54 protein-coding genes and 2 pseudogenes (2 of these 56 running past the window's edge) are annotated in these 55,993 nt (G+C 64.8%); 23 read left to right on the top strand and 33 right to left on the bottom strand.

Features of this window, described 5'->3' with window-relative positions; all coding sequences use genetic code 11:
- The 5 genes from FOM02_RS24175 to FOM02_RS24155 form a co-directional block, all read right to left on the bottom strand.
- Positions 1-68 carry the 5' end (the start) of an ABC transporter ATP-binding protein gene (locus FOM02_RS24175; RefSeq protein WP_027558618.1) on the bottom strand. Its footprint begins 664 nt before the window's first position, so 68 of the gene's 732 nt are visible here — the first part of the coding sequence; the start codon lies at positions 66-68; the stop codon falls past the left edge of the window.
- Positions 65-1,048: a branched-chain amino acid ABC transporter permease gene (locus FOM02_RS24170; RefSeq protein WP_027558617.1), complete on the bottom strand. Its 984-nt coding sequence runs from the start codon at positions 1,046-1,048 to the stop codon at positions 65-67. Before FOM02_RS24170 ends, FOM02_RS24175 begins: the two co-directional genes overlap by 4 nt.
- Positions 1,048-1,881: a branched-chain amino acid ABC transporter permease gene (locus tag FOM02_RS24165; protein WP_231164374.1), complete on the bottom strand. Its 834-nt coding sequence runs from the start codon at positions 1,879-1,881 to the stop codon at positions 1,048-1,050. The genes FOM02_RS24170 and FOM02_RS24165 overlap by 1 nt, the downstream gene beginning before the upstream one ends.
- 199 nt (positions 1,882-2,080) lie before the next feature.
- Entirely contained in the window at positions 2,081-3,325 is a 1,245-nt protein-coding gene (locus FOM02_RS24160; RefSeq protein ID WP_027558615.1) for an ABC transporter substrate-binding protein, read from the bottom strand.
- An 88-nt stretch (positions 3,326-3,413) separates the two neighbouring features.
- Positions 3,414-4,229, bottom strand: a complete 816-nt coding sequence (locus FOM02_RS24155; protein WP_027558614.1) for a putative hydro-lyase — start codon at positions 4,227-4,229, stop codon at positions 3,414-3,416.
- A 119-nt stretch (positions 4,230-4,348) separates the two neighbouring features.
- Here FOM02_RS24155 and FOM02_RS24150 point away from each other — a divergent pair, with 119 nt between their 5' ends.
- The 5 genes from FOM02_RS24150 (at position 4,349) to FOM02_RS24130 (ending at position 9,366) form a co-directional block, all read left to right on the top strand.
- Positions 4,349-5,266: a LysR family transcriptional regulator gene (locus FOM02_RS24150; RefSeq protein ID WP_027558613.1), complete on the top strand. Its 918-nt coding sequence runs from the start codon at positions 4,349-4,351 to the stop codon at positions 5,264-5,266.
- 32 nt (positions 5,267-5,298) lie between these two features.
- The gene (locus tag FOM02_RS24145; protein WP_027558612.1) at positions 5,299-6,549 is read left to right on the top strand and encodes a Zn-dependent hydrolase; all 1,251 of its coding nucleotides are present in this window, start codon (positions 5,299-5,301) and stop codon (positions 6,547-6,549) included.
- A gap of 12 nt (positions 6,550-6,561) precedes the next feature.
- Positions 6,562-7,473, top strand: coding sequence for an NAD(P)-dependent oxidoreductase (locus tag FOM02_RS24140; RefSeq protein ID WP_027558611.1), 912 nt, complete (start codon positions 6,562-6,564; stop codon positions 7,471-7,473).
- Positions 7,474-7,485: 12 nt separating this feature from the next.
- Entirely contained in the window at positions 7,486-8,559 is a 1,074-nt protein-coding gene (locus tag FOM02_RS24135) for a malate/lactate/ureidoglycolate dehydrogenase (RefSeq protein ID WP_027558610.1), read from the top strand.
- A 165-nt stretch (positions 8,560-8,724) separates the two neighbouring features.
- The gene (locus FOM02_RS24130; RefSeq protein ID WP_027558609.1) at positions 8,725-9,366 is read left to right on the top strand and encodes a suppressor of fused domain protein; all 642 of its coding nucleotides are present in this window, start codon (positions 8,725-8,727) and stop codon (positions 9,364-9,366) included.
- A gap of 228 nt (positions 9,367-9,594) precedes the next feature.
- Here the strand turns inward: FOM02_RS24130 and FOM02_RS24125 are convergent, their stop codons facing one another.
- A complete protein-coding gene (locus tag FOM02_RS24125; RefSeq protein WP_027558608.1) occupies positions 9,595-10,668 on the bottom strand; it encodes a tartrate dehydrogenase in 1,074 nt (357 codons plus the stop codon).
- 155 nt (positions 10,669-10,823) lie between these two features.
- On the opposite strand from FOM02_RS24125, the gene FOM02_RS24120 reads away from it, so the two are divergent.
- Both FOM02_RS24120 and FOM02_RS24115 read left to right on the top strand, forming a co-directional pair.
- Complete coding sequence (locus FOM02_RS24120; RefSeq protein WP_027558607.1) at positions 10,824-11,600, top strand: SDR family oxidoreductase; 777 nt, start codon at positions 10,824-10,826, stop codon at positions 11,598-11,600.
- 146 nt (positions 11,601-11,746) lie between these two features.
- The gene (locus FOM02_RS24115) at positions 11,747-13,165 is read left to right on the top strand and encodes an amidase (protein ID WP_027558606.1); all 1,419 of its coding nucleotides are present in this window, start codon (positions 11,747-11,749) and stop codon (positions 13,163-13,165) included.
- Positions 13,166-13,219: 54 nt separating this feature from the next.
- Here the strand turns inward: FOM02_RS24115 and FOM02_RS24110 are convergent, their stop codons facing one another.
- From FOM02_RS24110 to FOM02_RS24100, 3 genes are all read right to left on the bottom strand, one after another.
- Positions 13,220-13,432, bottom strand: a complete 213-nt coding sequence (locus FOM02_RS24110; protein ID WP_027558605.1) for a hypothetical protein — start codon at positions 13,430-13,432, stop codon at positions 13,220-13,222.
- A 123-nt stretch (positions 13,433-13,555) separates the two neighbouring features.
- Positions 13,556-14,665, bottom strand: coding sequence for an amino acid ABC transporter permease (locus tag FOM02_RS24105; protein WP_027558604.1), 1,110 nt, complete (start codon positions 14,663-14,665; stop codon positions 13,556-13,558).
- Positions 14,666-14,667: 2 nt separating this feature from the next.
- Positions 14,668-15,804 carry an amino acid ABC transporter permease gene (locus tag FOM02_RS24100; RefSeq protein ID WP_265440056.1) on the bottom strand — a complete coding sequence of 379 codons (1,137 nt, stop codon included), beginning with the start codon at positions 15,802-15,804 and terminating at the stop codon, positions 14,668-14,670.
- A 137-nt stretch (positions 15,805-15,941) separates the two neighbouring features.
- Here FOM02_RS24100 and FOM02_RS24095 point away from each other — a divergent pair, with 137 nt between their 5' ends.
- The 4 genes and pseudogenes from FOM02_RS24095 to FOM02_RS24080 all read left to right on the top strand — a co-directional run bounded on the left by FOM02_RS24095 (position 15,942) and on the right by FOM02_RS24080 (position 19,884).
- Positions 15,942-16,814 carry a MurR/RpiR family transcriptional regulator gene (locus FOM02_RS24095; protein ID WP_027558602.1) on the top strand — a complete coding sequence of 291 codons (873 nt, stop codon included), beginning with the start codon at positions 15,942-15,944 and terminating at the stop codon, positions 16,812-16,814.
- Between the two features lie 3 nt (positions 16,815-16,817).
- Positions 16,818-18,166, top strand: a pseudogene (locus FOM02_RS24090) (aspartate aminotransferase family protein).
- A gap of 12 nt (positions 18,167-18,178) precedes the next feature.
- Positions 18,179-19,189 (top strand): amino acid ABC transporter substrate-binding protein, encoded by a 1,011-nt coding sequence (locus tag FOM02_RS24085; RefSeq protein ID WP_027558600.1) that lies wholly within the window; start codon positions 18,179-18,181, stop codon positions 19,187-19,189.
- Positions 19,190-19,245: 56 nt separating this feature from the next.
- The gene (locus tag FOM02_RS24080) at positions 19,246-19,884 is read left to right on the top strand and encodes an aspartate/glutamate racemase family protein (protein ID WP_027558599.1); all 639 of its coding nucleotides are present in this window, start codon (positions 19,246-19,248) and stop codon (positions 19,882-19,884) included.
- Here the strand turns inward: FOM02_RS24080 and FOM02_RS24075 are convergent.
- A complete protein-coding gene (locus tag FOM02_RS24075; RefSeq protein WP_027558598.1) occupies positions 19,881-20,528 on the bottom strand; it encodes a TetR/AcrR family transcriptional regulator in 648 nt (215 codons plus the stop codon). The two genes, FOM02_RS24080 and FOM02_RS24075, sit on opposite strands and share 4 nt — an antisense overlap.
- A 155-nt stretch (positions 20,529-20,683) precedes the next feature.
- On the opposite strand from FOM02_RS24075, the gene FOM02_RS24070 reads away from it, so the two are divergent.
- The 5 genes from FOM02_RS24070 to FOM02_RS24050 all read left to right on the top strand — a co-directional run bounded on the left by FOM02_RS24070 (position 20,684) and on the right by FOM02_RS24050 (position 25,461).
- Entirely contained in the window at positions 20,684-20,893 is a 210-nt protein-coding gene (locus tag FOM02_RS24070) for a ferredoxin (protein ID WP_027558597.1), read from the top strand.
- A 62-nt stretch (positions 20,894-20,955) separates the two neighbouring features.
- Positions 20,956-22,179 (top strand): cytochrome P450, encoded by a 1,224-nt coding sequence (locus FOM02_RS24065; protein WP_027558596.1) that lies wholly within the window; start codon positions 20,956-20,958, stop codon positions 22,177-22,179.
- Between the two features lie 31 nt (positions 22,180-22,210).
- Positions 22,211-23,533, top strand: coding sequence for an MFS transporter (locus tag FOM02_RS24060; RefSeq protein WP_027558595.1), 1,323 nt, complete (start codon positions 22,211-22,213; stop codon positions 23,531-23,533).
- Positions 23,534-23,551: 18 nt separating this feature from the next.
- Positions 23,552-24,211, top strand: coding sequence for a sulfite oxidase-like oxidoreductase (locus FOM02_RS24055; protein WP_027558594.1), 660 nt, complete (start codon positions 23,552-23,554; stop codon positions 24,209-24,211).
- A 26-nt stretch (positions 24,212-24,237) separates the two neighbouring features.
- On the top strand, positions 24,238-25,461 hold the full coding sequence (locus FOM02_RS24050; protein WP_027558593.1) for a bifunctional alpha/beta hydrolase/OsmC family protein: 1,224 nt from the start codon (positions 24,238-24,240) through the stop codon (positions 25,459-25,461).
- Between the two features lie 9 nt (positions 25,462-25,470).
- Here FOM02_RS24050 and FOM02_RS24045 read toward each other — a convergent pair whose 3' ends face one another.
- Positions 25,471-26,883: a PLP-dependent aminotransferase family protein gene (locus tag FOM02_RS24045; protein WP_181411691.1), complete on the bottom strand. Its 1,413-nt coding sequence runs from the start codon at positions 26,881-26,883 to the stop codon at positions 25,471-25,473.
- Between the two features lie 113 nt (positions 26,884-26,996).
- On the opposite strand from FOM02_RS24045, the gene FOM02_RS24040 reads away from it, so the two are divergent.
- Complete coding sequence (locus FOM02_RS24040) at positions 26,997-27,911, top strand: DMT family transporter (protein WP_027558591.1); 915 nt, start codon at positions 26,997-26,999, stop codon at positions 27,909-27,911.
- On the opposite strand, the gene FOM02_RS24035 is transcribed toward FOM02_RS24040, so the two are convergent.
- From FOM02_RS24035 to FOM02_RS23960, 16 genes are all read right to left on the bottom strand, one after another.
- Positions 27,890-28,945: a YeeE/YedE family protein gene (locus tag FOM02_RS24035; protein WP_027558590.1), complete on the bottom strand. Its 1,056-nt coding sequence runs from the start codon at positions 28,943-28,945 to the stop codon at positions 27,890-27,892. The two genes, FOM02_RS24040 and FOM02_RS24035, sit on opposite strands and share 22 nt — an antisense overlap.
- 2 nt (positions 28,946-28,947) lie before the next feature.
- On the bottom strand, positions 28,948-29,952 hold the full coding sequence (locus FOM02_RS24030; protein ID WP_027558589.1) for a quinone oxidoreductase family protein: 1,005 nt from the start codon (positions 29,950-29,952) through the stop codon (positions 28,948-28,950).
- A gap of 64 nt (positions 29,953-30,016) precedes the next feature.
- Entirely contained in the window at positions 30,017-31,348 is a 1,332-nt protein-coding gene (gene paaK / locus FOM02_RS24025; protein ID WP_027558588.1) for a phenylacetate--CoA ligase PaaK, read from the bottom strand.
- Between the two features lie 41 nt (positions 31,349-31,389).
- Positions 31,390-31,839: a hydroxyphenylacetyl-CoA thioesterase PaaI gene (gene paaI / locus FOM02_RS24020; RefSeq protein ID WP_027558587.1), complete on the bottom strand. Its 450-nt coding sequence runs from the start codon at positions 31,837-31,839 to the stop codon at positions 31,390-31,392.
- Between the two features lie 55 nt (positions 31,840-31,894).
- Positions 31,895-32,977: a 1,2-phenylacetyl-CoA epoxidase subunit PaaE gene (gene paaE / locus FOM02_RS24015; protein ID WP_027558586.1), complete on the bottom strand. Its 1,083-nt coding sequence runs from the start codon at positions 32,975-32,977 to the stop codon at positions 31,895-31,897.
- 2 nt (positions 32,978-32,979) lie between these two features.
- Positions 32,980-33,483 (bottom strand): 1,2-phenylacetyl-CoA epoxidase subunit PaaD, encoded by a 504-nt coding sequence (gene paaD, locus FOM02_RS24010; RefSeq protein WP_027558585.1) that lies wholly within the window; start codon positions 33,481-33,483, stop codon positions 32,980-32,982.
- Positions 33,477-34,253, bottom strand: a complete 777-nt coding sequence (gene paaC, locus FOM02_RS24005; protein WP_027558584.1) for a 1,2-phenylacetyl-CoA epoxidase subunit PaaC — start codon at positions 34,251-34,253, stop codon at positions 33,477-33,479. Before paaC ends, paaD begins: the two co-directional genes overlap by 7 nt.
- On the bottom strand, positions 34,253-34,540 hold the full coding sequence (paaB, locus tag FOM02_RS24000) for a 1,2-phenylacetyl-CoA epoxidase subunit PaaB (protein WP_008136594.1): 288 nt from the start codon (positions 34,538-34,540) through the stop codon (positions 34,253-34,255). Before paaB ends, paaC begins: the two co-directional genes overlap by 1 nt.
- Positions 34,541-34,550: 10 nt before the next feature.
- Positions 34,551-35,543 (bottom strand): 1,2-phenylacetyl-CoA epoxidase subunit PaaA, encoded by a 993-nt coding sequence (gene paaA / locus FOM02_RS23995; protein WP_027558583.1) that lies wholly within the window; start codon positions 35,541-35,543, stop codon positions 34,551-34,553.
- 76 nt (positions 35,544-35,619) lie between these two features.
- Positions 35,620-36,486: a phenylacetic acid degradation operon negative regulatory protein PaaX gene (paaX, locus tag FOM02_RS23990; protein WP_027558582.1), complete on the bottom strand. Its 867-nt coding sequence runs from the start codon at positions 36,484-36,486 to the stop codon at positions 35,620-35,622.
- A gap of 203 nt (positions 36,487-36,689) precedes the next feature.
- On the bottom strand, positions 36,690-37,460 hold the full coding sequence (locus FOM02_RS23985) for an esterase/lipase family protein (RefSeq protein WP_027558581.1): 771 nt from the start codon (positions 37,458-37,460) through the stop codon (positions 36,690-36,692).
- A gap of 188 nt (positions 37,461-37,648) precedes the next feature.
- A complete protein-coding gene (locus FOM02_RS23980) occupies positions 37,649-38,935 on the bottom strand; it encodes a DUF445 domain-containing protein (RefSeq protein ID WP_027558580.1) in 1,287 nt (428 codons plus the stop codon).
- A gap of 213 nt (positions 38,936-39,148) precedes the next feature.
- Positions 39,149-39,604 carry a phasin gene (locus tag FOM02_RS23975; protein ID WP_027558579.1) on the bottom strand — a complete coding sequence of 152 codons (456 nt, stop codon included), beginning with the start codon at positions 39,602-39,604 and terminating at the stop codon, positions 39,149-39,151.
- 224 nt (positions 39,605-39,828) lie between these two features.
- Positions 39,829-40,422 (bottom strand): GNAT family N-acetyltransferase, encoded by a 594-nt coding sequence (locus tag FOM02_RS23970; RefSeq protein ID WP_027558578.1) that lies wholly within the window; start codon positions 40,420-40,422, stop codon positions 39,829-39,831.
- Positions 40,419-41,501 (bottom strand): PHA/PHB synthase family protein, encoded by a 1,083-nt coding sequence (locus tag FOM02_RS23965; protein ID WP_265440055.1) that lies wholly within the window; start codon positions 41,499-41,501, stop codon positions 40,419-40,421. Before FOM02_RS23965 ends, FOM02_RS23970 begins: the two co-directional genes overlap by 4 nt.
- On the bottom strand, positions 41,498-41,878 hold the full coding sequence (locus FOM02_RS23960; RefSeq protein WP_027558576.1) for a hypothetical protein: 381 nt from the start codon (positions 41,876-41,878) through the stop codon (positions 41,498-41,500). The genes FOM02_RS23965 and FOM02_RS23960 overlap by 4 nt, the downstream gene beginning before the upstream one ends.
- Before the next feature lie 167 nt (positions 41,879-42,045).
- Here FOM02_RS23960 and FOM02_RS23955 point away from each other — a divergent pair, with 167 nt between their 5' ends.
- Positions 42,046-42,960, top strand: coding sequence for an alpha/beta fold hydrolase (locus tag FOM02_RS23955; protein WP_265440054.1), 915 nt, complete (start codon positions 42,046-42,048; stop codon positions 42,958-42,960).
- A 125-nt stretch (positions 42,961-43,085) separates the two neighbouring features.
- A complete protein-coding gene (locus FOM02_RS23950; RefSeq protein WP_027558574.1) occupies positions 43,086-43,550 on the top strand; it encodes a nuclear transport factor 2 family protein in 465 nt (154 codons plus the stop codon).
- Positions 43,551-43,576: 26 nt separating this feature from the next.
- Here FOM02_RS23950 and FOM02_RS23945 read toward each other — a convergent pair whose 3' ends face one another.
- From FOM02_RS23945 to FOM02_RS23920, 6 genes and pseudogenes are all read right to left on the bottom strand, one after another.
- Positions 43,577-44,251 (bottom strand): spermidine synthase, encoded by a 675-nt coding sequence (locus FOM02_RS23945; RefSeq protein WP_027558573.1) that lies wholly within the window; start codon positions 44,249-44,251, stop codon positions 43,577-43,579.
- Positions 44,252-44,281: 30 nt separating this feature from the next.
- Positions 44,282-47,518: a bifunctional cytochrome P450/NADPH--P450 reductase gene (locus FOM02_RS23940; protein ID WP_027558572.1), complete on the bottom strand. Its 3,237-nt coding sequence runs from the start codon at positions 47,516-47,518 to the stop codon at positions 44,282-44,284.
- Positions 47,519-47,648: 130 nt separating this feature from the next.
- Positions 47,649-48,644 carry an alpha/beta fold hydrolase gene (locus FOM02_RS23935; protein WP_027558571.1) on the bottom strand — a complete coding sequence of 332 codons (996 nt, stop codon included), beginning with the start codon at positions 48,642-48,644 and terminating at the stop codon, positions 47,649-47,651.
- Between the two features lie 22 nt (positions 48,645-48,666).
- On the bottom strand, positions 48,667-50,217 hold the full coding sequence (locus FOM02_RS23930) for a WS/DGAT/MGAT family O-acyltransferase (protein ID WP_027558570.1): 1,551 nt from the start codon (positions 50,215-50,217) through the stop codon (positions 48,667-48,669).
- A 47-nt stretch (positions 50,218-50,264) separates the two neighbouring features.
- A pseudogene (locus FOM02_RS23925) lies at positions 50,265-51,066 on the bottom strand (esterase/lipase family protein).
- Positions 51,066-51,323 carry a DUF6489 family protein gene (locus FOM02_RS23920; RefSeq protein WP_027558568.1) on the bottom strand — a complete coding sequence of 86 codons (258 nt, stop codon included), beginning with the start codon at positions 51,321-51,323 and terminating at the stop codon, positions 51,066-51,068. The pseudogene FOM02_RS23925 and the gene FOM02_RS23920 overlap by 1 nt, the downstream one beginning before the upstream one ends.
- Positions 51,324-51,712: 389 nt before the next feature.
- On the opposite strand from FOM02_RS23920, the gene FOM02_RS23915 reads away from it, so the two are divergent.
- The 4 genes from FOM02_RS23915 to FOM02_RS23900 all read left to right on the top strand — a co-directional run.
- On the top strand, positions 51,713-53,314 hold the full coding sequence (locus FOM02_RS23915; protein ID WP_027558567.1) for an ABC transporter substrate-binding protein: 1,602 nt from the start codon (positions 51,713-51,715) through the stop codon (positions 53,312-53,314).
- 102 nt (positions 53,315-53,416) lie between these two features.
- Complete coding sequence (locus tag FOM02_RS23910; RefSeq protein ID WP_027558566.1) at positions 53,417-54,397, top strand: ABC transporter permease; 981 nt, start codon at positions 53,417-53,419, stop codon at positions 54,395-54,397.
- A 2-nt stretch (positions 54,398-54,399) separates the two neighbouring features.
- The gene (locus FOM02_RS23905) at positions 54,400-55,365 is read left to right on the top strand and encodes an ABC transporter permease (RefSeq protein WP_027558565.1); all 966 of its coding nucleotides are present in this window, start codon (positions 54,400-54,402) and stop codon (positions 55,363-55,365) included.
- A gap of 13 nt (positions 55,366-55,378) precedes the next feature.
- A protein-coding gene (locus FOM02_RS23900; RefSeq protein ID WP_027558564.1) for an ABC transporter ATP-binding protein crosses the window boundary here: on the top strand, positions 55,379-55,993 show its 5' portion. It continues 372 nt past the right edge of the window; only the first 615 of its 987 coding nucleotides appear in the window; the start codon lies at positions 55,379-55,381; its stop codon lies off the right edge, out of view.

Genomic DNA, 55,993 nt, shown 5'->3' with positions numbered 1-55,993 from the left:
ACATCGCTGTTGGCGACGAGGCCGCCGAACCGCTGCCAGACGCCGCGGGTTTCAAGGAGCGCGGTCATCGCGTGGCTCCCTTCGCTTTTGCGCGGGAGAACAGGCTGACGAGTCCCTGCGGCAAGGCCAGCGAGATCGCCACAATCAACGCACCATAGACGATGAGGTCAACACCGCGGCCGGAACCGCCGATATAGGACCGCGTCAGCTCCGTCATCGGGATCAGGATGGCGGCGCCAAGCACCGGACCCCAGAGGGTCCCGATGCCGCCGAGCACGGCCGGCAGCGCCATCAGCAGCGAGAACTGGAAGCCCATGACGCTTTCAGGATCGATATAGGCCAGGAACTGCGCGTAGAAGGCGCCGCCGATGGCGACGAGGAAAGCCGAGACCGCAGCCGCCCCCATCTTGGAGTTGAACACGACGACGCCGAGGCTTTCGGCAGCTTCCGGATTGTCCTTCACCGCGCGCCACCAAAAGCCCCATTTGGAGTCTTCCAGCCACCAGGTGACGAACCAGGCGAGGCTGCACAGCGCCAGCGCGAAATAGAAGTACGGCAGCTTGCTGCGCAGGAACTGGAATTTCAGCCAGCTGTCGCCGCGCACCGGAATGGTGATGCCCATCGCGGCGCCCGCCCACTCCCAGTTCTGGAACAGCAGCAGGCCGATCTCGGCGATGACGATGGTCGCAATCACAAAGTAATGGCCGCGCAGGCGGAAGAAGGGATAGCCGAGCCCCATCGCGATAACAGCCGCGATCACGCCGCCCGCGAGCATGCCGAACCAGGGCAGCACGCCGAACTTGGTGAACAAGAGCTCCGTGGTGTAGGCGCCGATGCCGAAATAGAGCGCGTGGCCCAGCGAGATCTGACCGCAATAGCCGGACAGGATGTTCCAGCTCTGCGACAGCGCCGCATACATCAGGGTCAGGATCAGGATGTTCTGGACGTAGACGTCCTTGATGAACAGCGGCGCGAGCGCGGCGAGGGCTGCCAGCACCGCGGCGATGATGAGGTCGCGGCGGCGCCGCGCGGCAAAATTCTTGTCCATCACATCGACCCGAACAGGCCGCGCGGCCGGATGAAGACGACGAGCAGATAGACCGCATAGATGCCGACCGATTTCAGCGAGGGCGGCAGCACCAGCGCGGTCGTGGCCTCGACCAGGCCGACGATGATGCCGCCGGCAAAGGCGCCGAACACGCTGCCGAAGCCGCCGAGCGCCACCGTGACATAGGCGATCAGCGCGAAGGATGCACCGACGTCGGGATAGATGTAGAAGAACACCGCCATGATCGCGCCGGCGAGGCCGACCAGCGCGGCGCCGAGGCCCCAGCCGAGCGCAAACACCCGGTTCTTGTCGATGCCGACCAGCGCGACCGCGCCGGGATCTTCACGCGTCGCTTCCAGTGCGCGGCCGAAATCGGTGCGGTGGATGAAGAAGTAGAGGCCGGCGAAGGCCGCGATCGACACCAGCGCGCCGATCAGCTGCGGTTCCGGCAGGAAGATGCCGGCGATCGACACCGTCTTGCCGCCGAGCCAGGACTGCGGAATGCTGCGATAGTCCGGCGTGAAGAAGAACTGCGCGAGGCCGCGCATGACGATGGCAAGGCCGAAGGTCGAGAAGATCTGCACCATGCCGGCATTGGCCTTGGCCCGCATGGCGAAGCGTACAATCAGGAGGTAGACCACCGCCCCGAACACGAACAGCGCCGCGGCGACCAACGGCGCCGACAGCAAGGGGTCGATGGCGAAGAACGCGAACAGGAAGAAGCTCGCATACATCGCGATCATCAGGAACTCGCCATGGGCGAAGTTCACGACGTCCATCAGGCCGAAGATCAGCGCGAGGCCGACCGCGATCAGTCCATAGAGCAGGCCCATGAGAAGGCCGCTCGCGAGACTCTGGATAATGGCTTGGGCTGTCACTGCATCGTCCCCCACACTCAGACCTCATCCTGAGGAGCGCGCCCCCGGCGCGCGTCTCGAAGGATGGCCCACCCTCGTCCTTCGAGACGCGGGCTGCGCCCGCTCCTCAGGATGAGGGTGGGAGCTAGCGTCGTTGCTCCCGTTCTCCGAAGTCTTACTTCATCGGCCAGGTCGCTTCGGCGATCGCGGCCTGCGGCGGGAAGATGGTGACGAACTTGCCGCCGATATATTGCAGCAGCACCGGGTCGGCGTCGTTGTTCTGGCCCATCTCGTCGAACTTGACGCGCTTCCAGGGCATGATGGTCTGCTCGCCCGGGATATCGGTTGCCGCCAGCGCATCGCGGACCTTCTCGCCGTCGGTCGACTTGGCGCGGTTGATCGCATCCGCCAGGATGATCAGGCCCATGAACTGGCGCGAGGTGAGGTCGTTGAAGTCCTTGCCCGAGCGCGCCTTGAACATCTCGTTGATCTTGCCGACCATCGGGCGCTTCTGCGCGAGGTCGAGCGAGAAGGTGCCGCGCGAGATCACGCCTTCGAGCTTGTCACCGACGGCGTCGTACAGCGCCTTCTCGGAGAAGCCGGCGTCCTGCGCCACGATCGCATTCGGCTTGTAGCCGAGCTCGGCCATGGTCTTGACCAGCAAGATGCCGTCGGTGGTGTAGCTCGACGGCATCAGCACGTCGGCGTTGGCGGTCTTGAGTTGCTGCACCTCGGCCGAGAGCGAGGGCGAGTTGGCGCGGTACTTGATGTCGGAGACGATCTTGTAGCCGCGCTCGCCGGCGATCTTGGCCTGGGCGTTGCCGGAGTCGGTGCCGAAGATGGTGTCCTCGTGGAACAGCGCCAGCGTCTCGATCTTGGTGCCCTTCTTCTTCATGGCATCGAAGAAGTCGAACATCGCGGCCGAGTACATCTCGTCATGCGGCGCGGCGCGGAAATAGTACTTGAGGCCGCGGCGATGCAGGCTCGGCGAGGAATTGTCGGCGGAGACGAACGGTATCTGGTAGCGTTCGCAGATCTGGCTGACGGTGACGGCGACCGCGCTCTGATAGGTGCCGATGATGGCGCAGACCTTCTCCTGCGTGATCAGGCGCTCGGCCTCGGCGCGGCCCTTCTGCGGATCGGCCTGGTGGTCGGCGAACACGAGGCGCACCTTGGCGCCGCCGAGGCCGGACAGGCCCTCGCCCTTGGCCAGCGGCAGATCGAAATCGGTGTCCTTGTTGATGACCTCGAGCGCGGTCTCATAGGCCTTCTGCGCGTCGACGCCCTGCTGCGCGCTGCCGCCGGAGAACGGATAGATGACGCCGATCACGACTTCCGAGGTCTGGGCGCGTGCGGCGAGCGGCACCAGCGCAGCAGTGGCGGTGGCACCTAACAGCACGTCGCGGCGAGTGATCGTCATGGCAAAGTCCCCTGTTACGAATTTCGACTGTTCGAATGAAGCGATTGGCGGTTAGCGTAAAGCCCGAAGAAGCAGCAAACGCTGCCTCCTAAATCACGGCCATGGTCCTGTTCTTCAGATCCGTCACCAGCATCAGGCCAGGCGAATGCGTGATCGCAAACGGAAGCTTCGCGGCATTGATCACCGATTGCGGCGTCACGCCGCAGGCCCAGAACACCGGGATCTCGTCGTCGGCGACGGGCACGGGATCACCATAGTCGGGCTTGGCGATGTCCTTGATACCGATCAGGTGCGGATGGCCGAGATGCACGGGCGCACCGTGCACGGCGGGATAGCGCGAGGTGATCTGCACCGCGCGGATCGCGTCCGCCGGCTTGAACGGACGCATCGACACCACCATGGGACCGGCGAACGGACCGGCTTCGCCGCAGGCGATGTTGGTGCGGTACATCGGGACGCGCACATTGTGCTCGATGTGGCGGATCGGCATGCCTTCATCGAGCAAAGCCTCTTCGAACGAGAAGGAGCAGCCGAGCACGAAGGTCACGAGGTCGTCGCGCCAATAGCTAGTCACGTCGGTCGGCTCGTCCACCACCTCGCCGTCGCGCCAGACGCGGTAGCGGGGAACGTCGGTGCGGATGTCGAGATCGGCGCCGAGCGCCGGAATGTGCGGACTGCCGACATCGGACATGCCGATGATCGGGCACGGTTTCGGATTGAGCTGGCAGAAGCGGTGAAACGCGCTGGCATATTCGGCCGGCAGGATCGCCAGATTGCCCTGGACGAAGCCGGGGGCGATTCCGGCGGTGGAAGCGACCAGCCCCTCGCGGTAGGCGAGCCGGGCCTTGCGGCTCGGGAGCGTGTCGGGCGTTTCAGTTTGCTGCGCTGCCACTAAAACAGTCATTTGATCGACCTGCCTATGAACTCGACAAGCACAGCCAACATCAAGCATACTATAAAGTCTAATCGTCCTTTCTAATCGATATCGATAAAACTGTTTTATCGATCGGGAAAATCCTTCCAATGCTCGACTTCAGGTCGATCGAAACCTTCCTCTGGGTCGTGAAGCTCGGCAGCTTCCGGGGCGCTGCTGCGCGGCTGAATACGACCCAGCCGGCGATCTCCCAGCGCATCGCCCAGCTCGAGCGCGAGATGGGCGTGAAGCTTCTGAACCGGGATCACCGCGTCGCCTCGCCAACCCCGAGCGGGCGGCAGATGATGGTCTATGCCGAGAAGCTGATCGGCCTGCGCGCCCAGATGATGGCGGAGATCGGCGACCGCTCTGCGATGCGCGGCGTGATGCGTCTCGGTGTCGCCGAGACCATCGTGCACACCTGGCTGCCGCGCCTCGTGAAGAGCGTGAACGAGATCTATCCGAACCTGTCGCTGGAGATCGAGGTCGACATCACGCCGAACCTCACCGCCCGGCTGCTTGCGCAGGAGATCGAGCTGGCGTTTGTGGTGGGACCGCTGTCGGCCTCGGGCGTGCATAATCGCGTGCTTGCCGATTATCCGATCGGCTTTCTCGCAAGTCCCTCCCTCGGCCTCGGCAAAGGTCCGGTGACGCCGGCGGAGCTCGCGCGGTTTCCGATCATCACCTTCCCGCGCAAGACCAAGCCGTACGAGGTCGTGCGCGAAGTGTTCGACCGGCCGGAGCTGCCGCCGATCCGGCTGCATGCGTCCGCCTCGCTCGCGACCGTCATCCACATGGCGGTCGAGGGACTCGGCATCGCCGTGATCCCCGACGCTATCGTCGAGAACGAACTCGCCGACGGACGGCTGCAACTGCTCGACACCGATCTCGCCATCGCGCCGCTGACCTTTACCGCGAGCTGGCTCGCCTCGCCCGACGTCGTCGCGGTGGAACGCGTCGCCGAGCTTGCACGGCAGATTGCGCAGAGGAGCCTTGCGGTTGACGCGCCCGCGCTGGCGGGTCATTGAAAAAGGCGCCGGACAAAAGAGAGAACGACCGCATGAGCCGAGCCGCCACCAATCTGCAAATCGATTCCGCCCGTCTCTGGGGCTCCATCCACGAGACCGCGCAATTCGGCGCGACGGCCAAAGGCGGTGTGAAGCGGCTGACGCTGAGCAGCGAAGACAAGCAGGTGCGCGACTGGTTCCGCAAGGCCTGCGAAGAGGCCGGCCTCGAAGTGCACACCGATGCGCTCGGATCACAGTTCGGTCTGCGCAAGGGCCGCGACATGTCGAAGCTGCCCGTCGGCATCGGCTCGCATCTCGACACCCAGCCGACCGGCGGCAAGTATGACGGCATTCTGGGGACGCTCGGCGCGCTGGAAGTGATCCGCACGCTCAACGACGCCGGGATCGAAACCGAGGCGCCGATCTGCGTGGTCAACTGGACCAACGAGGAAGGCTCGCGCTTTGCGCCGGCGATGATGGCCTCCGCTGCTTACGTCGGCGATTTCACCACCGACGACATTTTGTCGCGCAAGGATATCGAGGGCACGACCGTCGGCCAGGCGCTCGACAGCATCGGCTATCGCGGCGACAAGCCGGTCGGCTTCCAGAAGCTCGGCTGCTTCGTCGAGCTGCACATCGAGCAGGGTCCGATCCTGGAGGCCGAAGGCAAGACCATCGGCGTGGTCGATTCCGGGCAGGGCGTGCTCTGGTACGACGGCAAGATTTCCGGCTTCGAGAGCCATGCAGGCTCGACCCCGATGCCGCTGCGGCGCGATGCGTTGGCGACGCTCTCCGAGATCGTGCTGGTGATGGAGGCCATCGCCAGGAAGCACGGGCCGAACGCCGTCGGCACCATTGGCGAGGCCGTCATCGCAAATCCCTCGCGCAACGTCATCCCCGGCGAGATCGCCTTCACCATGGATTGCCGCAGCGCCGATGGCGCCATCATGGACGCGCTCGATCGCGATCTGCGTGCCGCGATTGCCGAGATCGCCGCGCGCCGCAAGGTCGACGTGAAGATTGATCTCGTCTGGCGCAAGCCGCCGACGCATTTCGATCCCAAGCTGATCGCGGCGGTCGAGAACGCGGCCAAGACGCTCGGTTATTCCTCCCGCCGCATCACCTCCGGCGCCGGCCATGACGCCTGCAACCTCAACACCGTGATGCCGGCGGCGATGGTGTTCGTGCCCTGCAAGGACGGCATCAGCCACAACGAGCTGGAGGACGCCACGCAGCCCGACTGCGCCGCGGGCACCAACGTCCTCATGCATACCGTGCTGGCGATCGCCGGCGTCGCGTCCTGATCGGAGAGAGCCATGCGCGGAGTTTTCGTCGACGCCAACGAAGCCCTCGCCGTGATCATGGAGCGGCTGGAAAGGCCCGGTGATCCCCAGGTGCGGATCCACCGGGATCCCGATATCAAGCCCGAGCAATACCCCGAAATCCTCGACGGCGCCGAGATCGCGATCGTCGACCACACGGCGCTGCCGACCGAGGTCGCGAAGAAATGCGCCGGCCTCAAGCACGTCGTGTTCCTCGGCACTGGCGCGCGCAGCTACATGAACCCGGAGGAGCTCGCCGAGCTCGGCATCTCCGTGCACCTGATCAAGGGCTACGGCGACACCGCCGTCGCGGAATCGGCGATCGCGCTGATGTGGTCCTCCGCCCGCGTCATCGCGATGATGGACCGCGAGATGCGCGCCGGCAATTGGCTGCGCGAGGACGGCATGCAGCTCACCGGCAAGACGCTCGGCCTGATCGGCTTCGGCGGCATCGCCGCGGAAGTTGCGCGCATCGCGTCCGGCTCGGGCATGAAGGTGATCGCCTGGAACCGCTCGCCGAAGACCTATCCCGGCATCGAGTTCACCGATCTCGATATTGTGCTGGCCAGGAGCGACGTCGTGTCGCTGCACCTGTTGCTCAACGACGAGACGCGCGGCATGATCACCCGCGAGAAGATCGCGAAAATGAAGCCGGGCGTCATCCTCATCAACACCGCCCGCGGCGCGATCGTGGACGAAGCCGCGATGATCGACGCGCTGAAGTCGGGCCATATCCGCCATGCCGGCCTCGACGTCTTCAACATCGAGCCCCTGCCCGCGGACCACCCGCTGACCAAGATTTCGAACGTGACGCTGTCGGCGCATTCGGCTTTCCGCACGCCGGAGGCGAGCGAGAACCTGATTGAGGCGGCCTGGGTCCACTGCCGCCGGATCGTGAAAGGATAAGAGCAAACAACAATGGCCGACTACCGCACCATCAAGGCAGAGCCGCTCACCAACGCCATCCATGCCATCGTCAAGGCCGGCGGCTCCTCGGACCGCGAGGCCGAACTCGTCTCCACCAACCTCGTCGAGGCCAATCTCAAGGGACATGACTCGCACGGCGTCGGCATGATCCCGCGCTATGTCCAGAGCGTCACCAACGGCGGCCTCGCCGTGAACTCGCACGTCAAGATCGTGCTCGACACCGGCCCGCTTCTCACCCTCGACGGCGTCACCGGCTACGGCCAGGTGATCGGCCACGAGGCGATGGAGCTGGCGGCCGAGCGCGCCAAGCGCAACGGCGTGTGTCTCGTCGGCCTCTCCAACTCGCACCACATCGGCCGCATCGGCCACTGGGCCGAGCAGTGCATCGACCACGGGCTGGTGTCGATCCACTTCGTCAACGTGATCTCGCGCCCGATCGTGGCGCCCTGGGGCGGCAGCGACGCCCGCCACGGCACTAACCCGTTCTGCGTCGGCATCCCGCGCAGGGGCAAGGACCCGATCGTGCTCGACTTCGCCACCAGCAGGATCGCGCAAGGCAAGACCCGCGTCGCGCACAACAAGGGCGTCGAGCTCGAGCCCGGCACCATCATCGACAATGAAGGCAAGCCGACCACCAATCCGCGCTACACCGTGATCCCGCCGCACGGCGCCATCCTGCCGTTCGGGGAGCACAAGGGTTCGGGGCTCGCGCTGGTGTGCGAAATCCTCGGCGGCGCGCTCTCCGGCGGGCAGGTGGTCAAGGGCCCGTCCGACGGCAAGTACAACGTCCTCAACGGCATGCTCTCGATCGTCATCGATCCGAGCAAGCTCGGCACCGGCGAAAACCTCGCACGCGAAGTCGAGAGTTTTGTTGCCTGGCACACCGGCTCGCCTCCCGGCCCCGGCGTCGACAAGGTCAAGATCGCCGGAGAACCCGAGCGCGAGACCAAGACGAAGCGCCTCGCCGAAGGCATCCCGGTCGATCCGACCACCTGGCAGGAGATTCTGGAGGCCGGGAAGAAGTTCGGGCTGGATCAGGCGGCGATCGAGAAGATCGCGGGCTGACCGAACGAAGCGCATCGCTGAGAACAGCCCGGCCGAATGCACTATCGCGCAAGAAGGTCTGGACTAAAGCGCATCACCGCCGCCCTCGTGGAGCGGATTTGAACCGGCCCGCGTCGTCTCGCGACAACGCGGATATCCCGGTCCACATCCGCCCCCGAGGTTCACATGTTCTCCCGTCTTGCAAAGCTCATGTCCGGCCCGAGCGAGCCGTCACCCGTAGCCGACCTCTATCGGCATCGGCTCGCGATCTACGAAAGCAAGCTTGGCGAGCCCGAGCACAGCTTCACCGACAGCGCGGAGCGCCGCATCGACATCCACGCCTTTGGCCGCGATTTCGTGCCGGTCTGCCAAGAGGGATCCGACGAAGGTTATGTCCTTCTCACCAACGGCATGAGCGAGCAACGGATGTCGGGCGTGCATGGGGACGCAAAGCCGCGCGCCGAGCTGATGTGGTACGTCCGCGAGCCGACAGAGGAGATCTGCGCCAATCTGCGCTGGCTGGCCAATCTGCCGTTCATCGACACGACCTGGTTCGGCTTCGGCCATCGCGTCGCGCTGCCGTGGCCGCCGGTTGCAGGAACGGACTTTCAGACGTTCTTGTTTCTCACGCCGATCATCGGCCCGGACAAGAGCATCGCTCAGGCACTGGAAATCGCAGGCGATCCGGTGGAGATCCTCACCGTGAACCTGATCTCGCATCGGGAGCTCGGGCTGATCAAGTCCAGGGGGCTCGATCCGTTTCTCGACCTGCTCGACGAGAACGACTATCCGCCGATCTTCGATCCGGCCCGGAAGTCGTATGTGTAGGGTGCGCCCTTCCTTCTCCCCTTGAGGGAGAAGGAAGGCATAGGCGGCTTCGGCCGCCGTTCTTAAGAACGCCGATGCTTCGCATCGGCTACGGCGCCGGATGAGGGGTTCTCTCTCCGCGAGCAATTCTACGACTGATAGGTCTGCATCTGCGGAGACAGACCCCTCACCCGTCTCGCCGCTGCGCGGCGAGCCACCCTCTCCCGCAAGGGGAGAGGGTGAGGAGCCTCAATCCACCATGTCCGCGACCGCCTTGCCGCAGGCCGTAGTGTCGGCGTTGCCGCCGAGATCCTTGGTCCGCAACGTGCGTTCGGCCAGCGTGCGCTCGATCGCCTCGACGATCGACTTGCCGGCAACCTTCTCGCCGAGATGCTCGAGCATCATCGCGCCCGACCAGATCATGCCGATCGGGTTGGCGACGCCCTGCCCTGCGATATCAGGCGCCGAGCCGTGCACCGGCTCGAACACCGAGGGGAAATCGCCCTCGGGATTGATGTTGCCCGACGGCGCGATGCCGATGGTGCCGGTGCAGGCCGGGCCGAGATCGGACAGGATGTCGCCGAACAGGTTCGAGCCGACCACGACGTCGAACCAGTCCGGATGCAGCACGAAGTTCGCGGTGAGAATGTCGATGTGGTACTTGTCCCACTTCACGCCCGGAAACTTCTTGGCCATCGCCTCCACGCGCTCGTCCCAATAGGGCATGGTGATGGAGATGCCGTTGGACTTGGTCGCCGAGGTCAGGTGCTTCTTCGGCCGCGACTGCGCGAGCTCGAAAGCGAATTTCAGGATGCGGTCGACGCCGGTGCGGGTCATCACCGTCTGCTGCGTCACGAATTCGCGGTCGGTGTCCGGGAACATGCGGCCGCCGACCGAGGAATACTCGCCTTCAGTGTTCTCGCGCACCACCCAGAAATCGATGTCGCCGGGCTTGCGGTTCGCCAGCGGCGACGGCACGCCGGGCATCAGCCGCACCGGGCGCAAATTCACGTACTGGTCGAACTCGCGGCGGAACTTGATCAGCGAGCCCCACAGGGAGACGTGATCCGGAATCTTGGCCGGCCAGCCGACCGCGCCGAAATAGATCGCATCGTGCTTGCCGATCTTCTCCTTCCAGTCGTCGGGCATCATCTGGCCGTGCTTCTCGTAATAGTCCCAGGACGAGAAGTCGAAATGATCGAATTGCAGCGAGACGCCGTGCTTCTTCGCCGCTGCCTCCAGAACGCGCAGGCCTTCGGGCATCACTTCCTTGCCGATGCCGTCGCCGGGAATGACTGCGATCCGGTATTGTTTCTTGCTCATCGAGAAAGTCCTTGGTTGGTCCGGCGGCCGCCGCGTTTTGACCGCACTGCAATGGACCAAAGTCGCGGGCAGCGCAACGCTGCACTGCAATGTTGACCATGGCGCGGCCGAGCGCCTACTGATTTCATCTTGTTCCCATCCTTGCGAGTACTCCCATGGATCTGCATCTGCGTGGCAAACGCGTCCTGATCACAGGCGCGTCCAAGGGCATTGGCGCAGCCGCCGCCGAGGCTTTCGCTGAAGAAGGCGCGCACCTCCTGCTCGCCGCCCGCAGCGGCGACCAGCTCAAGGCGCTGGCGGAGCGCCTGCGTTCTGCGCACCAGATCGACGCCGCGACCAGTGTCGTGGACCTGCGCAAGGCCGAGGACGTTGGGCGGCTCGCCAGCGAAGCCGCCGACATCGATATCCTTGTCAACAATGCCGGCGACATTCCAGGCGGCTCGATCGACAAGATCGACGAGGCGACCTGGCGCCACGCCTGGGAATTGAAAGTATTCGGCTACATCAACCTGACGCGGCAGATCTACGCGCAGATGAAGGCCAGGGGTGGCGGCGTCATCGTCAATGACATTGGTGCCGCCGGCGAGAAGTTCGACGCCAACTATATCTGCGGCAGCGCCGGCAATGCCGCGCTGATGGCCTTCACCCGTGCGCTCGGGGGAAAAAGCCTCGCCGACAACATTCGCGTGGTCGGCATCAATCCCGGCCCGGTCGGCACCGACCGCCACGTCACCCTGCTCAAGACCCGCGCAAAGCACCAGTTCGGCGACGAGAGCCGCTACAAGGAATTCCAGAAGAGCCTCCCGCTCGGCCGGCCTGCGCATGCGCGCGAGATCGGCGATCTCATGGCGTTCCTGGCGTCGGATCGCGCGGGCTATACGTCCGGCGTGATCTACACGGTGGACGGCGGCATCAGCGCCGGTTGGGGTTAAACTAACATAGAGCATCGAGCGTCGTCGTTCCGGGGCGATGCGAAGCATCGAACTATGGTGCGCAATTGCGCACCTGAGAATCTCGAGATTCCGGGTTCGCCCTCCGGGCGCCCCGGAACGACAATCAATTGATAGGAGTAAAACACTTGTCTCAAGACCTGATCCGCGACACCGCCTGCACCGTCGTCGACAAGCTGCGTTCGGGCGATGTCTCGCCGCTCGAGCTGCTGGATGTGGTGGAGAAGCGCGTCAGGGAGGTCGACGGCAAGGTCAACGCGCTGCCGACGCTGTGCTTCGATCGCGCGCGCGACAATGCCAAGGCGTTGATGCAGAAGCCGGCCGGCGCGCGGGGGCTGCTCGCCGGCCTGCCGGTTCCGATCAAGGACCTGACCGACGTCGCGGGCGTCCTGAACACCCAGGGCTCGCCGATCTTCAAGGATAACATCCCCGCAACGTCCGACCTCATGGTCGAGAACCTCGAGGCCAACGGCGCGGTGGTCTACGCCAAATCCAACACGCCGGAATTCGGTGCCGGCGCCAACACCTTCAACGAGGTGTTCGGCGCGACGCTCAATCCCTGGGATACGTCAAGGTCGGCGGCCGGCTCGTCCGGCGGCGCCGCCGTGGCGCTCGCCACCGGCATGGCCTGGCTCGCGCAGGGCTCCGACATGGGCGGCAGCTTGCGCAGCCCGGCGGCATTCTGCGGCGTCGTCGGCATGCGGCCGAGCATCGGCCGCGTCGCGCATACCCCGAAATCGGCGATCGACCGCAATCTCGGGGTGGTCGGCCCGATGGCGCGCAACGTCGAGGATCTCGCGCTGCTGCTCGACGCCATGAGCGGTGATTATGCCGCCGACCCGCTGTCGCTGCCGGCGCCCCTGACCTCGTTCCTGTCCGCCGCGCAGTCGGGCAAGAAACCGAAGCGCATCGCCTATTCGCCCGATCTCGGCATCACGCCGGTTGATCCCGAGGTGAAGGCGATCACGCGCAAGGCAGCGGAGCGTTTTGCCGAAGCCGGCGCCATCGTCGAGGAGGCGCATCCGGATTGGCGCGAGGCCCATGAATGCTTCCACGTGTTGCGCGCTTTCGATTTTGCGATCACCAAGGCCAACCTGCTGCGCACCAAGCGCGACCTGCTCAAGCCGGAGGTGATCTGGAACATCGAGGAAGGCCTCAAGCTCACGGTCGAGCAGCTCGCGCGCGCCGAAGCGCAGCGCGTCGGCATGACCGCACGCGCCATCGAGTTCTTCAAGACCTATGACCTGTTGCTGACGCCCACGACCATCGTGCCGCCCTTCCCGATCGAGCACCGCTATGTCGCCGAATGCGCCGGCAAGAAGTTCGAGAACTACGTCGAATGGCTCGGCATCGTCTACGCGATCACGCTTGCCTGCTGCCCGTCGCTATCGCTGCCCTGCGGCTTCACCGCCTCGGGCCTGCCGGTCGGCGTGCAGGTCGTCGGCGCCCCGCGCGCGGATGCGCAGGTGCTCGCCGGCGCAAAGGTGCTGGAGGACATTCTGGGCCTTCGCGGCACCACGCCGATTGACCCGAAGGTCAAGGCATGATGCGGGCCGCACCGGGGGACCTTAGCCGTCCCCCGATGCCGGCATCCGCGTGCCCTAGTCGTTTGCTTTCGGGCCGCCGTGATATTGATGCGCATCGTAGCCCGCATCCTCCGACATAGCCGTGTAAGCCATGGAGCCCGGATGGACCTGCGACATCCGGACAGCCGCTTCCGAAGCCATGGATGGATGGTGCACCACGTCGCGGGCGTCGGCAGCGGAGCAAAGCGCGACCAGAACGGCCGACGCGGCGAGAACGGATTTCATCATGATTTGACGTGCCTCGTGTTGAAGCCCAGCAGCAAACCAGACGTGGGTTTCGCAACGTAGGATTCCCAGTCTGAATCGGTGCTCCTGCTATAGGCGCGGCATAAACATTTCGTGCTCCCGGATTTACCTCGAAGCGGTGTGAGCCTCGAGGCTCCGGCTGTAGCGCGACATCGCGAAGCAAAATACGAAATAGATCGCGGCAACGAAGATGTAGACTTCCACGGAAAACTGCTGCCAGGCCGGATCGATGATCGCGGTTTTCGCCGTGGTCAGCAGGTCGAAGATGCCGATGATCAGGACGAGACTGGTGTCCTTGAAGAAGGCGATGAAGGTGTTGACCAACGGCGGGATGACGTGGCGGATCGCCTGCGGCAGGATGATCAGCCGGTGCTTGCGCCAATAGGACAACCCCAGCGCATCCGCCGCTTCATACTGCCCGCGCGGCACGGCCTGGAGGCCGCCGCGAATGACTTCGGCGAGGTACGCGCCCGCGAACAGGATGATCGCGATCTGCGCTCGCAAGAGCTTGTCGATGTTGAAGCCGGCAGGCATGAACAGCGGAAACATCACGCTCGCCATGAACAAGAGGCTCACCAGCGGCACGCCGCGGATCAGCTCGACATAGAGCACGCTGAGCGAGCGGATCGCCGGCAGTTTCGAACGCCGGCCGAGCGCGACCAGGATGCCGAGCGGAAAGCCGAACGCCAACCCGAACGTCGCCAGGATCAACGTCACCGGCAGGCCGCCCCAGCGGTCCTGCGAGACGAAGGAGAGCCCGAACACCCCGCCCCACATCAGCACGCTGATCAGGGCCAGTGCCCCGATCCAGAGATAGACCAGCTCGCGCCGCCAGAGGACGCGACGGGTCGAGAGATAATACAGCGCGATGAACAGCAGCACCGACAGCGCCGGCCGCCACTGCTCGTCGAACGGATAGGTGCCGAACAGGATGAAGCGGTATTTTTCGGGGATGATCGCCCAGCAGGCGCCGATGCCGCGCGCGGCACGACAGGCGCTGGAGTCATTGGCCGGCGTCAGCCAGACCGCATTCGCGATGCCCCATTGCACGAAGCTGAAGATGCCCTTGGCGAGCAGCGCCAGCAGCACGACCGTGAGAATGCCGTTCGGGATCGACGAGAACAGGTTGGTGCGCAGCCAGCGCAGCACGGGGTTACCGGCTTGCGGACGCCGGGCTGCACGTGGTGCATCGGGGATGTCGGTGATCGCGGTCATGCTCAGCGCTCCACCAGCGCGATGCGCGCATTGTACCAGTTCATGAAGAAGCTGATGGACAGGCTGATGGTCAAAAACACCGCCATGATCAGCGCGATCGCCTCGATTGCCTGCCCGGTCTGGTTCAACGTGGTGTTGGCGACCGAGACCACGTCCTGGTACCCGATCGCGACCGCGAGCGAGGAGTTCTTGGTGAGATTGAGATACTGGCTCGTCATCGGCGGCACGATGACGCGCAGCGCCTGCGGCAGGATGATCTGCCGCAGCATGAAGCTGCGGCGCAGGCCCAGCGCATTGGCGGCATCCCACTGCCCGCGCGGCACCGACTGGATGCCGCTGCGCACGATCTCGGCGATGAACGCCGAGGTGTAGGTGACGAGCGCGATCAGCAGCGCGAAATATTCAGGCGCGAGCGTGAGCCCGCCGACGAAATTGAAGCCGCGCAGCTGCGGCCATTCGATGGTCCAGGATACGCCGAGCACCAGCGAGACGGCCACAGGCAGCGCGACGATGAGGCCAATCGCAAACGGCCAGGCCGGCCGCGGCTTGCCGTCGCGCATCTGCTCCGCGATCAACCGTCGCCGGATCAGATAGAATAGGGCTAGCCCAAGCACGGCCGTGCCGAGCACCCAGAGCTGCGGCAAACCAACCGGGATGGCCGGCAGGATCAGGCCGCGATTGGACAGGAACACACCCTCGACCGGCCGCCACGCTGCGCGCGCGGCCGGCAGCGCCTGCATCAGCACGTACCAGAACAGGAGCTGGAGCAGCAGCGGAATGTCGCGCAGCGTTTCGACATAGACGGCGGCAAGCCGCGACAGCAGCCAATTCGCCGATAGCCTGGAGATGCCGATCAGCGTGCCCACGATGGTGGCGAGCACGATGCCGATCACGGCGACGCGCAGGGTGTTGGCAACGCCGACGACGAACGCCCAGAGATAGGTATCCCTAGGACTATAGGGGAGCAGGCTGTCGGCGATGGGCATGCCGGCCTCGCGGCCGAGGAAGGCAAAGCCTGTGGTGATGCGGCGCGCCGACAGATTGGTGACGGTGTTGGACCAGAGGAAGGCGATGACCGCGACCGCGATCCCGACCACCAGCACCTGCCAGAACAGGCCCTTCAGCTCGCGGGGCCCCACGCACCGAACAGGCGGCGGCGCGGCGGCGGTCTTGGCGTGTCTGATGTCACAGCACAAAAATCCTTCTCAAAAGCAACGATTTCCGGCGGCGCACGTCAACTGTTGCACCAATCCAAGATTCATGCAACAAATGTTTCATGGCCGAGCCCGCGAAATCCTCGCCGCTGAGCGAACTGCGTATCGCATTGCCATCGCTTCCCCTGCGCCTGCAGGAGGTCGGCCGCTTCGTCGCCGCCAATGATTACGACGCCACCACCCGTTCGATGCGCGATCTGGCCGCCGAAGCCGGCGCCGATCCCGCCGCGTTCACGCGGCTTGCCAAGGCGATCGGCTATTCCGGCTGGGACGAGCTCCGCGCGGCGCTGACCGAAGCGCGGCGGCCGTCACAGACCTCGCCGTTCTCCGCCAGGGCGAAGGGCCGGCGTCATGGCCCCAACGCCGATGTCGCGCTCGTCATCGACAAGCTCGCGGCCGAAGGCGCCGGCCTGCCACGCATTCCGGCGCAGCCGATTGTGGCCGCAGCCCGCGCGCTGCACGACGCCAAGCGGATCTGGATCGCCGGCTACCGCAGCTGCCGCAGCGTCGCTGAGCTCTTGAACTACGAGCTGCGGCTATTCCGCCCGGAGCAGGTACAGCTCGTCGGCGCGTCCGGACCCGACGATCTCGATCTCGGCGCCTTCCGTCCCGGCGAAGCCGTGATCGTCGTCGGCTTCCTGCCCTACACGAACGCGAGTGTGCGCGTCGCGCAAGCCGCCCATCGCGGCGGCGCAACGCTGATCGCGATCGCGGACAGCCTCTCGGCACCGATGGCCGAGGGCGCCGACCAGGTGTTGCTGTTCGAAGCGGCTTCGTCCCCCGGCTTCTTCCCGAGCCTCACCGGCGCCATCGCCATCGCGCAATCGCTCGCCGCAGTGACGTTCTCGCTCGGCGGCACCGCCGCAAAGAAGCGCCTGGAACATACCGAGGCGCGCCTCGCCGCGGCCTCCACCTACGTCTCAGAGAAAGGTTGACCCATGAGCACCCGCACCAGCCGCGTGCTGCACCGTTCGCTCCGCGAAACGCCACCCAAGGCGATCGGCGGTGAAGGCGTCTATCTCTTCGCCGAGGACGGGCGCCGCGTGATCGATGCCTCCGGCGGTGCGGCGGTCTCCTGCCTCGGCCACCAGCATCCGCGCGTGATCGCGGCGATTGCGAAGCAGGCCTCCACGCTGGCCTATGCCCACACCGCGTTCTTCTCATCCGAGCCGGCCGAGCGCTCGCGGAGACGCTGGTCGGGCACGAGCCCGGCGGTCTCGCCTACGCCTATTTCGTCAGCGGCGGATCGGAGGCGATCGAAGCCAGCATCAAGCTGGCGCGGCAATATTTCATCGAGCGCGGTGAGCCGCAGCGGCAGCATTTCATCGCGCGGCGGCAGAGCTATCACGGCAACACGCTCGGCGCGCTCGCCGCCGGCGGCAATGCCTGGCGCCGCGCACCCTATGCGCCGCTGCTCTCGGCCGCGTTCAGCCATGTGACGCCGGCCTTCGCCTATCACGAGAAGAACGACGGCGAGTCGGATGCGCAGTTCGTCGCGCGCCTTGCCGCGGAGCTGGAGGCCGAGTTCCAGCGCCTCGGCCCGAACAGTGTCGCGGCGTTCCTCGCCGAGCCCGTTGTCGGCGCCACCGCCGGCGCGGTGACGGCGCCGGACGGCTACTTCAAGGCGGTGCGCGAGATCTGTAACCGGCATGGCGCGCTGCTCATTCTCGACGAGGTCATGAGCGGCATGGGCCGCACCGGCACGACGCATGCCTGGGAGCAGGAAGGCATCTCACCTGACATCCAGGCGATTGCAAAGGGTCTCGGCGGCGGCTACCAGCCGATCGGCGCGATGCTCGCGAGCAGAGAGATCATCGATACCATCCGGTCCGGCTCCGGCGCGTTCCAGCACGGCCACACTTATCTCGCCCATCCCCTCGCCTGCGCAGCCGCGCTTGCGGTGCAGGATGTGATCCGCGAGGACCGCCTGCTCGATCGCGTGAGGGAGCGCGGCAAGCAGCTCGAGCAGCGGCTGACCGAGCGATTCGGCAATCATCGCCATGTCGGCGACATCCGCGGGCGCGGCCTGTTCTGGGCGATCGAGCTCGTCGCCGATCGGGCCAGCCGCACCTCGTTCGACCCAGCGCTCAAGCTGCACCAGAAGATCAAGGCGGAGGCCTTTGCTAACGGGCTCGGCTGCTATCCCGGCGGCGGCACCGTGGACGGCGTCCGCGGCGACCATGTGCTGCTGGCGCCGCCCTATATCGCCTCGGCGGACGAGATCGATCAGATCGTCGACAAGCTCGGCACGGCCGTCGACAACGTGTTGCGTAGTGTCAATCACTGAGGGGAGAGTAGAATGAGGAAAGTGGTTATCGCAGCGGGCGTGCTCGCGGCATCGACGGTTGTCGCATCGGCGGCGACGCTGGACACGGTGAAGAGCCGCGGCACGCTGGTGTGCGGCGTCAGCGCCGGCTTCGCTGGTTTCTCGGCACCGGACTCGCAAGGCAATTACAAGGGTCTCGACGTCGACTATTGCCGCGCGCTCGCCGCCGGCGTGCTCGGTGATCCCAGCAAGGTGCGCTACGTCTCACTGACGGCGCAAAACCGCTTCACAGCCCTGCAATCGGGCGAAATCGATGTGCTCTACCGCAACTCGACCCAGACCTATTTGCGCGGCGTGACGCTGGGCCTGCGCCAGGGTCCGATCAATTTCTACGACGGCCAGGGCTTTGTCGTGAAGAAGGACCTCGGCGTGAAGGAGCTGAAGGACCTCAAGGGTGCCACGGTCTGCGTCGCGCAGGGCACCACGCATGAGGTCACGCTCGGCGATTACGGCCGGGCCAACGGCATCGACTGGAAGCCGCTGGTGTTCGACCGCGTCGACACCATGTACCAGACCTTCTTCGGCGGCCGCTGCGATGCCATGACCCAGGATGCCTCGGCGCTCGCCGGCGCCGTGACGACCGCCGCACCGAACCCGGCCGATTACGTCGTGTTGCCGCAGACCATCAGCAAGGAGCCGCTCGGCCCCTTCACCCGCAACGGCGACGAAGTCTGGAGCGACATCATCACCTGGCTGCATTACGGCCTGATCGAAGCCGAGGAGCTCGGCGTCACGCAGGCCAATGTCGAGGAGATGACGAAGTCGCAGACGCCTGCGATCCAGCGGCTGTTGGGTGCCTCCGGCGATCTCGGCTCGCGGCTCGGGCTCGACAACAAATGGCTGGTCATCGCGATCAAGGCCACCGGCAATTACGGCGAGATCTACGAGCGCAATGTCGGCAAGGCGAGCCCGCTCAAGCTCGAGCGCGGCCTCAATGGCCTCTGGAGCAAGGGCGGCTTGATGTACGCGGTGCCGTTCAAATAAAGAGCTCTCACCCAACCCTCTCCCCGCAAGAACGGGGAGAGGGAGAAGAGATGATCATGCGCATCGCCCTGATCCACGCCCTCAAGCACTCCATCGCCCCGATCGAGGCGGCGTTCGCGCAGGCGTGGCCGGAGGCGCGGCTGATGAACCTGCTCGACGACAGCCTGTCGGCGGATCTGGCGCGCGACGGCGAGCTCAATGATGCCATGACCGAGCGTTTCCTTGCGCTCGGCGACTATGCGGCGGCGACCGGAGCAAATGCGATCCTGTTCACCTGCTCGGCCTTCGGTCCCTGCATCGAGGCGGTAGCGCGGGCGCATGCGCCGATGCCGGTGCTGAAGCCGAACGAAGCCATGATCGAGCGTGCCGTGACGATGGGCAAGCGGATCGGCCTGCTCTCGACCTTCCCGCCGACGTTGGTGTCGATGCCGCCGGAGTTTCCCGCCTCCGTCCAGATCGTGCCGAAGCTCGCCGAGGGCGCGCTGGCGGCGCTCGATCGCGGCGACCGCGCCACGCACGACCGGCTGATCGCGGAAGCCTCGCGCGACCTGCACGATTGCGACGTCATTGCGCTGGCGCAGTTCAGCATCGCGGCGACTGCGCCGCTGGTTGCGGAGGCGACCGGCCGTCCCGTGGTGACAACGCCAGACAGCGCGGTCGAGAAGCTGATGCGGCTCTTGAAGGCGAAAACCTAGGCGCCAGCCTTCTTCTGGCGCCGCGCGTCCTTGATCGCAACCGCGAGCGCGGCCTTCGTCTCGTTGACAAAATCCTCGACCAGCTCCTCGCGCGTGGCGTGCGCCGACTCGCCCGTGAACAGGCCCTGCTCGGCCAGCATCACCACGCCGTGCAGCGCGGCCCAGATCTTCAGCGCCTGCCGCTCGCGCAAATAGCCGACGGCGGGCGCTTCCAAGGCTTCGATCACGAGCCCGAACGTCTCGCGCGTCGCCGCGTGCAGCTCGCTGCCCTTGGCCGCGCATGACACGATGCGGGATGCGAACATCAACCGGTAGGTGCCGTTGCGGCGCAGGCCGAAATCGAGCGTCGCCTGCGCCAACCGCGACAGTTTCGATTGCTTCGACGGCTTCGCCATCGCCTCGCGCAGGATCGTACTGAGCTGGCGGAACGCTTCGGCCGTCGCCGCCGCAAGCAGCGCCTCGCGATCCGCGAAGTGCCGGTACGGCGCCGGCTGCGAGACGCCGAGCTGCTTTGCCAGCGCCTTGATGCTGATCGCTTCAGCCCCGCCCTGCTCCGCCTCTCGGAGCGCGGCCTTGATCAGAGCGTCGCGGAGATCGCCGTGATGGTAGGTCTTCTCGGGCTTGCGGGCGAGTTGTGAGCGCATGTTGCGGTCAAGCCTATAAGTTTGCCCTTGACAGGGGAAGCCTGTCGCGAATGTAATATCATATAACTTAGAATAAGCCGCAAATGTCGCGGACAAGATTGACACGAGGAACGCGCCGCCCTTCGGGCCCGGCGCATACGACCGAGGAAGCCGCCATGACAGAGCGACTGAGGGTTCACGTCGATCCCGACAAGTGCCAGGGCCACGCACGCTGCAAGGCGCTGGCGCCGGAGCTGTTCGAGCTCGACGAATACGGCAACGCCCATGAGGCTGGCGATGGCGTCGTGCCGCCGGGCCTCGAAGACAAGGCCTGGCTTGCCAAATCCAACTGCCCGGAAATCGCAATCGATGTGATCGAAGAGTAGCGGGGACCTCCCCCCGCGCCCCGCGTGCTTTCAGTGAACACGAGCTACAAGGGATTTTCGAGATGTCCGACGTCAGCCAGCCCGCCGCCCATCCGCCCGTGACCGACTGGGTCCATGATTTCGACCACACCGACCCGCAATGGACCGACGACCCCTTCCCGATCTGGGAAGAATTGCGCGCCGCCAGCCCCGTCGTACATACCGACCGCTTCCTCGGCTGCTACATGCCGACGACCTATGAGGCGGTACGCGCGATTGCCAACGACACCGAGCATTTCTCCTCCCGCCGCATCATCGTCCGCGACGTGCGGCCGGAGATCACCAGCAAAAACGCCGCCCCGCCGATCACGTCCGATCCGCCCGTGCACAAGCCGGCCAAGCAGCTGCTGCTGCCGCCTTTCACGCCGGACGCGATGAAAAAGCTCGAGCCGCGAGTGCGCGCGATCTGCAACGAGCTGATCGACGGCTTCATCACCGAAGGCCGGATCGACGCGGCGGAGCGCTACACCAAGCATATCCCGGTGCGTGCGATCGCACATATGCTCGGCATTCCCGAGACCGACAGCGATCTCTTCATCAACTGGATCCACATGATCCTCGAGCTCGGCATCAAGGACGAGAACGTGCTGCTCCAGGCCGTGCAAGAGATGAGCGCCTATTTCAGCGGACACATCGAGGCGCGCAAGAACAAGCCCACCGACGACCTCATCTCCTATTTGATGAATGCGAAGGACAAGGAGGGCAATCCGCTCGAGGATTCCCATGTGCTGGGCTCGCTGCGGCTGCTCCTGATCGCCGGCATCGACACCACCTGGAGCGCGATCGGCTCCTCGCTGTGGCATCTCGCCAAGACGCCTGTTGACCGCGAGCGGCTGATCGCCGAGCCCGGGCTGATCCCGACTGCGGTGGAGGAACTGCTGCGCGCTTATTCGCCGGTGACGATGGCCCGCGAGGTGGTCAAGGAGACCACGATCTCGGGCTGCCCGGTCAAGACGGGCAACATGGTGCTGCTGTCGTTCCCGGCCGCCAACCGCGACCCGAAAATGTTTCCGGACGCTGACAAAGTCGTGATCGACCGCCGCGAGAACCGCCACGCCGCCTTCGGCCTCGGCATCCACCGCTGCGTCGGTTCCAATCTTGCGCGCATGGAGATGCAGGTTGCGCTGGAGGAATGGCTGAAGCGGATTCCCGACTTCCGGCTTGATCCGGCAGGCACCGTGACCTGGTCGCAGGGCACGGTGAGAGGCCCCCGCCAGTTGCCATTTTTGCTGGGAAAGGCGATGTAGGCCTTTTCCAGGACCAACGGAGAGGCCGGACGTGACTGAGCAAGCAACCCAACCGGCCTCTGACCACTTCGACATCGCCGACGCCGAGCGGCGGATCAAGGCGATCTTCATCGGCTCGATCGGCAATCTCGTCGAGTGGTACGACTTCTACGCCTACACCGCGTTTGCGCTCTATTTCGCCCCGGCGTTCTTCCCCGGCAACGACCCCGTCGTACAGCAATTGAATGTCGCCGTGGTGTTCGCTGCGACCTTCTTGATGCGCCCCCTGGGCGGCTGGTTCTTCGGCTACCTCGCCGACCATTTCGGCCGGCGCATCTCGCTGACCCTGTCGGTCGTCTTCATGTGCTTCGGCTCGCTGATCATCGCGGTGACGCCGACCTATGCCTCGATCGGTCTTGCCGCCCCGGCCATCCTGGCGGTCGCGCGCGTGATCGAGGGCTTAAGTCTTGGCGGCGAATACGGCGCCAGCGCCACTTACCTGAGTGAAGTTGCCGATCCCAGGCACCGCGGCTTCTATTCCAGCTTCCAGTACGTCACGCTAATCGGCGGCCAGCTCACCGCGATCATCGTGCTGTTGCTCCTGCAAAAGGTGTTCCTCACGCCAGAGGAGCTCAAGGCCTGGGGCTGGCGCATCCCGTTCGCGATCGGCGCGGCGCTCGCGATCTTCGCCGCCGTGATGCGGCGCGGCCTGCACGAGACCGAGGCTTTCGAGGAAGCCAAGAAGGTGGTGAAACCAACGGGCTCGCTCGCCAATCTGCTGCGTTACCCGCGCGAGCTGTTGCTCGTGGTCGGCCTCACCGCTGGCGGCACCGCGGCGTTCTACACCTTCACCACCTATATGCAGACCTTCGTCAAGCTCTCGGTCGGGCTGACCGAGGACCAGACCACTTTCGTGATCTTCGGCACGCTGATCTTCGCGACCATCCTGCAGCCGATCTATGGCGCCATCTCGGACAAGATCGGTCGCAAGCCGCTTTTGATCTTCTTCGGCGTCGCCGGTACGCTCGCCACCGTGCCGCTGCTGATGACGTTGAAGGAGACCAAGTCGCCGTTCATGGCCTTCATCCTGATCTGCTGCGCCTGGCTGTTCGTCGCCGGCTACACCTCGATCAACGCGGTGGTGAAGGCCGAGCTGTTCCCGACCAATGTCCGCGCGCTCGGCGTCGGCCTGCCCTATGCCATCACGGTGTCGATCTTCGGCGGCACGGCTCCTGCGATCGCGCTCTATTTCAAGAGCATCGGACACGAGGACTGGTTCTATTACTATCTCGCCGGAATCATCTTCCTGTCGCTGATCATCTACTCCACCATGCGCGACACCAAGCACGCCTCGGCGATGCATCGCCACGAGTAGCCCATTCACGAGTAACCCATGGCCGACGAGACGCCATCCGACAGCAAGCTGACGCGCACCAAGGAGAAATGGGCGCGCGAGGGCCGCTTCCTCACCGGCAAGGTCACGCGGCCGGAGGACCAGCGTCTGCCGCCGGGCCAGCATCTGACACAAGACTGGCCGGTGCTCGATCTCGGCGTCGTGCCGCCGGTGTCGCGCGAGCGCTGGCGGCTCGACGTCTATGGTGCGGTCGACAATCCCGTGTTCTGGACCTTCGCCGAATTCGCCGCGCAGAAGCAGGCGCAATTCACCTCCGACATCCACTGCGTAACCACCTGGTCGCGCTACGACAACCTTTGGGACGGCTTCGCGACGCGCGAGCTGCTCACGGCCTGCCAACCGCGCGAAGATGCACGCTTCGTGGTGCTGCATTCCTATGATGGCTACACCACCAACCTTGCGCTGGAAGATTTTGCCGCCGAGGACGCGCTGCTCGCCCATAGCTGGTCAGGCCAGCCGCTGTCTGACGAGCATGGCGGCCCGGTGCGGCTGGTCGTGCCGCATCTGTACTTCTGGAAGAGTGCAAAGTGGCTTCAGGCCATCGAGTTCCTCACCGAGGACGCGCCGGGTTTCTGGGAAGTCCGCGGCTATCATAACCGCGGCGATCCCTGGGCCGAGCAGCGCTATTCAGACGATTAGACTTCGAACAAGAGCGGGGGAGAATCATGGCAACGGAGCGCTTCCAATTCACCGGCGAGGGTGGCCATCAGCTCGCGGCCGCACTGGAGTTGCCTGACGGCGAGCCCACGGCTTACGCGCTGTTCGCGCACTGTTTCACCTGCGGCAAGGACACGCTGGCGGCCAAGCGCATCTCGGTTGCGCTCGCCGCAAGGGGCATCGCCGTGCTCCGCCTCGACTTCACCGGGCTCGGCTCCAGCGAAGGCGATTTTGCCAATTCGACCTTCTCCTCCAACGTCGCCGATCTCGTGCGCGCCGCCGATCATCTGCGCAGCGTCCGCAAGGCGCCATCGATCCTGATCGGCCACAGCCTCGGCGGCGCCGCGATCCTCGCGGCCGCCGGGAAGATCCCCGAAGCCAGGGCGGTCGCGACCATCGCGGCGCCGTCCGATCCAGCGCATGTCACGGGGCTGTTCAAAGACCATCTCGACAACATCCGCGCGCAGGGCGAGGTCGAGGTGTCGCTCGCAGGGCGCCCGTTCAGGATCAAGCGCGAATTCCTCGACGATATCGTCGAGCACGAGCTGATGAAGGACGTCACCGGCCTGCACAAGGCGCTGTTGGTGTTGCATTCGCCTGTCGACGACACCGTCGGCATCGACAACGCCACGAAGATTTTTCTTGCGGCAAAGCACCCCAAGAGCTTCGTCTCGCTGGATCACGCCGATCATCTGCTGACCAAGCCGGCCGACGCGCTCTATGCAGCCGACGTGATCACGGCCTGGGCGAGCCGTTACATCGACACGGCGACACCTGCAAAGGCGATGGACCTCCCCGAGGAGCCGCGCAGGGTTGTGGTTCAGGAGACCCGCGAGAGCAAGTTCAACCAGATCATCACCGTGGGGCCGCATCATCTGATCGCGGACGAACCGAAGGCTGCCGGCGGCGAGGATGCTGGCCCCGGCCCGTACGATTTCCTGCTCGCCGGTCTAGGTGCCTGTACCTCCATGACCATGCGCCTCTATGCCGATCGCAAGTCGCTGCCGCTCGATCGCGTCACGGTGACGCTGAAGCATTCGAAGATCTACGCCAAGGACTGCGCGGAGTGCGAGACGCGCGACGGCATGCTCGACCAGATCGAGCGCGACATCGCAATGGACGGCGCGCTCGATGCCGAGCAGCGCAAGAAGCTGATGGAAATCGCCGACAAGTGCCCGGTGCACCGGACGCTGACCTCGGAGATTCGCATCGTGACGAAGGCCGTGGAGTGACTTGGCGCGCTAGAAGCACGACGCCATCGTCCGCAGCGCCGCGCTGATCTCGCTCTCGCGCCAGGCTGCGAAGCCGAGCAGCAAGCCGTGATCGCGCGGCCGGCCGAGCGCAAGACTCGATAGAGCGCGCGTCTCAACGCCTGCGGCGACCAGCCGCTTCACGGCCGCCTGATCGGCCCGGCCGCGCTTGAGGCGCGCGACGAGCTGGATGCCTCCGGAGGGCACCTCGACCGAAAGCGCCTCGCCGAGATGACGCTCCAGTCCCGCGGCGAGATGATCGCGGCGGGCGTGATAGAGCCGGCGCATCCGGCGCAGATGCGCGAGGAAGTGCCCGTCGGCAATGAACTCGGCCAGCGCCTCCTGGATGTGGCTGGACGCGATCAGTCCGATGTGCCGCTGCGCGATCTCGAGGGTGCTGACCAGCGCCGGCGGGACGACGAGATAGCCGAGCCGGATATCGGCCGTCATCGCCTTGGCGAAGGTGCCGACATAGAAGACACGGCCATGGGCATCGAGCCCTTGCAGGGCCGGCACGGGGCGGCTGTCGTAGTGGAATTCGCCGTCGTAATCGTCCTCGACGATCCAGGTCTTGCCGGGCTTGCTTGACCTGAGAAATTCGGTGCGGCGCGCCAGCGACATCAGCCGTCCCGTCGGATGCTGGTGCGATGGCGTCATGAAGATGAGCCTCGGGGCCGGCAATCCCGGCATCCGCTGCATGCCCTGCTCGTCCAGCCTGACGCCGGTCACGCGCGCGCCGGAGGCACGGAAGGCCGCCGCCGCGCCGGGATAGCCGGGATCCTCGACCCAGACCTCGTCACTGGGCGAGATCAGCGCAGCCGCGATCAAGGTCAGCGCGGCCTGCGCGCTCGGCAGGATCAGGATCTGGTCCACCGTGGCGCGAACGCCCCTGCTCGTCGCGAGATAATGCGCGAGCGATTCGCGCAGGCGCGGCCGGTTGATCGGTCCGAGCTCGCGTCTGGCCGCACGCACGGCACTGCGGCGCAGGCAGCGCGCCCAGACCTCGTTCGGAAACTCCCTGGAATCGCCGTGCCCCGGACGCAACGGTTTCAGCGGCGCCTGATAGGACATCGGCCAGTCGGTCTGCTTGAGCTTTGCTGCCCACGGCGAGAGCCGCGGCTTGCCGGTGCGCGCACCCGCGGCGCTCGCCCCTTTGCCGGGCTCGCCGCCATCGACCGTTACGACCGGACGGCGACCATGCGATGCCTCGAGATATCCCTCAGCGGCGAGCTGCTCGAACGCATAGGTGACGGTGTTACGCGACACGCCGAGATCGGTTGCGAGCCGGCGGCTCGACGGCAGCACACTGCCTTTGCCGAGACGGCCGCTCGCGATCAGGCGGCGGAGCTGGCTGGTGAGCTGTGCCATCAGCCCCTGCTCGTCGGCCCGGTTCAGGGCGATCATGGCGGAGATCACACCACCCAAGACTGGCACTTTGTTATTCTCCAATCTGGCCCTTTTTCAGGTGCCAGCGACGATGCTATCCGGCGCACTGGACTGCTTCAAGGACCTACGAGATGAACTCCCTGTCACCCCGCGCGGCCATCGGCCTGTTCCTGATCGTCGTCGTGGCCTGGGGCGTGAACTGGTCGGTGACGAAGCAGCTCGTCCAGTTCTTTCCACCGCTCTGGACGTCAGCGATCCGGAGCTGGATCGCGCTGGGCGGATTGTTCGTGATCCTCGGACTGAGCAACAATCTGGTCATCCCCGAGCGGCGCGACATCCCGGTGGTCCTGAGCGTGGCGCTGCTGCACATGACGGTGTTCTCGGTCCTGGTTGCGGCCGGTGTGCGCTTCCTGCCCGCGGGCAAGGCCATCGTGCTCGGTTACACCACGCCGCTCTGGGTCGCGATCGCCGCGCCCATGCTGGGGAAGGACACGCTGACCGCGCCAAAGCTCGCCGGCGCACTGCTCGGGCTGATCGGTCTTGCCGTGATCCTGAACCCGACATCGATCGACTGGACCAATGCCAACGTCCTCATCGGCGCCGGGATGGTCATCCTCGCCGCGATGTCCTGGGCGGCGAACATCATCTATATCCGCGCGCATCGCTGGATCGCATCGCCGCTCCAGCTTCTGATCTGGCAGGTGCTCGTCGCGACGATCGTGCTGACGGGGTCAGCGCTGGTCACAGATGGCCTGCCACACGCGGAATGGTCGTGGAAGCTCGTGCTGCTGTTCCTGTATTCCGGCCTGATCGGAACGGCGCTGGCCTATTGGGCGATGTCGATGGTCAACAAGAGCATCTCGGCGCTGACGACTTCGCTCGGCACCACCGGGACACCGCTCGTCGGCATCGCCGCCGCCGCGATCCTGCTGGGTGAGCCGATCGACATCAGCCTTGCCGTTGCGGCCGGACTGATCGTCACCGGCATTGGTCTTGCGACACTGGGCGACCGGCTGCTGCGCGGTCAGGCCACCGCGAGCGGCTGAACGCGCAACACGCCGCGCAGACCTGCCGTGGTGCCGAGCAGGATGCCGGCGACGGCAATGAACGAGCCCAGTGCGAGCGTCGATAGGCCCGTAAGCCCCTGCCCGATCGAACAGCCGAACGCCATCACGCCGCCGATGCCCATCAGCGCAGCGCCACCACCTGAGCGCAGCATGTGGCGCGGCGAGGAATAGCCTTCGAGATGGAACCGGCCGGTGGCGAGCGCGGTGACTAGGCTACCGCTGAAGACGCCGGCGACCGTCGCGATGCCGAAGTTGAGCGTCAGGCCGGTCGAGAGCATCGCGTATTGCAGGCTGTCGGCGATCGGCGCGATGAAGGTCAGCGACGTCACCGGAACAGGGTTGAAGTCGTCGGCACCGAGATGGCCGGTGACGTACCAGCCGCCGGCGACGAGGAGACCGACGATGATGCCCGCTGCGATCTGGCCCGGCGAGCGCCGGAACGGCGGATGAGCCAAGGCGAACAGGACCAGGGCAAGAACGATCGTGGCACCGGCTAGCGCGCGCGCAACCACCTCCGTGAGTCCGAGCGTCGTCAGCAGTGACGGCAGCGAGTTCGCGCTGACGGTCGTCTGCGAAGACTGCACCATCGCGATGCGCGCAGGTGCGATCAAGCCCTTCAGCGTCATCTGCGCGGCGATGCCGAGCACGATCACGACGACGAAGGAGCGGAGATTGCCGCGGCCGAGCAACACCAGCGCACGCGAGCCGCAGCCGTTCGACAGCACCATGCCATAGCCAAACAGCAGGCCGCCAAGGAATAGCACCGGCACCGAGAAGGTTGGTTGCAGGTAGATCGACTTGCCGAGATCGACCGTGCCGTTGCCGGCCAGGAACTGGCTCGCGGCGATCGCGACCGCGATTGCCAATGCATAAGAGCGCACCAGCCGCCCGTCTCCCTTCGTCAGCCAGTCGCGCATGCTGCTCATCAGGCAGAAGCCGCTGAGCAGCCCGACGCTGCCGTAGATGAGGCCGATGACCAGGCCGGCGAGAATGACGGGTTGGGTGGATTCCATCGCTACGGCTTCAGGATCACACGGTCGCGCGACGAGCCGGCGACGGCAGTGTACGCCTCCCTCGCGCGCTCCAGCGGATAGATCGCATTCGCCTTGATCGGGAATGGCTTGAGGTGACTGCTCGCAAAGCCCGGACCGAGATCGCGCAGCACCGCGCCGGTCGCCGCCGAGGACAGGCCGAGCGTATCGATGCCGACATAAGTGTGCTGGCCTCGGTAGAATTCGAGGATGTTGAACTGCACGATGCGATCGATCGCGGCGATCAGGATCTGGCGGCCCCGAAGAGCAAGCGACTTGTGCGCGGCCTGGAAATAGGGATCGCCGACGGTGTTGAAGACGATGTCGGCCCCCTTGCCGCCGGTCAGTTCGCGCACGCGCGTGGCGACGTCCGTTGCGGAGGCGTCGATCACCTCGATGGGCGCGTTGGTGTGGCCTTCATAAGCTTCCGCCTTGCGCACCACGCCGATGACGCGCGCGCCCTGCCAGGTCGCGATCTGCACCGCGGCCTGACCGACCTTGCCGTTCACGCCGAACACCAGCACCGTTTCGCCGCTCTTCGGAATGCCGGCACGGCGAAAGCCTTCCATCGCGGTGACGAAGGGCACGCCGATGCCGGCGGCCTCCTCCCAGGACACCGTCTTCGGCTTCTCCACGACCGCATCGGCCTCGACGACGAGATGGCTGGCGTGGGTGCCGTCGCGGCGAATGCCGAGATCGCCGGAGGAGCCGAACACTTCCCGGCCAATCGTGCTGGCCGGCCCGTCGACCACCACGCCGGCGTAGTCGCGGCCGGGCGTGCGCGGGAACACGGCATAGGGCATCAGCCCTGTCGCAGCCTTGACGTCGGACGGATTGACGGCGGCAGCCTTCACCTCGATCAGGAGATCGTTCGGCCCGCGCGCCAGCGTATGGTGCTCGACCACCGGCGCAAGCGCGGCGGCATTTTCGGCCTTGGCATTGAGGCGCACGCAACGCGCTTCGATGGACTTGGTATCGGCTGACGACATGGAAAGACCCGCGATTTCTCGCGGGCCTTGTCGCCTCTGGGGCCGGTCAAGTCAATCCGTCAAGTCAGTCCTTGGGCCGCTTGTCGTAGAGCCGTTTGGCCTTGCCGAGCGAGCGCTCCAGCGTGGCCGGCGCGACCACCTGCACCCTGGAGCTGATGCCGATCGTGTTCTTGATATGGGTCGAGACCCGGTCGGCATGGTCGACGAGGCCGCGGCCGTCCCAGCTCTCGGGCCGCGCCTCGGCGATGATGGTCAGCTCGTCCATGCGGCCCTCGCGGGTCAGCTCCAGGATGAAGTGGCCGCCGCACCAGTCCGTCGCAAGCAGGACTTCCTCGATCTGGGTCGGGAACAGATTGACGCCGCGCAGGATGATCATGTCGTCGGAGCGGCCCGTCACCTTCTCCATGCGCCGCATGCCCGGCCGCGCCGTGCCTGGCAGCAGCCGCGTCAGATCGCGGGTGCGATAGCGGATCACCGGAAAGGCTTCCTTGGTGAGCGAGGTGAATACCAGCTCACCCCTCTCGCCATCGGGCAGCACCGCACCGGTCTCGGGATCGATCACCTCCGGATAGAAATGATCTTCCCAGATGTGCAGGCCGTCCTTGGTCTCGATGCATTCCTGCGCGACGCCGGGGCCGATCACCTCCGACAGGCCATAGATGTCGGTCGCGTCCATATCGAAGGCGTCCTCGATCTCGCCGCGCATCGCATTGGTCCAGGGCTCGGCGCCGAAGATGCCGACCTTGAGCGAGCACTGGCGCGGATCGAGCTTCTGCCGTTTGAACTCGTCGAGGATCGCCAGCATGTAGCTCGGCGTCACCGTGATGATGTCGGGCCGGAAGTCGTTGATGAGCTGCACCTGCCGCTCGGTCATGCCGCCGGAGATCGGCACCACCGTGCAGCCGAGCTTCTCCGCGCCGTAGTGCACGCCAAGTCCGCCGGTGAAGAGACCGTAGCCATAAGCATTATGGATGATCATGCCGGTGCGGCCGCCGGCGGCGCGGATCGAGCGCGCCATCACCTCCGACCAGGTGTCGATGTCGCGCTGGGTGTAGCCGACAACGATCGGCTTGCCCGTCGTGCCGGAGGAGGCATGCACGCGCACCAGTTTTTCGCGCGGCACGGCGAACATGTTGAAGGGATAGTTGTCGCGGAGATCCGTCTTCACCGTGAACGGGAATTTCGCGAGATCGGAGAGCTCGCGAAAGTCGGACGGATGCACGCCAGCCTTGTCGAACGCCTTGCGATAATGCGCGACGTTGTCGTAGGCGTGCTTCAGCGACCAGGCCAGGCGCTGCTTCTGCAACGCCACGATCTCGTCGCGTGAGGCGCGCTCATGCGCGTCCATCTCGGCACTATAGGAATTGCCGCCTTCCTTGAGCCTCGTCAGAGCCATCCTCGTTTCCCCACATCATTGATTTGTTCTTTTTATTGGTCTTATTGATCTTGTGTCGGCAGCCACGTCCCGGGAATGACACGCGAATGCCCACGGAATTCCGCGATGACGGTGTCGCCGGCGGTGACGCGCACATCGTAGATGCCGGAGCGGCCGCCGCGGGTGACCTCGCGCGCTTTCGCGACGAGGCGGTCGCCGAGCTTGCCGGGCTTGATGAAGGTGATCTGCCCCTGCGCCGCCACCACGCGCTCGTTGTGCGAGTTGCAGGCAAAGGCGAAGGCGGAATCGGCGAGCGTGAAGATGAAGCCGCCATGGGCGATGCGCTGGCCGTTGACCATGTCGGGCCGCACCGTCATCGCGAGCGTCGCAAAGCCCGGGCCGATCTCGACGATCTCCATGCCGAGCCCCTTGGACGCATCGTCCTCCGCCCACATCGCATCGGCGCAGGCGCGCGCAATATCCTGAGGTGACAGGGCGGCTTTGACGTTCACGCGCTTCTCCCGGCCAATCGTTTGCTCGTGATGTTCTGCTGCCTGGTCAAAACTGTCAAACGTGGTCGTAGTCGACCACAACCCGCTCGGAGGATGGCTTGGCCTGGCAGGTGAGGACAAAGCCGGCTTTCAGCTCCCAGGGTTCCAGCGAATAGTTGAGGTCCATCGGCGCCTCGCCCTCGACCAGCTTTGCGCGGCAGGTCGAGCACATGCCGCCCTTGCAGGCGAAGGGCAGATCGACACCGGCGCGCAGCGCGGCATCGAGGATGGCTTCGTCCTCCGCGACCGGCACGTCGCGGCGCTTGCCGTCGATGATTAGGGAGGCGATCGCCTTCGGCGGCGCGTCGGGTGCAACTTCCTTCTTCGGCCGTGGCTTGCCGCCGAACTCGGAGACGAAACGTTCGACATGGATGCGTTCGTCGGCGATGCCGAGGCCGCGGCAGGTTGCCTCGATCTCTTCGCTCATACCGGATGGACCGCAGATGAAGACGTGGTCGACGCTTGAAGCCGGCACCAGCGAACGCAGCAGCACCCTCACCTTCTCGCCATCGAGCCGGCCATGCAGGATCGGGATGTCCTGCTCCTCGCCGGAGATGACATGGAAGATCGAAAGGCGGTCGATGAAGCGGTCCTTCAGCTCCTCCAGCGCCTCGAGGAACATGATGTTGTCGGTCGCGCGGTTGCCGTAGAACAGGAAGAAGCGGCTGCCCGGCTCGCGCACGAGGATGCCCTTGACGATCGACAGGATCGGCGTGATGCCGGAGCCCGCGGCGAAGCCGACATGGATGCGCCCGGCTTCGGCAGGCGGGACCACGCCAAAGCGGCCCGTCGGCGTCATCACGTCGAGCTCGTCGCCGCATTTCAGCTCATCCGCGACCCAGCTCGAAAACGCGCCGCCGTCGACCTTCTTCACGGCAATGCGGATCTCGCCGTCATCAGGGCCGGAGCAGATCGAATAGGAGCGGCGGACCTCTTCGCCGTCCAGCATGGTGCGGAGCGTGAGGTACTGGCCGGGCGTGAAGGCGTAATCACCGGCGAGTTCGCCGGGGATGGTGAAGGTCATCGAGACGGCGTCCGACGCTTCGCGGCGGAGGTCGTTGACGGCCAGGCGATGGAAGCGTGGTGCGGCTGCTGACATGGTCAATGACACTTGAAGTAATCGAAGGGTTCGCGGCAGGCCTTGCAGCGCCACAGCGCCTTGCAGGAGGTCGAGCCGAATTCGGACAGTAATTCCGTCTTGTCAGAGCCGCATTGCGGGCACGCGACGGCCTCCTCGCCGAACAGCGCCCGGCGTGAACTTGAAGCTTGCGGCGGCGCGATGCCGTAAGCACGCAGCTTGCAGCGCCCTTCTTCGCTCATCCAGTCGGTGGTCCAGGCCGGCGACAGCACCGTGCGCACCTTCGGACGCTGAAAACCAGCGCGCTCCAGTGCAACCTCGATTTCGAGCGCGATCATATTCATGGCCGGGCAGCCCGAATAGGTCGGCGTGATCGCGACCTCGACATGATCGCCGTCGAGAACGACATCGCGGAGCACGCCGAGGTCGGCAATGGTCAGCACCGGAATCTCGGGATCGACCACGCTCGCCGCGGCATCCCAGGCGCGCCGGCGCAACTCGCTATCGCGCTCCAGCACCGTCACCATGTCTGCCCCGGAAAAGTGCGCTGCATCGATTGCAGTTCGGACAGGAGATGGCCGAGATGCTCGCTGTGGCGGCCGGCGCGGCCGCCCTGCTGCATCCAGTCGTTCTGCGGCAACTGGAGCGTTGCTTCACTGGCGACACCCGAGAGCGTCGTCAGCCAACGGCCGCGCAAGGTGCCGGGATCGATGGCGATACCGGCATGAATCAGCGCGCGCTCGCCATCATCGACGGCAAACATCTCGCCGGTGAAGGCCCAGAGGTGATCGATCGCGGCCTGAGCGCGCTTGTGGCTTTCATCCGTGCCATCACCAAGCCGGATGATCCATTCCGAAGCGTGACGCAGGTGATAGGCGCTCTCCTTCTCCGACTTGGCAGCAATCGCTGCGAGCGTCGTATCGCGCGAAGTCATCATCGCGCGCCAATAGAGGTCGGCGAAGGCGGAATAAAAGAACTGCCGCACCAGGGTCTGGGCGAAGTCGCCATTGGGCTGCTCGACCAGCAGCAGGTTGCGGTACTGCCGGACGTCGCGCAAATACGCGAGCTTATCCTCGTCGTTGTCGTTGCCTTCAGCCTTGGCCGCGTAGGTGTAGAGTTCGCGGGCCTGGCCGATCAGGTCGAGCGCGATGTTGGAGAGTGCCATGTCCTCTTCCAGCATCGGCGCGTGACCGCACCATTCCGACAGCCGGTGGCCGAGGATCAGCGCATCATCGGCCCGGCGTAGCGCGTACAGCACCAGCGGCGTTTCCGAGACCTGGATGTTGGCGGTCGCCATCACATGTGCCCCACTTCCTCGGGCACCTCGTAAAACGTCGGATGCCGGTAGATCTTGGATTCCGCCGGCTCGAACATCATACCCTTCTCGGCGGGATCGCTCGCGGTGATCGCGGTCGAGGGCACGACCCAGATCGAGAGGCCTTCGCCGCGACGGGTGTAGATGTCGCGGGCGGCCTGCAACGCCATGGTCGCATCGCTCGCATGCAGCGAGCCGACATGCTTGTGCGCGAGCCCGTTGCGGCTGCGAATGAAGACTTCCCACAGCGGCGTGTTCGGCGTGGCCATATTGATCTCCTTATTCCGCGGCTTGCGCGGTCTGACGCTGCGCGCGCTTGGCCGCATAAGCGGCCGCCGCCTCGCGCACCCAGGCGCCCTCGTCGTGCGCCTTGCGGCGCGCGGCCATGCGATCGCGGTTGCAGGGGCCGTTGCCGGCGAGCACCTGCTTGAACTCGGTCCAGTCGATTTCGCTGTAGCGCCAGTGGCCGTCGGCGTCCTGAATCATGCCGGGATCGGGAATGGTGAGGCCGAGATATTGCGCCTGCGGCACGGTTGCATCGACGAATTTCTGGCGCAGCTCGTCATTGGAGAAGCGCTTGATCTTCCACTTGGTCGAGGTGTCGCTGTGCTGGCTGGTCGCATCAGGCGGACCGAACATCATCAGCACCGGCCACCACCAGCGGTTCAGCGCGTCCTGCGCCATCGCCTTCTGCTCGTCCGAGCCGCGGCACAGCGTCAGCATGATCTCGTAGCCCTGGCGCTGGTGGAACGACTCCTCCTTGCAGACGCGGATCATCGCGCGCGCATAGGGGCCATAGGAGCAGCGGCACAGCGGGATCTGGTTCATGATCGCGGCGCCATCGACCAGCCAGCCGATCGTGCCGATGTCGGCCCAGGTCAGCGTTGGATAGTTGAAGATCGAGGAGTACTTGGCCTTGCCGGCGAGCATCGCATCGACCAGCTCCTCGCGCGAGGTGCCGAGCGTCTCGGCGGCGGCGTAGAGATACAGCCCATGGCCGCACTCGTCCTGCACCTTGGCGAGCAGCGCGGCCTTGCGGCGCAAGGTCGGCGCGCGCGTGATCCAGTTGCCCTCGGGCAGCATGCCGACGATTTCGGAATGGGCGTGCTGGGAGATCTGGCGGGTCAGCGTCTTGCGATAGGCCGCCGGCATCCAGTCGTTCGGCTCGATGCGCTCCTCGGCATCGATGCGGGCCTGGAACTGCGCAGCTCGGCCTGCGTCCTCAAGACCGCGATCGTCAGTCTCGGCCGTGTTCAGCGCCTGGGTGTACATGCGCGTCCTCCCGTTTTATTGGGAGGCAATATATAACAGAAATTACGTCATGCAAGATATTTCTGTAACATAAAGATCAGACGCCGAACCTCCTTTCCAGGAGCTTTCGGGCGGGTGGCAGCGGCCCCTTTTCGTTGGTTCCATGGCCATCAAGCCATTGTTCGGACGGGGCAAGCAGCGCGCGATAGATCTCGCCGCAGAGCGCGCGAGCCGCCCTGCCCGGCCAGTCCCCCGGCAGCAGGCTCTCGGGCAGCAGCGGATCGCGCAGCACGACACGGCGGTAATAGTGGATCAAGAGGATGCGCGCGGTGAAGGCGTCGGCGTCAGAAAGATCCGTACCGCGCGCGATCGCGGCGCGGAGCGGCTCAAAGGTCTTCATGAATTTCAGATAGGCGTCCGCGGTGCGCTCCAGCGGCCAGCTCGCGCTGAGCAGTCGGCGGCCATTGTCGTCCTCCGCGGAGACTTCGAGACGGATCGCACCCGCGGCCTCCTCCGGCACCGGCACGCCTGACGGCGCGACCCAGACACCGGGAAGCGGACTGCCAAAGCCGGCGTTGCGCAGCGCTTCGCGCGAGGCGTCGCGGTCTTCGCCATTGCCGATCAGCAGCAGCTCGAAGCGCCCGGTCCAGTCCGACGGCGGCGGATCGTAGATGTGGCGCGTCGCGGCTTCAAACGTCTGGCGGCCCTTGTCGGCGAGGCGATAGAAACTGTTGCGGCCGACCTTTTCGCGCGTCAGCCAGCCATCGGCGGCAAGCCGCGACATCGCGGTGCGCACCACGCCGCTGTCGATGTCGAGGCCTTCGAAGAACTCCAAGAGCGTGCCGAGCCACACCGAACCGCCGCGCGGCACGATGGCGTCGCCGAACACGGTGATGACGATGGAGCCGGTGCGCGACGGCTCGCGCTTGAGCTGGTCGATGATGCGTGAGAGCGGATGCGCCATGCGCGAGGCATAGCGCGTTTGGTGCAGGCGCGACAATGGACGGGAGCGACGCTTACTCTCCCTCTCCCCGTTCTTACGGGGAGAGGGTTGGGGTGAGGGGCCTCTCTCCGCGAATGAGATGGACGTGAGACCTGTACCCCCTCACCCGGATCGCAAGAGCGATCCGACCTCTCCCCGCAAGCGGGGCGAGGCGAAGAAGCGCACTACCTGTGCGGGTCGGGATAGGCCAGGCTACGCCAGCCGCTGCGATCGAACGGGCGCCACTGGCCCTCCTTCTGCGCGAGCCGGTCGGCGACGGCATAGACGGCGGCGGGATGATGGCCCATGCCGCAATGGCTGCTTTCGACCTCGATGCTCTCGGTCTGCGCACCTGACTTCTCCATGCAGCCCTGCCAGGCGCAAACGCCATCGGTGCGGCTGAAGATGGCGGTGGTCGGCACCGGCGGCGGCACCGCGAGTTCGCCGCCGAACTGCGGATCGACCTCGTCGGCGCGGCGGCCGCTCGCCCATTCATAGACGCGCCACGCATTGGTCGACCTGGGATCGCCCGCGAAGGGGCTGCCGAGCGTGATCACCTGGCGCACGCGCTCGGGCATCATCTTGGCGAGCTGGCGCGCATAGAGGCCACCGAGGCTCCAGCCAACCAGGCTGATCTTGCGGCCGTGCTTGTCGCTGAGCTCCTCGACCAGATCGACCATCGCATGCTGCACGCCCGGGCGCAGGCCGTAATTGCGGCCCTGGCGCCAGCCGCTCACCGCATAGCCCTTGCTGGTCAGGAACGTGCGCAGCGCGCGCGTGGACTCATCAGAAGCGACGAGGCCCGGCAGCACCAGCACCGGATGCCCGTCGCCGCGCGGCGCGAGGCTCAAGAGCGGCAGTGCGCCGAGGAATGCGCCGAACTCGTGGATCGCGCGCCCTTCCAAGAACATCAGAGTACGGGATGGCGGACGCAGCGTCTGGGCAGTAGCGGTCATCAATGGATCCCCTGGAGAAGGCGCCGGTCGCGATGCCGGCAATGGGCATGAATTCCAATACGCCGGCTTCTTGAACGTTCCGCAGCGCAACATGAATCAGCTAGGCGGCCGGTTCCCGACATTCAAGCGGGAGAGACGCAAGGCGACAATAGGCCCGCGCGTTAATGCTAACGGCCGTGACGCAAAAGTCACAACAATCGAAGCAGGAATTCTACGGAGTAGAGCGCAAGGCCGGCGAGCCCACCGATCAGCGAGCCGTTGAAGCGGATGTATTGCAGGTCGCGGCCGATGTTGATTTCGATCAGCGAAATCAGCTGCGTCATATTCCACGCCTTGACCTGGTCGGAGATGAAGGTCGAGACGCCGCTCTTCTGGTCGGCGACGAAGCTGCGCAGCACCGTCACCAGGCCCTGGTTGATCTCGCCGCGCAGCTCGGCATCGGCGGCGAGCGCATCGCCTGCCGAAACGAACATGCCGGCGAGATGATGCTGGAGCACCTGCGTCTCGCCGCTCGCGCTGCGCTCGATGAAGGAGCGCATGTTGGCCCAGACGGTACGGGCAAGCTCGGCAAGCTCGGGGCGCGCGAGCAGATCACGCTTCAAGCCGTCGATGCGGCCGATATAGGCCTGATCGGTGCCGAGGCGATCGACGAAGCTCAGCACCATGCGATCGAACTCGCCGCGGAACGGATGCTTGGGATCGCTGCGCACCTCGTTGAAGAACGCGGTGGCGGACGACACGATCTTGTTCACCAGAAACTTGTCGGCACGATAGAGCTTGAGCAGGGTCGGCAATTCCGCGCGCACCTTGTCGCGGATCATCGCCATCGTCTCTTTCTGGTTCATCGTCTCGTGCATCACCCGCAGGAGATCGTCGAACAGGATCTGGTGCCGCCCCTCCGCGACGAAGCCGCGCAGCGTGCCGGCCGCGAGCGGCGCGAGGTCGATGGCCTGGAGCTGCGAGGACATGCGGCGGACGATGAAGGTCATCAGGCCCGAGCTTTCCGTCGCGGAGACGGCTTCCGGCAGCAGGCGCAGCGCGAAACGCGCGAGATCGTCGCTGCGCTTGCGGTCACGCAGCCAGTCGGCGACGAAGGAGCCGAAATCGATCTCCTTCAGCTTGGCCTCGACGGGACCGGCCTCGAGGAAATGCACCTGGATGAACTCGCCGAGCTTGTCGGCGATGCGGGCCTGGTTGCTCTGGATGATCGCGGTATGCGGGATCGGCAGGCCGAGCGGCCGCTTGAACAGCGCGACCACCGCATACCAGTCGGCGAGCCCGCCGATGGTCGCGGCTTCCGCGAAGGCGGCGATGAAGCCGAACACGGGATGCACGGGCAGAAGCCATTTTGCGAGGATGAACAGCGCCAGCGTCGAGGCCAGCACCAACGTCGCCAAGGCCTTCACGCGGCGCAGCTCGGCCGCGCGTTCGGCGTCGCCGGGGGTGTCGAAGGTGAAGGTGGCGGGTGCGTTCATGATAAATTCTAGAGTACGTCATTCCGGGGCGGTCCGCAGGACCGAACCCGGAATCTCGAGATTCCGGGTTCCGCAGGACCGAACCCGGAATCTCGAGATTCCGGGTTCGCCCTTCGGGCGCCCCGGAATGACAAGTGGTGATGACCGCGGCGCAAAAAACAAAGGCCCGCCGAAGCGGGCCTCAAATTCAGTTTCTCTACTCAGGGCGCCGGATCAGGCAGTCTTGGTGTAGACCTTGGCAAAATTGTCCTGAGCGGACTTCGCACCGTTGGCGGCGAGCTTGCCGAGATAGTCGGCGGTCGCCTTGGCGCGCGAAACGAACACTTCGCCGCGGGCGCGGAGCAGGCTTGACTGGATCTCGACGGCTTCGCTGACCGACTTGGCCGACGCGAGCTTGTCGATGCCCGAGAAGAACGCCTCGGCGTCCTCGTAGATCGCCTGCTGGATGTTGCGGCTGATCTTGCCGGCTTCAGTGACGGACTCGGTCACCGCGTTCTCGACGGCGGCGGTCACGCGCTCGGAGCCAGCGAACACCTCGGCAGCACGGTCCTTGGCGGTGTTGGCAGTCTTCTTGACGAATTCGCGGGCGGCCTCGGGAACTTCCAGATTCTGGATGTTCTTGAAAGCGTCCTTGAAGCCCTCGAAAGCAGTGTTGGTTTCAGTGGTCATGGGGTTCTCTCCATCCTCATTGGGTTGAGCTATGGGCTCACCCCGTCCGCATTGGCCCGGGGCACGGCTTATATGGCATAGTTAATTGTGCGGTGCAATATTCTTATTGCACTGCGATATCACGAGATCGTGAACAGCCTTAACGGGAGGCAATCTGCTGCCTTCGTGGCCCCTACCTACTGTGCATGGGGTTGAATTCCACTTTTTGTTTGCTGGACGGCGCCCTAATGCTGGACCGCGCCCGGCAACCCGTAGGCCTCCATCTGGGCCTGCACCTGCGCGATGTTGTGGCCGAGCACGACGATGTCGTGGGTCTTGCCATCGACGTCCCGGACATGATCGCGCAGCAGCGCCTCGGCCTTGAAGCCGAGGCTCTCGAACAGCGCGATCGCCGCCTGCTGGTCCACCGTCATCTGCACCGAGAGCTTTTCGAGGCCCGCGCCCAGCGCGAGCGCAAAGGTCTCCTGCGATACCGCCTTTCCCACCCCCTTCCCGCGCACATCGGGCGAGACCACCATGCGGATCTCTCCGACATGCGGCGACCAGGAGTGGGGATCGCGCACCAAGGTGCCGCAGCCAACCACCCTGCCGTCCTTGACGGCGAGCAGGCTCTGAATCGCGCCGCGCTCGATCTCCTTGACCCAGGCCGACAGCACCTTTGGCTCGCTGATATTGCGCGGCAGGAACAACAAATCATGGGTCGGCAGGCCCTTGCCGAAGGCCAGCACCGCGGCCTCGTCCGCGGGCGACATCAGGCGGATCTCGATGTCGCCGGCGTCGGTCTTGACGTGACGCGGATAGGAACGCTGCTCGCTCATGTCGATCTCTTCCCCAGCCAGGAGTCCAGTTTCGGCCACAGCCGCTTCACCGCGTTGGCGCCCGCAACGAGCGAGACGTGACCGCCCTTCAGCATCACCTCTTCCTTGTCCGCCGAGCCGATCTTGGCGATCAGGTGCTTTGCGGCGTCATAAGGCACGATGTGATCGTGCTCGGCGACCGCATGCAGGATCGGCACCTTGATGTCCTCGAGCTTCGCCGCACGGCCGCCCACCGACATGGTGTCGTTGAACAGCTTGTTGTCCCACATCAGATCCTTGGTGATGGTGCGGAAATATTCGCCCGCCAGCGGCAGCGTGTCGGTCGCCCAGCGGTCGAACATCCGATAGGACTTCACGAACTCGTCGTTCCAGATGTTTTCCCAGAGCTGGATCTGGCTCACCGTGCGCGAGGCCGGACGCAGCATCTCGAACGAGGACAGGATCATCTCCGGCGGCACGTTGCCGACGCTGTCGACGAGGCGGTCGACGTCGAAATAGCGACGGTCGGAGAAGTTCGAGAACAGCTTCATCTCGCGGAAGTCGATCGGCGTGGTGAAGCAGATCAAATTCTTCATCGGCCCGTCCGGGAAAATCGAGCCGTAAAGCAGCGACAGCACGCCGCCGAAACAATAGCCGACGACGGAGACATCTTGCTCGCCGGAATCGGCTTGCACGCGGCGCACGCAATCCGGGATGAAGTCGAGGACATAGTCCTCCATGCGCAGGTTCTTCTCCTCTGGGCGCGGCGCGCTCCAGTCGAGCATGTAGACGTCGTAGCCGCGCTTCAGCAGGAACTCGATGAAGCTCTGGCCGGGTACGAGGTCGAGAATGTAGCCGCGGTTGGTGGTCGCCATCACGATCAGCACCGGCACGCGGTAGATCTCGTCCGACATCGGCCGGTAGTGATAGAGACTCATCGTGCCGCGCGAATGCAGCACGTCCTTCGGCGTGGAGCCGAGCGTGGGACCGGAGGTGGAGAAATATTCGACGCCCTTGATGCTGCGCATGATGGCGCGCTGCACTTCGGACTGGATGCGCTCCGGGATGGCTGCAAAATCACGTCCCGTTGGCGCGTTCATTCTTGCTCTCCGCCTTCGGACGGCGGCCGTTTCGTGCGCGGCGGCCGCGGCGCAGCGCCAATCTGCTCCGCGCCCGAACTGGCCGACATCTGGCTCAGCATCGACTTGATCTCACCGAGCTGGCCCTCGATCGACTGAAGCCGCTCGGCGATACCGGTCATCTGCTCGCGGCTCGGCAGGTTCATGGAGAGCAGGTATTTCTCCATGAGATCGCCGAATTGCTTCTGAGCACCTGCAGCAACGCCGCCAGCGCGGTTCATGGCCTGCGAGAATTCGGGCGTCTCCATGGCCTTGGTCGCGAAGGAGTTGAAACCCTTCTCCATCTCGCCAACCATCTGCTGCCACAAGGCAACCGGATCGGTGATCTTGTCGGTCATCAGCGTCCTCCCAATGTGGAGGGCTTTGCACCCTTCTTGTCTCGCCATACCACACCGTTGCGCGATGCCGGTCAACCGGCAAGCCACGGGCGCGGTGTCGCGCACGCGGCTTCATCATGGAACGAAACCGTGCGATACAGCATCGATCAGCAGGAGGGACCGCGCCCGTGACCACCCATCAGCCGCCCCAGACCGTCCGCGCCAACGGCATCGACATCTGCTACGAGATTTTTGGCAACGACAATGCCGAGCCGCTGCTGCTGATCATGGGGCTCGGGGCGCAGATGATCCATTGGGACGATGGGTTCTGCGAGCAACTTGCCGCACGCGGCTTTCGTGTGATCCGCTTCGACAATCGCGACATCGGCAAGTCGAGTCATCTCACCGGCGGCAAGCGCCTGACGCCGCTCGAGCTGCTGAAGCTGCGCTTCCTCAGGATTCCCGTCGCCGCGCCCTACAAGCTGATCGACATGGCCAGGGACACGATCGGGCTGATGGACGCGCTCGGCATCAAGTCGGCGCATCTGGTCGGCGCATCCATGGGCGGCATGATCGCGCAGGAGGTGACGCTGTCGTTTCCCGAGCGCGTGCGCTCGCTGACCTCGATCATGTCGACCACCGGCAATCCACGCATCCCGCCGCCGACGCGCGAAGCCGCGGCGATGCTGATGGCGCCGCCGCCACAGAGCAAGGAAAAGTTCATCGTCCGCTTCGGCCAGACCTGGAAAGTGCTGCGCGCCGGGTCGTTTCCGGAAGAGGAAGCTCTCGACCCCGGCCGCGCCGAGCGCGTGTTCGCGCGCGGCCTCAATCCGGCCGGCGTCGGCCGACAGCTCCGCGCCGTGCTTGCCTCCGGCAGCCGCAAGGAGCGCCTGCATGGCGTCAAGACACCGACGCTGGTGATCCACGGCACGGTCGATCCGCTGGTGCGGCCCGAAGGCGGCAAGGACACGGCAGCGTCCATTCCCGGCGCCAAGCTGCTGATGATCGAGGGCATGGGTCACGCTTTGCCGATGCGCTTCTGGCCGGAGATCATCGCCGCCATCGACAAGCACGCGCATGGCGCGGCGGCGAAGGCGGCGTAGACCGGCAGGTCTCCTCACGGTGACCATGTGAGCTTCCGGTTACTCTCTTAACGCAAGCCGGCGCGAAAGCTATACAGGCCTCCCTCAGTCGCAAGATAAAGGGGCTGCGGCCTCTCGGAGTTCACATGCATCCCATCGTCCGGCCCGTCGCAATGATTGCGGCCTCCATTCTCACGTTGTCCTTCGCTGGCGGCGCTGCGATTGCCGGCAGCCCGCAGGAAGAAGCCAATCGCGCCGCCGTGCTTGCCTTCTACGAAAAGGGCCTCAACCAGAAGGACGTCGATGCCGCCCTTGCCTATGTCGGCGACCGCTATGTGCAGCACAATCCCAATGCGGCCGATGGTCCGGAAGGGTTCCGGAAATTCATCGGTTTCCTCCGTGAAAAGTTTCCGAACTCGCACAGCGAGATCAAGCGCAGCTTCGTGGATGGCGACTACGTCATCCTGCACGTTCACTCCGTTCGCGAGCCCGGCACCAGGGGCCGCGCGATCGTGGACATCTTCAAGCTGGAGAACGGCAAGATCGTCGAGCACTGGGACGTCGTCCAGGAGATTCCCGAGACCCCGGCGAACGGCAACACGATGTTCTAGCGGAGACGCGTAGTCCGGATGGTCGCCTAACCCTTCCGCGCCATCCAGATCACATGGCGCGCGCCACCGCCTCTGCCGGTCGCGCGGACGTTGACTTCGTTGACCTCGAAACCGCCGCTGCGAACGCGCTTGGTGAATGCGGGGTTGGGTCCCGACGACCAGACCGCGAGCACACCGCCGGGCCGCAGCGCCGTCTTTGCAGCTTTAAGCCCGCTCGCACTATACAGCGCGTCATTGCCTTTCCGGGTCAGCCCTTCCGGCCCGTTGTCGACATCGAGCAGAATGGCATCGAAGGCCGAGCTCTTCGCCCGGATGATCTCGCCGACGTCGATCTCGCGGATGCTGACGCGTGGATCATCGAGGCTGTCACCAAAAACCTCCGCCATCGGCCCTCGCGCCCAGGCAACGACCGACGGCACGAGCTCGGAGACGACGATCTTCGCCTTGGCGCCGAACACGGCGAGCGCCGCGCGCAGCGTAAAACCCATGCCGAGACCGCCGATCAGGACGACAGGCTTGGCAACCTTCTCGATTCTCTTCGCCGCGAGCGTCGCGAGCGCGGCCTCGGAACCCGACAGGCGGCTGTTCATCAGCTCGTTGGTGCCGAGCTTGATGGAGAACTCCTTGCCCCGGCGCATCAGGCGTAGCTCTTCGTCGGAGCCGGGGATTTTGGCTGTGTCGAGTTTTTCCCAGGGAATCATGAGGGAGCTTTAGCACGATCGGGCGAACAATCACCCGCCCGCCCAGACGTCCAGCACATACCGGTTCTTCGTGCCCATGTCCTCGATCCAGCGTGCGCCAGTGGCGGCATCGCTGCCGGTCTTCTCGCGATGGATCGCGACCAGCTCGGCCTTCACGTCGGGCTCCATCTTGCCGCCATCGCCGCAGACATAGATGATCGCACCCTGCTCGATCAGCGGCCAGACCTTGTCCTTTTGGGCGGCGAGCACGTGCTGCACATAGGTCTTCGGTCCATCCGCGCGCGAGAACGCCGTGAACAGCTCGGTGATGCCGCCGGCCGCCAGCGCCTTCAGCTCCTCCGCATAGAGAAAATCCTGGTCGGGATGGCGGCAGCCGAAGAACAGCATGGCTGGGCCGAGGGTGGCCCCTTTCGCCTTGCGCGCGGCGCGCTCCTGCAGAAAGCCGCGGAACGGCGCGAGGCCCGTGCCCGGGCCGATCATGATGATCGGCACGGATGGGTCATCCGGCAAACGGAAGCCGGCCTTGGTTTCGCGCACGGTGGCGTAGATCGTATCGCCCGTGCGCCGGTTGGCGAGATAGTTCGAGCAGATGCCTTTGTAGACGCCGCGCCCGGAGGCCGCCGGCCCTTCGACCACGCCGACGGTGACGCTGCATCGCGCCGGATCGACTGACGGCGAGGACGAGATCGAGTAATAGCGCGGCGCCAGCAGCGAGAGCATTTCCAGGTAAACGTGGAACGGCAATTCGCAGGCGGGATATTCCAGCAGCAGGTCGAACACCGATTTGCGCCTGGACAGGATCTCGGTGCGGTAACGCTCTAGCGTATCAGCCTCCTCGCCGACGAAGGCCAGCAGCTTCGGCTTTGTGACGGGGCAGCGGGTGTGATCCGCCATGATCTGGATTTGCTTGCGCGTTGCGACCTGTTGCAGCTCGACGAACTCGCTGAGCAGGCGGCCGACCGATACGGCATCGCCCACCGGCAATTGTGCGCGGCGGCCTTCTGCGACCTGAAGCCTGATCTGGTCGGCCGGCAGGAAGCCGAAGCGGCGGGCAACTGAATCCACCAGCGTCGGATCGTTGCGAGGGACCACACTCAAATGATCGCCGACGCGATAGCTGATGTTGGACGGCAGCTGCACCTCGATATGGCGCGTCGAGCGCTCCGAGGGATTGGACCCGACCTTGTTCTGGAGCTCGCCATTGACCAGCACCTTCATCGCCACCGCGCCACCCTGAGCGACGATGGTGTTGACGGCGGTCACCGCCACCGGCTCGATCGCATAGAGCGGATCGTCTTCCGCGGTGCGGGTGAAATTCCAGTCGATGCCGAATTCCTTGGTCGCGACCTGCGCGGCCGCCGGGAACCATTTCTGGAACTGGCCGTCGAGGTCGCTGCGCGCATCGCCCTCGCCGCGCGGATAGACCGCGCGCGCACCATGCCCCGACAATTTCTCGTCGATGAAGCGCGGCACCGATTGATAGGTCGCGGCCCAATCGCTGTTACCGCAGCCGAACACGGCGTAGCGCACATTGGCGAAGGCATCCTTCGGCAGGTCCTCGCCGAGCCATTTGACGAACTGCGTCGCGTTGTCAGGCGGGGCGCCGTTATACGAGGCGCAGATGATCAGCACGCCGCCCTCCTGCGGCAGCTTGCCGACATAGTCGTCCAGCGCTCCGAGATGCACGGCAAAGCCGTTGATCTCGGCAAGATCCGCCATGCGGGTGGCAAGCTCCTCGGCGGTGCCGAGATTGGAGCCGTACAGCACCAGCATCGGCGTGTTGTGGCCGGGGCGCGTGGTCGGCTGGCGCTGCGCCTTCGGCGCCGAGGATGCAGCCGCGATCGGCCCGCCATAGGCGCCGCGCTCGCGGTCGGCCCGCGGCCGCACCTTGATCTTGAAGCCTTCCGGCTTCATCGTCAGGGTTTCCTTCAGATGCATCTGGTAGCGCTGGTGATCGATCAGCTTGAAGCGCTGCAGGATCATGCCGAGTGCGAGTGCGGCCTCGTGCATGGCAAAGCCACGGCCGATGCAGGCGCGCTGACCGTTGCCGAACGGCTTCCAGGCATTGACTGGCCGTTTCGCCTCGGCCTCGCGGCTGAAATTCTCGGGATCGAAGGCATCCGGATTCGGCCCCCAGACAGAGGGATCGCGATGCAGCGCCGTCACCAGGATGGTGATGAAGGTGCCTTTCCTGAGCTTGTACTTGCCGCCGCCGATGGTCTCGTCCGCGAGCGGCGAGATGCCGTAGGCGGGCGCCGGCGGCCACAGCCGCAGCGCCTCCTTCAGGATCTGCGTGATGTAGGTGAGCTGCGTCACCTGCTGATAGGTCGGCTTCGCGTTGACATCAGGGCCGAAGACGCGGTCGACCTCGTCATAGGCCTTCTTGAGAATGTCCGGATGCTTGAGCAGCGCATAGAGCGTGTAGGACAACAGGCCGCTGGTGGTCTCATGCCCCGCGATCAGGAAGGTGTTGATCTGGTAGCGGATATTGACGTCGTCGAGCTGCTCGCCGGTGGAGCGATCGACGCCGGTCATCATCGCGGCGAGCATGTCCTTCTTGTCGTCGATCCCTTCCGCGCTCTTGCGGCGCTCGGCGATGATCTCGTCGACCATCTTGTTCATGAAGGCGACGTCTTCGGCGAGCGTCTTGCGCCGCTTTTGCATCCAAAACTGCTCGAACGGCAGGCCGCGCGTCATCATGATGGTTTCGAGCGAGCGCACCAGCGACTCGACGAAGGGATGGTAGTCTCGGCGGTAGAACGAGTTGAAGCGGTAGTCGAAGCCGCACAGGCCGATCGTATCAAGCGTCAGCGCGGTCATGTCGTGGACGACGTCGATCTCGTCGTCGGCGTTGAGCCGCTCCCATTTCTGCACGAGCTGCTCGGCGATATCGACCATGCTCGGGTGATAGGACTGCATGGCGCGGTTGCCGAACGGCTGCAGCAGAATGTTGTGCGCCTTGCTCCAGTTCGGCTCGCGGGTGTCGGCCGTGAACAGGCCGTCGCCGCCGACCGCGCGCACACGCCGCAGCGCACCGCGCACCGTCTTGTCGAAACGCTTCTCGTCGGAGAGCTCGTCAACGAGATCGTGGCCGGAGACGACGACGATCGGCGCGCCCATCATGTCGAGCCAGAAGATCGGACCCAGGTCCTTGGCCAGCCGCGTCAGGTGCTGCACGGGGGCAGCGGAATCCAGCGACAGCATGTTGCCGACCACCGGCTTGGTCGGCGGCTGCGGAATCGGGTTCAGTCGGTTCTTGGATGACATGAAAAGTGCTTCCCCCTGATCGCGTCATTCCGGGGCTCGCGAAGCGAGAACCCGGAATCTCGAGGTTCCGGGTCTGGTCCTTCGGACCATCCCGGAACGACGTCTAAATCTCACATCGACGACCGCGTCATCACCCAAACCGCCTTGTACGCCATTCGATCAGCTTGGCACTGACCTCTTCCGGCTTCTCCTGCTGCGTCCAATGGCCGCTGTCCTTCACCAAATACTTCTCGAGGTCGGCGATCAGCTTCTCCATGCCGTCGGCCGCTGACGGCGGCAGCACCGCATCGTTCTCGGCCATGATCATCAGCGACGGCACGTGGATGTGATGATCCAGCCCCTTCGACCGCTCCCAATTGCGGGTGAAATTGCGATACCAGTTGATGCCGCCGGTGAAGCCGGTTTTCGTGAAGGTGTCGACGAACACCTTCTTCTCCTCAGCCGACAGGATCGGCGTGCGCGGATCATGTCTGGCGTCGTAATTCGCGATCATCTGTGGGAACGCCAGGTTGATGCGGGGCGAAGCACCAATGCCGGCAATCGGCTGTTCCTCGGGCGCACCCGGAGGGCGGGCGGCCGGCTTGCGCATGAAGGCGTCGAAGGTCTCTTCGACGCGGCTGCCGAAGATCTTGTCCGGCCCACGCGCGGGGTCCTGGAACTGGACGATATACATGTGCTCGCCGAAGCGCTGGCGGAACAGCGCGATCGGATCGATCGGCGCGCGGTCCCAATGCGGGGTGTTGACGCCGACGACGCCGGCGACGCGCGTGGGATGCCGCAGCGGCATCTGCCAGACGACGAAGCCGCCCCAGTCGTGACCGACGAAGATCGCCTTGTCGATGCCGAGATGATCGAGCAGCCCGACGAGATCGCCGGTCAAATGCTCCATATCGTAAGCCTCGACCGGCTCCGGCCGGTCGGTCGCGCCATAGCCGCGCTGATCGGGTGCGATCACGCGGATGCCGGCCTCGCTCAGCGCCTTGATCTGGTAACGCCAGGAGAAGGCGAGCTCGGGCCAGCCGTGGCACAGCACGATTGGCGGGGTGTCCGTGACCGGACCCGCCTCGTAATAACCCATGCGGATTCCGTTCGACTGCGCGAACTGGAGCGGCGGCATCTCAATCATGATACGCTTCCTGATCAACTCGCTATTCGGCCGCGCCCTTGACGTCGGCCGCAGGCGGCGCATAGGCCGCCTCCAGCGCGGCAAACTCCTCCGGCAGCATGTCGCACATCACCTGCACATGCGGGATGATGTTGGCGCCGACGATGAAGCCGAAATCGAGCTGGTCGCGATAGCTCTGCACGGTGATGTTGAGCGCCTGCCCGTGCGTCGAGATCGACACCGGGAAGATGTGCAGCAGCTCGGCACCCGCCGCATACAGCGTCTGCCGCGGCCCGGGCACGTTGGACACCGTGATGTTGGCCGCCGGGGGCAGCACGTCCGACAAATTGGAGCGGCTATACAGCAGCGCCAGGATCTGCACCATGATCGGCGCGCCCAGCATCGAGATGTTGGAGACCTGCGGCATCAAGGCGCGCAGCGGATGCGACATCTCCTTGGACTTGGTCGACTGCGCGATGATCGCCTCCAGCCGCGCCTTGGGATCGTCGATGTTGGTCGCGATCGCGCAGATCATGCCGAACACCTGGTTGTTGGCCTCGGTGTTGCCCTCCTCGCGCAGCGAGATCGGCACCGCCGCCGTCAAGGATTTTGCCGGCAGCGTGCCATATTGCTGGAGGTAGCGGCGGACCACGCCGGAGGCCAGCGCCAGCACGACGTCGTTGAGCTTGCCGCCGGCCTGCTTGGCCAGCGCCTTCGCCCGCGACAGCGAGATCGAGACGCCGGCGAAGCTCCGCTCGGACGAGATGGTCTTGTTGAGCATGGTCGGCGGCGACACCATGCTGGCGAGGCTCTCGCGCGATTTGGGATCGGAGACCTTGCCAAGCACCTCGGAGACGCTCTTGACCATGGTCGGGATGTTGCCGGCAAAGCGCACCGCGCTCTCGATCTGGTACATCGCGTTGTCGAACAGGATCGAGCCGATGTCGCTCTTGCCGGTGCGCGGCAGTTGCAGGTTCTTCGCCGCGGCCGAAGCATCGAGTGGCTGGCTGAACAGCTGCTGATAGGAATCGAGCAGGTTCGCGGCGATGTCGCGCGGCTCCTGTCCGGGCTTCGACCCGCCGGTCGGCGGATCCACCTGTCGCGGGATCGGCGAAATGTCGTAGATCATGTTGGTCAGCGCCGCACCGGCGCCGCCGTCGATGGCGGCGTGGTGCATCTTGGAATAGAGCCCGACCTCGTTGTCCTTCATGCCTTCGAACACGTAGAACTCCCAGAGCGGGCGGGCGCGGTTCAACAGCTTGGCGTGCATCCAGCCGACGATGCGTTCGAGCGTGGCGCGGTCGCGCGGCTGCGGCAGGCTGGCGCGGAAGATGTGGCGGTCGATGTCGAACTGGTCGTCCTCGACCCAGGAGGGATGGTCGATGTCGAGCGGGGCCTTCTCCAGCCGCGCCTTCAGGATCGGCGCGATGTGCAGGCGCGAGACGATCATCGCCTTGAAGTCTTCGAAGAAGTCGCCCTTGTAATCGTCTGGCAGGCGAAAGATCGCCATGCTGCCGACGTGCATCGGCATCTCAGGCGTTTCCAGATAGAGAAACGACGCGTCCAGCGACGACAGCTTCTTACCGTCAGCCATAGTTCCCTCCACTCATATTCGACGGGCGCCTTTGCCGGCGCTTCTCGTCAGGCCGATACTGCCCGCTCCGGCGGGGCATATGCAATGGCAAAGGGCCCTGCCCGGTCAAATGGCCAGAACTCTCCCTCCGGTTGCGCCAGCCGGTCCGCCACGGCCCACAGCGCGGCGGGGTTCACCCCGAGCCCGATGTGGCTCGCCAGGTGGACTTCGATGTTCTCGGCGCGGTCTGAGGGGCGGAGCAGGCAGGTCCGCCAGTTCACGACGCCGTCGGCACGCGAATAGATCGACGTCGCCGGCACCGGCAGATCGCCCGCGATGGCCGCGCGCGCTTCGGCAAAATCCTCGACCCGATCGCCGGACAGCGCCTCGTAGAGCCGCGTGGCGTTGGTCGCGCGTACGTCGTTGGCAAACGGGCTGCCGAGCGTGATCACGTAGCGGACCTTGTCGGGCGCCCAGAGCGCGAGATCGCGGGCATAGACGCCGCCGAGGCTCCATCCGACCAGGCTGACCTTGCGCCCCGTCGCAGCATGGATCTCGGCCAGGCGGGCGCGCAGCGACTCCCGCATCCGTTCGAGACCGCCGAGGTTGCGGCCCATCCGCCAAGCATGTGCCTCATAGCCGAGCTCGCTGAGATAGCGCCGCATCGGGTACCATCGAGAGATCGCTGGCGAGAAAGCTCGGCAACGCCAGCACCGGATGGCCGTCGCCCCTGGGCGCGCGCATCAGCACGGGCGACAGCAACAGGCTCGCATTCAATTCGAACAGCCCGCGGGCTTCGGCGAGCAGCAGGCCGAGTGCCGGCGGACGAAGCCGGTCCGTCTCCGGCGGCGCGTCCCGCCCGGGCGCCACTATTTCTTCTTGTCGCCGCTGCGCGGGCCGCCGAGGCCGGCCATCGCGACGAACATGTCCTGAAACCGCTCGGCGATCTTTGGATCGAAGGTGAACCAGCTCTGCACCAGCGATTCCGGCGAGATCTTCTCGATGTTGCTCAGGACCTGCTGCTGCAGCTTGTCCATCACCGCCGTTTGCATCGGCGCCACGTCGGGCAATCCGAAGAACTGGCGGGCCTCAAGGGGGGTGCAGTCGATTTCGATGTTAACCTTCATGTCCCCTCCGGATCAGATTCGAGCGGCCTGCCAGAGTATCGCCGCGACACGGTGTGCAACGCAAGCGACCTGAGACGGGCGGCCGGGCGCGGGCCTGCGCAATCGGCAGGTATGGTCAATCAGATCGCTTCGCCACAAGGGCGCTCGCCGGGCGCCGGCATGGGCGTTACCGACCGGTCTTCCCGGGACGTCACGGGTCCAAAGTCGAATATCGTCCGCTGCCCGTTCGCCCCAAAATTACCGGTCAGCATTGCTGCACAGCGGTGCAACTTGGCGCGTTCCTTGCTGGAATGCCGCTTGCACGGGTCGAGAACTCTGGGCAACATGGATAAGTCAGCCCCGCCGAACAATCAAAAATCACCGGCGCGGGCGAGTGGAGAGGGTCAAGAATGTCAGTCGGACGAAGTCTGTTTGCGGCGACGCTCGCCGGTGCGCTTGCGTTGGCGGTCTCGCCGGCGTCGAGCCAGACGCTGCGCTATGCCAACCAGGGTGAGCTCAAGTCGCTCGACCCCTACACGCTGAACGAGTCAACCACTCATGCGCATCTCGGCCATGTGTACGAGGGTCTCGTTACACGCGACAAGGACCTGAAGATCATCCCGGCGCTCGCCGAAAGCTGGGAGACGCCGGAGCCGACCCGCTGGCGCTTTCATCTGCGCAAGGGCGTGAAATTCCACAATGGCGACCCCTTCACCGCGGATGACGTGGTGTTCTCGGCCGAGCGCGTGCGGGCCAAAGGCTCGAACCTGCTGAGCCGAATTCCGGCCGACGCCAAGGTCGTCAAGATCGACGATTACACCGTCGATTTCATCCTCACCGCGCCCAATCCCATCCTGACGGCGCTGTGGGCGACCTGGTACATCATGGACAAGAAATGGGCAGAGGCGAACGATGCGGTGGCACCGACGCCAGCCGCCGCCACGACCCCGAGCTATGCTTCGCTCCATGAAAACGGCACCGGCCCCTTCATGATCGAGAGCCATCAGCCGGGCGTGAAGACCGTCTTCAAGGCCAATCCGAACTGGTGGCGCAAGCCGGAACATAATCTGAAGGAGATCATCTTCACGCCGATCGCTTCGGAGGCCACGCGCGTCGCGGCCCTGCTGTCGGGCGAGGTGGACGTGATCGAACCGGTTCCGGTCCAGGACATCCAGCGCGTCAATTCGAGCCCGAACGCCACCGTGCTGACGGGCCCTGAACTGCGCACCATCTTCGTCGGCATGGATCAGTCCCGCGACGAACTGCTGTACTCGAACATCAAGGGCAAGAACCCGTTCAAGGACATCCGCGTCCGTGAAGCCGTCTACAAGACGATCGACGTCGACCTGATCAAGAACCGCGTCATGCGCGGCCTCTCGACGCCGTCCGCGTTGATGATCGCACCGGAGCTTTATCCGCTGTCGAAGGACTTCACCCGGCCGAAGCCCGATCCCGAAGCCGCCAAGAAGCTCCTCGCGGAAGCCGGCTATGCCGACGGCTTCGAGGTGACGATGGACTGCCCGAACGATCGCTACGTCAACGACGCCGCGATCTGCCAGGCCATCGTCGGCATGCTCGCCCGTATCAACATCAAGGTGAACCTGCTGGCGCAGCCCAAGGCGCAATACTTCGCCAAGGTGCTGAAGCCCGGCGGCTACAAGACCTCGCTGTTCATGTTGGGCTGGACTCCCGATACGCTGGACTCCCACAACGTGATGCACGACATCATGGGCTGCCGCGAAGATCCCAAGGATCCCAACCGCGGCGAAGCCAATCTCGGCGGATACTGCAACAAGCAGTTCGACGAGCTCGCCGACAAGGTTCTCCTCGAGGCGGATGTGGCCAAGCGCGATCTGTTGATCAAGCAGGCCTACGAGCTTGCAATCAAGGACTACGCCTACGTTCCGCTGCACCAGCAGGCGCTCGCCTGGGGCGTGTCGAAGAAGGTGAAACTGACCCAGCGCGCCGACAACCAGGTCCTGCTCTATTGGGCGACCAAACAGGACGAGTAGGTTGTTGAGAAGTTGTGAAGTCCCGGAAGCGCTGGCTTCCGGGACTTGTTGTTTAGGGCTAACGCGATGATGCGTGCCACTGAAGAGATGTGAAAGGAACAGATGCTCGCTTTCACACTGCGCCGGGCAATCCAGGCCATCGGCGTCATGCTCGCCGTCGGTATCATCGCGTTCTCGATGTTCCGCTTCGCCGGCGATCCCGTGAACCAGATGGTCGGGATGGATACCTCCGGCGCCGAACGCGCCGCGATCCGCAAGTCGCTCGGGCTCGACGATCCCGTACTCGTGCAGTTCGGCCGCTATATCGGCAATGCCGCGCAATTCAAGTTCGGCGTGTCCTACCAGTTCCGACTGCCCGTCACCAATCTGCTGGTTGAGCGGATGCCGGCGACGCTCGAGCTGGCCATCGTTGCCACCATCTTCGCCATGGTCAGCGGCATCCTGATGGGCGTCTATTCCGCGCTGCGCCGCGACAGCTGGCTCGCGCACGTCTTCCAGGCCGTTTCGCTGATCGGCATCTCGCTGCCGACCTTCCTGATCGGCATCCTCCTGATCTACCTGTTCTCGGTGACGCTCGGCTGGCTGCCGTCCTTCGGCCGCGGCGAGGTCGTGCGTATCGGCTGGTGGACCACGGGCCTGCTGACGCTGTCGGGATTGAAGGCGTTGATCATGCCTGCGATCACGCTCGGCCTGTTCCAGATGACGCTGATCATGCGCCTCGTTCGCGCCGAGATGCTGGAGGTCATGCGGACCGACTACATCCGCTTCGCCCGCGCCCGTGGCCTAACCACCCGCGCGATCCATTTCGGTCACGCCCTGCGCAACACCCTGGTTCCCGTGATTACCGTCGCCGGCCTGCAATTTGGCTCGGTAATTGCATTCGCGATCATCACCGAAACCGTGTTTCAGTGGCCAGGCATGGGCCTCCTGTTCGTGCAGGCCGTTCAGAACGTCGATATCCCGATCATGGCGGCCTATCTGATGATGGTGTCCCTGATCTTCGTCACCATCAATCTCGTGGTTGATATCCTCTACACCATCGTCGATCCGCGGCTGCGCTCGACGGTCAGCCGGGCACATTAGAGATGAGTGACGCCGTCGTTCCGCACAAAGTCGAAGGCCGCGGCGCCCACGCCGCGCCGGGCTGGTTCAAACGCGCCCTCGACAGCGATCTGTTCTACTCGTTCCGCCGCTCCAAGATCACCATGGTCGCGGCCGCGGTGACGGTACTGTTCTTCCTGCTCGCGATCTTCGCTTCGCTGCTGTCGGTGCAGAACCCGTTCGACCCGGCGCAACTCCAACTGATGAATTCGCGCATCTCGCCGCTATGGACCGCGGATGGCCAAAGCCCATTCCTGCTCGGCACCGACGAACAGGGCCGCGACGTGCTGTCCGCGATTCTCTACGGCATGCGGATCTCGCTTCTGGTCGGTGTGCTCGGCGTGGTCTTCTCGGGCGCGCTCGGCATCCTGCTTGGGCTCACGGCCGGCTATTTCGGCGGCGCCGTCGACGGTCTGATCATGCGGATCGCCGACGTGCAGCTCTCGTTTCCGGCGATCCTGATCGCGCTCCTGATCAATGGCATCGCCAAATCCGTGCTCGGCAACAAGCTCGACGAGATGAGCATGCTCGGCGTCCTGGTGTTCGCGATCGGCCTGAGCTTCTGGGTACAATATGCTCGCACCGTGCGCGGCTCAGTGATGGTCGAGAAGAACAAGGACTATGTTGCCGCCGCGCAGCTGATTGGCCTGCCGGCGCCCGTGATCATGCTGCGCCATGTGCTGCCGAACACGATGGGCCCGATCCTCGTGATCGCCACCATCAACCTCGCCCTCGCCATCATCACCGAGGCGACACTGTCTTTCCTCGGCTCGGGCATGCCCGAGACCATGCCCTCGCTCGGCACGCTGATCCGCATCGGCAACAACTATCTGTTCGCGGGCGAATGGTGGATCGTCGCATTCCCGGGCCTCGCGCTCGCTGCACTCATCCTGTCCATCAACCTGCTGGGCGACTGGCTGCGCGACGCGCTCAACCCGAAACTGCGATGAGTATGCGTTGCCCATGACCGAACCCATTCTCTCCGTACGCGACCTTCACGTGGAATTCGCTTCCCGCCGCGGCACGCTGCGCGCCATCGACGGCGTCTCCTTCGACATCGCCAAAGGCGAGGTGCTGGGGGTGGTCGGCGAATCCGGCGCCGGAAAATCCGTCACCGGCTTGTCCGTGATCGGCCTGATCGATCCGCCCGGGCGCATCGCCGGCGGCGAGATTCGTTTGGCTGGAATGCGGATCGACAACCTGCCGCCCGAGGAGATGCGCCGTATCAGGGGCAAGCGCATCGGCATGATCTTCCAGGATCCCCTCACCTCGCTCAATCCACTGTACAAGGTCGGCGACCAGATCGTGGAGACGATCAGGACCCACCTCAATCTGTCCGAATCGGCCGCCCGCGGTCGCGCCATCGATCTGCTTGCCGAGGTCGGCATCCCCGCACCGGAGAAGCGCATCGACGGCTACCCCCACGAATTCTCCGGCGGCATGCGCCAGCGCGTCGTCATTGCGCTCGCGATCTGCGCCGAGCCGGAGCTGATCATCGCGGACGAGCCGACCACCGCGCTCGACGTCTCCGTGCAGGCGCAGATCATCTCGCTGATCAAGCGGCTCGGCCGCGACCAC

This window comes from Bradyrhizobium sp. SEMIA, from assembly GCF_014844175.1.
Taxonomy (GTDB): domain Bacteria; phylum Pseudomonadota; class Alphaproteobacteria; order Rhizobiales; family Xanthobacteraceae; genus Bradyrhizobium; species Bradyrhizobium arachidis.
The sequence above is the reverse complement of the archived record's forward strand: the minus strand, read 5'-3'. Positions and strand labels throughout refer to the sequence as shown.

What these genes read in the sequence shown, in the direction of transcription:
- FOM02_RS23975 (WP_027558579.1), bottom strand. Translation starts at nt 39,604, where the DNA reads ATGACCACTGAAACCAACACTGCTTTCGAGGGCTTCAAGGACGCTTTC.
- FOM02_RS24050 (WP_027558593.1), top strand. Translation starts at nt 24,238, where the DNA reads ATGGCAACGGAGCGCTTCCAATTCACCGGCGAGGGTGGCCATCAGCTC.
- FOM02_RS24045 (WP_181411691.1), bottom strand. Translation starts at nt 26,883, where the DNA reads ATGATCGCCCTGAACCGGGCCGACGAGCAGGGGCTGATGGCACAGCTC.
- FOM02_RS23910 (WP_027558566.1), top strand. Translation starts at nt 53,417, where the DNA reads ATGCTCGCTTTCACACTGCGCCGGGCAATCCAGGCCATCGGCGTCATG.
- FOM02_RS24170 (WP_027558617.1), bottom strand. Translation starts at nt 1,048, where the DNA reads ATGGACAAGAATTTTGCCGCGCGGCGCCGCCGCGACCTCATCATCGCC.
- FOM02_RS23980 (WP_027558580.1), bottom strand. Translation starts at nt 38,935, where the DNA reads ATGAACGCACCCGCCACCTTCACCTTCGACACCCCCGGCGACGCCGAA.
- FOM02_RS23930 (WP_027558570.1), bottom strand. Translation starts at nt 50,217, where the DNA reads ATGGCTGACGGTAAGAAGCTGTCGTCGCTGGACGCGTCGTTTCTCTAT.
- FOM02_RS24040 (WP_027558591.1), top strand. Translation starts at nt 26,997, where the DNA reads ATGAACTCCCTGTCACCCCGCGCGGCCATCGGCCTGTTCCTGATCGTC.
- FOM02_RS23935 (WP_027558571.1), bottom strand. Translation starts at nt 48,644, where the DNA reads ATGATTGAGATGCCGCCGCTCCAGTTCGCGCAGTCGAACGGAATCCGC.
- FOM02_RS23915 (WP_027558567.1), top strand. Translation starts at nt 51,713, where the DNA reads ATGTCAGTCGGACGAAGTCTGTTTGCGGCGACGCTCGCCGGTGCGCTT.
- FOM02_RS23945 (WP_027558573.1), bottom strand. Translation starts at nt 44,251, where the DNA reads ATGATTCCCTGGGAAAAACTCGACACAGCCAAAATCCCCGGCTCCGAC.
- FOM02_RS23985 (WP_027558581.1), bottom strand. Translation starts at nt 37,460, where the DNA reads ATGACCGCTACTGCCCAGACGCTGCGTCCGCCATCCCGTACTCTGATG.
- FOM02_RS24135 (WP_027558610.1), top strand. Translation starts at nt 7,486, where the DNA reads ATGGCCGACTACCGCACCATCAAGGCAGAGCCGCTCACCAACGCCATC.
- FOM02_RS24120 (WP_027558607.1), top strand. Translation starts at nt 10,824, where the DNA reads ATGGATCTGCATCTGCGTGGCAAACGCGTCCTGATCACAGGCGCGTCC.
- FOM02_RS24125 (WP_027558608.1), bottom strand. Translation starts at nt 10,668, where the DNA reads ATGAGCAAGAAACAATACCGGATCGCAGTCATTCCCGGCGACGGCATC.
- FOM02_RS23970 (WP_027558578.1), bottom strand. Translation starts at nt 40,422, where the DNA reads ATGAGCGAGCAGCGTTCCTATCCGCGTCACGTCAAGACCGACGCCGGC.
- FOM02_RS24080 (WP_027558599.1), top strand. Translation starts at nt 19,246, where the DNA reads ATGCGCATCGCCCTGATCCACGCCCTCAAGCACTCCATCGCCCCGATC.
- FOM02_RS23965 (WP_265440055.1), bottom strand. Translation starts at nt 41,501, where the DNA reads ATGAACGCGCCAACGGGACGTGATTTTGCAGCCATCCCGGAGCGCATC.
- FOM02_RS24070 (WP_027558597.1), top strand. Translation starts at nt 20,684, where the DNA reads ATGACAGAGCGACTGAGGGTTCACGTCGATCCCGACAAGTGCCAGGGC.
- FOM02_RS24055 (WP_027558594.1), top strand. Translation starts at nt 23,552, where the DNA reads ATGGCCGACGAGACGCCATCCGACAGCAAGCTGACGCGCACCAAGGAG.
- FOM02_RS24095 (WP_027558602.1), top strand. Translation starts at nt 15,942, where the DNA reads ATGGCCGAGCCCGCGAAATCCTCGCCGCTGAGCGAACTGCGTATCGCA.
- FOM02_RS24145 (WP_027558612.1), top strand. Translation starts at nt 5,299, where the DNA reads ATGAGCCGAGCCGCCACCAATCTGCAAATCGATTCCGCCCGTCTCTGG.
- paaA (WP_027558583.1), bottom strand. Translation starts at nt 35,543, where the DNA reads ATGTACACCCAGGCGCTGAACACGGCCGAGACTGACGATCGCGGTCTT.
- FOM02_RS23920 (WP_027558568.1), bottom strand. Translation starts at nt 51,323, where the DNA reads ATGAAGGTTAACATCGAAATCGACTGCACCCCCCTTGAGGCCCGCCAG.
- FOM02_RS23940 (WP_027558572.1), bottom strand. Translation starts at nt 47,518, where the DNA reads ATGTCATCCAAGAACCGACTGAACCCGATTCCGCAGCCGCCGACCAAG.
- FOM02_RS24140 (WP_027558611.1), top strand. Translation starts at nt 6,562, where the DNA reads ATGCGCGGAGTTTTCGTCGACGCCAACGAAGCCCTCGCCGTGATCATG.
- FOM02_RS23905 (WP_027558565.1), top strand. Translation starts at nt 54,400, where the DNA reads ATGAGTGACGCCGTCGTTCCGCACAAAGTCGAAGGCCGCGGCGCCCAC.
- paaB (WP_008136594.1), bottom strand. Translation starts at nt 34,540, where the DNA reads ATGGCCACGCCGAACACGCCGCTGTGGGAAGTCTTCATTCGCAGCCGC.
- FOM02_RS24105 (WP_027558604.1), bottom strand. Translation starts at nt 14,665, where the DNA reads ATGACCGCGATCACCGACATCCCCGATGCACCACGTGCAGCCCGGCGT.
- FOM02_RS24075 (WP_027558598.1), bottom strand. Translation starts at nt 20,528, where the DNA reads ATGCGCTCACAACTCGCCCGCAAGCCCGAGAAGACCTACCATCACGGC.
- paaC (WP_027558584.1), bottom strand. Translation starts at nt 34,253, where the DNA reads ATGGCGACCGCCAACATCCAGGTCTCGGAAACGCCGCTGGTGCTGTAC.
- FOM02_RS24160 (WP_027558615.1), bottom strand. Translation starts at nt 3,325, where the DNA reads ATGACGATCACTCGCCGCGACGTGCTGTTAGGTGCCACCGCCACTGCT.
- FOM02_RS24035 (WP_027558590.1), bottom strand. Translation starts at nt 28,945, where the DNA reads ATGGAATCCACCCAACCCGTCATTCTCGCCGGCCTGGTCATCGGCCTC.
- FOM02_RS24110 (WP_027558605.1), bottom strand. Translation starts at nt 13,432, where the DNA reads ATGATGAAATCCGTTCTCGCCGCGTCGGCCGTTCTGGTCGCGCTTTGC.
- FOM02_RS24065 (WP_027558596.1), top strand. Translation starts at nt 20,956, where the DNA reads ATGTCCGACGTCAGCCAGCCCGCCGCCCATCCGCCCGTGACCGACTGG.
- paaK (WP_027558588.1), bottom strand. Translation starts at nt 31,348, where the DNA reads ATGGCTCTGACGAGGCTCAAGGAAGGCGGCAATTCCTATAGTGCCGAG.
- FOM02_RS24030 (WP_027558589.1), bottom strand. Translation starts at nt 29,952, where the DNA reads ATGTCGTCAGCCGATACCAAGTCCATCGAAGCGCGTTGCGTGCGCCTC.
- FOM02_RS24085 (WP_027558600.1), top strand. Translation starts at nt 18,179, where the DNA reads ATGAGGAAAGTGGTTATCGCAGCGGGCGTGCTCGCGGCATCGACGGTT.
- FOM02_RS24165 (WP_231164374.1), bottom strand. Translation starts at nt 1,881, where the DNA reads ATGGGCCTGCTCTATGGACTGATCGCGGTCGGCCTCGCGCTGATCTTC.
- FOM02_RS24150 (WP_027558613.1), top strand. Translation starts at nt 4,349, where the DNA reads ATGCTCGACTTCAGGTCGATCGAAACCTTCCTCTGGGTCGTGAAGCTC.
- FOM02_RS24155 (WP_027558614.1), bottom strand. Translation starts at nt 4,229, where the DNA reads ATGACTGTTTTAGTGGCAGCGCAGCAAACTGAAACGCCCGACACGCTC.
- FOM02_RS23960 (WP_027558576.1), bottom strand. Translation starts at nt 41,878, where the DNA reads ATGACCGACAAGATCACCGATCCGGTTGCCTTGTGGCAGCAGATGGTT.
- paaE (WP_027558586.1), bottom strand. Translation starts at nt 32,977, where the DNA reads ATGTCAGCAGCCGCACCACGCTTCCATCGCCTGGCCGTCAACGACCTC.
- paaD (WP_027558585.1), bottom strand. Translation starts at nt 33,483, where the DNA reads ATGGTGACGGTGCTGGAGCGCGATAGCGAGTTGCGCCGGCGCGCCTGG.
- FOM02_RS24130 (WP_027558609.1), top strand. Translation starts at nt 8,725, where the DNA reads ATGTTCTCCCGTCTTGCAAAGCTCATGTCCGGCCCGAGCGAGCCGTCA.
- FOM02_RS23950 (WP_027558574.1), top strand. Translation starts at nt 43,086, where the DNA reads ATGCATCCCATCGTCCGGCCCGTCGCAATGATTGCGGCCTCCATTCTC.
- paaX (WP_027558582.1), bottom strand. Translation starts at nt 36,486, where the DNA reads ATGGCGCATCCGCTCTCACGCATCATCGACCAGCTCAAGCGCGAGCCG.